The sequence below is a fragment of the Pseudomonas sp. KBW05 genome (assembly GCF_003852405.1).
Lineage (GTDB): Bacteria > Pseudomonadota > Gammaproteobacteria > Pseudomonadales > Pseudomonadaceae > Aquipseudomonas.
Genome location: NZ_QAJM01000027.1, coordinates 57672 through 114153, shown reverse-complemented (window position 1 = coordinate 114153; position 56482 = coordinate 57672). Strand labels below are relative to the sequence as shown.

At 54.6% G+C, this 56482-nt stretch carries 55 protein-coding genes and 2 pseudogenes (2 of these 57 only partly in view); 27 read left to right on the top strand and 30 right to left on the bottom strand.

Annotation, left to right across the window (positions count from 1 at the left end):
• Positions 1-107 carry the 5' end (the start) of a metallophosphoesterase gene (locus DBR46_RS24340; protein ID WP_124528264.1) on the bottom strand. 898 nt of this gene lie to the left of the window's left edge, so only the first 107 of its 1005 coding nucleotides appear in the window; its start codon is at positions 105-107; its stop codon lies beyond the left edge, outside the window.
• 275 nt (positions 108-382) lie between these two features.
• Between DBR46_RS24340 and DBR46_RS24335 the strand changes: the two are divergent.
• A pseudogene (locus DBR46_RS24335) lies at positions 383-991 on the top strand (histidine phosphatase family protein); the annotation flags it as partial.
• 530 nt (positions 992-1521) lie between these two features.
• On the opposite strand, the gene DBR46_RS24330 reads toward DBR46_RS24335, so the two are convergent.
• On the bottom strand, positions 1522-1986 hold the full coding sequence (locus DBR46_RS24330; RefSeq protein ID WP_124528262.1) for a DUF3429 domain-containing protein: 465 nt from the start codon (positions 1984-1986) through the stop codon (positions 1522-1524).
• 245 nt (positions 1987-2231) lie between these two features.
• Between DBR46_RS24330 and DBR46_RS24325 the strand changes: the two genes are divergently transcribed.
• From DBR46_RS24325 to DBR46_RS24310, 4 genes are read left to right on the top strand one after another with little or no spacing between them, the layout of a single operon-like run.
• On the top strand, positions 2232-3293 hold the full coding sequence (locus DBR46_RS24325; protein ID WP_124528261.1) for an SDR family oxidoreductase: 1062 nt from the start codon (positions 2232-2234) through the stop codon (positions 3291-3293).
• Between the two features lie 51 nt (positions 3294-3344).
• Positions 3345-3554 carry a hypothetical protein gene (locus DBR46_RS24320; RefSeq protein WP_124528260.1) on the top strand — a complete coding sequence of 70 codons (210 nt, stop codon included), beginning with the start codon at positions 3345-3347 and terminating at the stop codon, positions 3552-3554.
• Positions 3551-4027, top strand: coding sequence for a hypothetical protein (locus tag DBR46_RS24315; RefSeq protein ID WP_124528259.1), 477 nt, complete (start codon positions 3551-3553; stop codon positions 4025-4027). Before DBR46_RS24320 ends, DBR46_RS24315 begins: the two co-directional genes overlap by 4 nt.
• Positions 4028-4080: 53 nt before the next feature.
• Complete coding sequence (locus DBR46_RS24310) at positions 4081-4626, top strand: SH3 domain-containing protein (RefSeq protein ID WP_124528258.1); 546 nt, start codon at positions 4081-4083, stop codon at positions 4624-4626.
• A 173-nt stretch (positions 4627-4799) separates the two neighbouring features.
• Here DBR46_RS24310 and DBR46_RS24305 read toward each other — a convergent pair whose 3' ends face one another.
• Positions 4800-5048, bottom strand: a complete 249-nt coding sequence (locus tag DBR46_RS24305) for a hypothetical protein (RefSeq protein ID WP_177113956.1) — start codon at positions 5046-5048, stop codon at positions 4800-4802.
• Positions 5049-5698: 650 nt separating this feature from the next.
• Between DBR46_RS24305 and DBR46_RS24300 the strand changes: the two genes are divergently transcribed.
• On the top strand, positions 5699-6373 hold the full coding sequence (locus tag DBR46_RS24300; RefSeq protein WP_124528256.1) for an HAD family phosphatase: 675 nt from the start codon (positions 5699-5701) through the stop codon (positions 6371-6373).
• A gap of 677 nt (positions 6374-7050) precedes the next feature.
• Here DBR46_RS24300 and DBR46_RS24290 read toward each other — a convergent pair.
• A complete protein-coding gene (locus tag DBR46_RS24290; protein WP_124528254.1) occupies positions 7051-8190 on the bottom strand; it encodes a glutathione-independent formaldehyde dehydrogenase in 1140 nt (379 codons plus the stop codon).
• 194 nt (positions 8191-8384) lie between these two features.
• Here DBR46_RS24290 and DBR46_RS30620 point away from each other — a divergent pair, with 194 nt between their 5' ends.
• The gene (locus DBR46_RS30620) at positions 8385-8621 is read left to right on the top strand and encodes a hypothetical protein (RefSeq protein ID WP_034114356.1); all 237 of its coding nucleotides are present in this window, start codon (positions 8385-8387) and stop codon (positions 8619-8621) included.
• Between the two features lie 7 nt (positions 8622-8628).
• On the opposite strand, the gene DBR46_RS30615 is transcribed toward DBR46_RS30620, so the two are convergent.
• Entirely contained in the window at positions 8629-8877 is a 249-nt protein-coding gene (locus DBR46_RS30615) for a hypothetical protein (RefSeq protein WP_124528253.1), read from the bottom strand.
• 3 nt (positions 8878-8880) lie between these two features.
• Positions 8881-9591, bottom strand: coding sequence for a glycosyltransferase family 2 protein (locus DBR46_RS24275; protein WP_124528286.1), 711 nt, complete (start codon positions 9589-9591; stop codon positions 8881-8883).
• 204 nt (positions 9592-9795) lie between these two features.
• On the opposite strand from DBR46_RS24275, the gene DBR46_RS24270 reads away from it, so the two are divergent.
• Both DBR46_RS24270 and DBR46_RS24265 read left to right on the top strand, forming a co-directional pair.
• Positions 9796-10332, top strand: coding sequence for a cupin domain-containing protein (locus DBR46_RS24270; protein ID WP_124528252.1), 537 nt, complete (start codon positions 9796-9798; stop codon positions 10330-10332).
• A 156-nt stretch (positions 10333-10488) separates the two neighbouring features.
• Positions 10489-10899, top strand: a complete 411-nt coding sequence (locus tag DBR46_RS24265; protein WP_124528251.1) for a response regulator — start codon at positions 10489-10491, stop codon at positions 10897-10899.
• A gap of 123 nt (positions 10900-11022) precedes the next feature.
• Here the strand turns inward: DBR46_RS24265 and DBR46_RS24260 are convergent, their stop codons facing one another.
• The gene (locus DBR46_RS24260) at positions 11023-11307 is read right to left on the bottom strand and encodes a DUF1652 domain-containing protein (RefSeq protein ID WP_124528250.1); all 285 of its coding nucleotides are present in this window, start codon (positions 11305-11307) and stop codon (positions 11023-11025) included.
• 223 nt (positions 11308-11530) lie between these two features.
• Between DBR46_RS24260 and DBR46_RS24255 the strand changes: the two genes are divergently transcribed.
• The 3 genes from DBR46_RS24255 (at position 11531) to DBR46_RS24245 (ending at position 14010) form a co-directional block, all read left to right on the top strand.
• Positions 11531-11785 carry a DUF6555 family protein gene (locus DBR46_RS24255; RefSeq protein WP_070412064.1) on the top strand — a complete coding sequence of 85 codons (255 nt, stop codon included), beginning with the start codon at positions 11531-11533 and terminating at the stop codon, positions 11783-11785.
• 146 nt (positions 11786-11931) lie between these two features.
• Positions 11932-12705, top strand: a complete 774-nt coding sequence (locus DBR46_RS24250) for an OBAP family protein (RefSeq protein WP_124528249.1) — start codon at positions 11932-11934, stop codon at positions 12703-12705.
• A 198-nt stretch (positions 12706-12903) separates the two neighbouring features.
• On the top strand, positions 12904-14010 hold the full coding sequence (locus DBR46_RS24245; protein ID WP_124528248.1) for a Gfo/Idh/MocA family protein: 1107 nt from the start codon (positions 12904-12906) through the stop codon (positions 14008-14010).
• A gap of 82 nt (positions 14011-14092) precedes the next feature.
• Here DBR46_RS24245 and DBR46_RS24240 read toward each other — a convergent pair whose 3' ends face one another.
• The gene (locus tag DBR46_RS24240; RefSeq protein WP_124528247.1) at positions 14093-14725 is read right to left on the bottom strand and encodes a LysE family translocator; all 633 of its coding nucleotides are present in this window, start codon (positions 14723-14725) and stop codon (positions 14093-14095) included.
• Between the two features lie 237 nt (positions 14726-14962).
• On the opposite strand from DBR46_RS24240, the gene ligD reads away from it, so the two are divergent.
• Together ligD and DBR46_RS24230 are read left to right on the top strand one after the other, a co-directional pair.
• Positions 14963-18391 (top strand): DNA ligase D, encoded by a 3429-nt coding sequence (ligD, locus tag DBR46_RS24235; protein ID WP_124528246.1) that lies wholly within the window; start codon positions 14963-14965, stop codon positions 18389-18391.
• Positions 18392-18413: 22 nt separating this feature from the next.
• Entirely contained in the window at positions 18414-18638 is a 225-nt protein-coding gene (locus DBR46_RS24230; RefSeq protein WP_124528245.1) for a DUF2188 domain-containing protein, read from the top strand.
• 100 nt (positions 18639-18738) lie between these two features.
• On the opposite strand, the gene DBR46_RS24225 is transcribed toward DBR46_RS24230, so the two are convergent.
• On the bottom strand, positions 18739-19197 hold the full coding sequence (locus tag DBR46_RS24225; RefSeq protein WP_124528244.1) for an Hsp20 family protein: 459 nt from the start codon (positions 19195-19197) through the stop codon (positions 18739-18741).
• Between the two features lie 245 nt (positions 19198-19442).
• Entirely contained in the window at positions 19443-19853 is a 411-nt protein-coding gene (locus DBR46_RS24220; RefSeq protein WP_124528285.1) for a phosphate-starvation-inducible PsiE family protein, read from the bottom strand.
• Positions 19854-20092: 239 nt separating this feature from the next.
• Between DBR46_RS24220 and DBR46_RS24215 the strand changes: the two genes are divergently transcribed.
• Together DBR46_RS24215 and DBR46_RS24210 are read left to right on the top strand one after the other, a co-directional pair.
• A complete protein-coding gene (locus DBR46_RS24215) occupies positions 20093-20233 on the top strand; it encodes a DUF2256 domain-containing protein (RefSeq protein WP_124528243.1) in 141 nt (46 codons plus the stop codon).
• A 169-nt stretch (positions 20234-20402) separates the two neighbouring features.
• A complete protein-coding gene (locus DBR46_RS24210) occupies positions 20403-21095 on the top strand; it encodes a DUF421 domain-containing protein (protein WP_124528242.1) in 693 nt (230 codons plus the stop codon).
• Between the two features lie 115 nt (positions 21096-21210).
• Here DBR46_RS24210 and DBR46_RS24205 read toward each other — a convergent pair whose 3' ends face one another.
• From DBR46_RS24205 to DBR46_RS24190, 4 genes are all read right to left on the bottom strand, one after another.
• Positions 21211-22476, bottom strand: coding sequence for an APC family permease (locus DBR46_RS24205; protein WP_124528284.1), 1266 nt, complete (start codon positions 22474-22476; stop codon positions 21211-21213).
• 281 nt (positions 22477-22757) lie between these two features.
• Positions 22758-23123, bottom strand: a complete 366-nt coding sequence (locus DBR46_RS24200; RefSeq protein ID WP_124528241.1) for a histone-like nucleoid-structuring protein, MvaT/MvaU family — start codon at positions 23121-23123, stop codon at positions 22758-22760.
• 169 nt (positions 23124-23292) lie between these two features.
• Positions 23293-23592 (bottom strand): hypothetical protein, encoded by a 300-nt coding sequence (locus DBR46_RS24195; RefSeq protein ID WP_124528240.1) that lies wholly within the window; start codon positions 23590-23592, stop codon positions 23293-23295.
• Positions 23593-23880: 288 nt separating this feature from the next.
• A complete protein-coding gene (locus tag DBR46_RS24190) occupies positions 23881-24591 on the bottom strand; it encodes an SOS response-associated peptidase family protein (protein WP_124528239.1) in 711 nt (236 codons plus the stop codon).
• Positions 24592-24689: 98 nt separating this feature from the next.
• Here DBR46_RS24190 and DBR46_RS24185 point away from each other — a divergent pair, with 98 nt between their 5' ends.
• The 6 genes from DBR46_RS24185 to DBR46_RS24155 all read left to right on the top strand — a co-directional run bounded on the left by DBR46_RS24185 (position 24690) and on the right by DBR46_RS24155 (position 33656).
• Entirely contained in the window at positions 24690-25121 is a 432-nt protein-coding gene (locus tag DBR46_RS24185; RefSeq protein WP_124528238.1) for a LexA family transcriptional regulator, read from the top strand.
• Positions 25108-26388 (top strand): translesion error-prone DNA polymerase V subunit UmuC, encoded by a 1281-nt coding sequence (gene umuC / locus DBR46_RS24180; RefSeq protein ID WP_124528237.1) that lies wholly within the window; start codon positions 25108-25110, stop codon positions 26386-26388. The genes DBR46_RS24185 and umuC overlap by 14 nt, the downstream gene beginning before the upstream one ends.
• Before the next feature lie 441 nt (positions 26389-26829).
• Positions 26830-29268: a TerB N-terminal domain-containing protein gene (locus DBR46_RS24170; RefSeq protein WP_124528236.1), complete on the top strand. Its 2439-nt coding sequence runs from the start codon at positions 26830-26832 to the stop codon at positions 29266-29268.
• On the top strand, positions 29265-30560 hold the full coding sequence (locus DBR46_RS24165) for an ATP-binding protein (RefSeq protein ID WP_124528235.1): 1296 nt from the start codon (positions 29265-29267) through the stop codon (positions 30558-30560). The genes DBR46_RS24170 and DBR46_RS24165 overlap by 4 nt, the downstream gene beginning before the upstream one ends.
• Positions 30535-32826, top strand: a complete 2292-nt coding sequence (locus tag DBR46_RS24160; RefSeq protein WP_124528234.1) for a DEAD/DEAH box helicase — start codon at positions 30535-30537, stop codon at positions 32824-32826. Before DBR46_RS24165 ends, DBR46_RS24160 begins: the two co-directional genes overlap by 26 nt.
• A gap of 347 nt (positions 32827-33173) precedes the next feature.
• Entirely contained in the window at positions 33174-33656 is a 483-nt protein-coding gene (locus DBR46_RS24155) for a hypothetical protein (protein ID WP_124528233.1), read from the top strand.
• A gap of 773 nt (positions 33657-34429) precedes the next feature.
• Here DBR46_RS24155 and DBR46_RS24145 read toward each other — a convergent pair.
• Positions 34430-34810 carry a hypothetical protein gene (locus DBR46_RS24145; RefSeq protein ID WP_053479755.1) on the bottom strand — a complete coding sequence of 127 codons (381 nt, stop codon included), beginning with the start codon at positions 34808-34810 and terminating at the stop codon, positions 34430-34432.
• A gap of 89 nt (positions 34811-34899) precedes the next feature.
• Entirely contained in the window at positions 34900-35343 is a 444-nt protein-coding gene (locus tag DBR46_RS24140; RefSeq protein ID WP_124528232.1) for a hypothetical protein, read from the bottom strand.
• Positions 35344-35940: 597 nt separating this feature from the next.
• Here DBR46_RS24140 and DBR46_RS24130 point away from each other — a divergent pair.
• The 3 genes from DBR46_RS24130 to DBR46_RS30605 all read left to right on the top strand — a co-directional run bounded on the left by DBR46_RS24130 (position 35941) and on the right by DBR46_RS30605 (position 40321).
• Entirely contained in the window at positions 35941-36411 is a 471-nt protein-coding gene (locus DBR46_RS24130; RefSeq protein WP_124528230.1) for a helix-turn-helix domain-containing protein, read from the top strand.
• A 426-nt stretch (positions 36412-36837) separates the two neighbouring features.
• Complete coding sequence (locus tag DBR46_RS30610; protein WP_256659386.1) at positions 36838-37518, top strand: hypothetical protein; 681 nt, start codon at positions 36838-36840, stop codon at positions 37516-37518.
• Positions 37519-37903: 385 nt separating this feature from the next.
• The gene (locus DBR46_RS30605) at positions 37904-40321 is read left to right on the top strand and encodes a hypothetical protein (RefSeq protein ID WP_256659385.1); all 2418 of its coding nucleotides are present in this window, start codon (positions 37904-37906) and stop codon (positions 40319-40321) included.
• A gap of 622 nt (positions 40322-40943) precedes the next feature.
• Here DBR46_RS30605 and tmk read toward each other — a convergent pair.
• The 10 genes and pseudogenes from tmk to DBR46_RS24075 form a co-directional block, all read right to left on the bottom strand.
• Positions 40944-41240 (bottom strand): annotated as a pseudogene (tmk, locus tag DBR46_RS24120) (dTMP kinase); the annotation flags it as partial.
• A gap of 19 nt (positions 41241-41259) precedes the next feature.
• Positions 41260-42360, bottom strand: coding sequence for an endolytic transglycosylase MltG (gene mltG / locus DBR46_RS24115; RefSeq protein ID WP_124528228.1), 1101 nt, complete (start codon positions 42358-42360; stop codon positions 41260-41262).
• A 1-nt stretch (position 42361) separates the two neighbouring features.
• Positions 42362-43177 carry an aminodeoxychorismate lyase gene (pabC, locus tag DBR46_RS24110; protein ID WP_124528227.1) on the bottom strand — a complete coding sequence of 272 codons (816 nt, stop codon included), beginning with the start codon at positions 43175-43177 and terminating at the stop codon, positions 42362-42364.
• Complete coding sequence (gene fabF / locus DBR46_RS24105) at positions 43177-44421, bottom strand: beta-ketoacyl-ACP synthase II (RefSeq protein ID WP_026136914.1); 1245 nt, start codon at positions 44419-44421, stop codon at positions 43177-43179. The genes pabC and fabF overlap by 1 nt, the downstream gene beginning before the upstream one ends.
• Before the next feature lie 125 nt (positions 44422-44546).
• Complete coding sequence (acpP, locus tag DBR46_RS24100; RefSeq protein ID WP_003175607.1) at positions 44547-44783, bottom strand: acyl carrier protein; 237 nt, start codon at positions 44781-44783, stop codon at positions 44547-44549.
• Between the two features lie 191 nt (positions 44784-44974).
• Entirely contained in the window at positions 44975-45718 is a 744-nt protein-coding gene (gene fabG / locus DBR46_RS24095; RefSeq protein ID WP_124528226.1) for a 3-oxoacyl-ACP reductase FabG, read from the bottom strand.
• Between the two features lie 31 nt (positions 45719-45749).
• Positions 45750-46688, bottom strand: coding sequence for an ACP S-malonyltransferase (gene fabD / locus DBR46_RS24090; protein ID WP_122514644.1), 939 nt, complete (start codon positions 46686-46688; stop codon positions 45750-45752).
• A gap of 126 nt (positions 46689-46814) precedes the next feature.
• Positions 46815-47825 carry a phosphate acyltransferase PlsX gene (gene plsX, locus DBR46_RS24085; RefSeq protein WP_124528225.1) on the bottom strand — a complete coding sequence of 337 codons (1011 nt, stop codon included), beginning with the start codon at positions 47823-47825 and terminating at the stop codon, positions 46815-46817.
• Between the two features lie 4 nt (positions 47826-47829).
• A complete protein-coding gene (gene rpmF, locus DBR46_RS24080) occupies positions 47830-48012 on the bottom strand; it encodes a 50S ribosomal protein L32 (protein WP_008152339.1) in 183 nt (60 codons plus the stop codon).
• Positions 48013-48025: 13 nt separating this feature from the next.
• Positions 48026-48556: a YceD family protein gene (locus DBR46_RS24075; RefSeq protein ID WP_017737760.1), complete on the bottom strand. Its 531-nt coding sequence runs from the start codon at positions 48554-48556 to the stop codon at positions 48026-48028.
• A gap of 105 nt (positions 48557-48661) precedes the next feature.
• Between DBR46_RS24075 and DBR46_RS24070 the strand changes: the two genes are divergently transcribed.
• A complete protein-coding gene (locus tag DBR46_RS24070) occupies positions 48662-49240 on the top strand; it encodes a nucleoside triphosphate pyrophosphatase (protein WP_124528224.1) in 579 nt (192 codons plus the stop codon).
• Positions 49241-49373: 133 nt separating this feature from the next.
• Here the strand turns inward: DBR46_RS24070 and DBR46_RS24065 are convergent, their stop codons facing one another.
• The 3 genes from DBR46_RS24065 to rluC are packed head-to-tail and all read right to left on the bottom strand — an operon-like array spanning position 49374 to position 51987.
• Positions 49374-50357, bottom strand: coding sequence for a S49 family peptidase (locus DBR46_RS24065; protein WP_124528223.1), 984 nt, complete (start codon positions 50355-50357; stop codon positions 49374-49376).
• A 21-nt stretch (positions 50358-50378) separates the two neighbouring features.
• A complete protein-coding gene (locus DBR46_RS24060) occupies positions 50379-51041 on the bottom strand; it encodes an HAD-IA family hydrolase (RefSeq protein ID WP_124528222.1) in 663 nt (220 codons plus the stop codon).
• Positions 51028-51987, bottom strand: coding sequence for a 23S rRNA pseudouridine(955/2504/2580) synthase RluC (gene rluC, locus DBR46_RS24055; RefSeq protein ID WP_056861649.1), 960 nt, complete (start codon positions 51985-51987; stop codon positions 51028-51030). The genes DBR46_RS24060 and rluC overlap by 14 nt, the downstream gene beginning before the upstream one ends.
• 759 nt (positions 51988-52746) lie before the next feature.
• Here rluC and rne point away from each other — a divergent pair.
• Positions 52747-55875 (top strand): ribonuclease E, encoded by a 3129-nt coding sequence (rne, locus tag DBR46_RS24050; protein WP_218569336.1) that lies wholly within the window; start codon positions 52747-52749, stop codon positions 55873-55875.
• 126 nt (positions 55876-56001) lie between these two features.
• Here rne and DBR46_RS24045 read toward each other — a convergent pair whose 3' ends face one another.
• Positions 56002-56482, bottom strand: partial view of an NTP transferase domain-containing protein gene (locus DBR46_RS24045; RefSeq protein ID WP_124528220.1) — the 3' portion only. The gene runs 104 nt beyond the window's last position; the window shows 481 of its 585 coding nt (coding positions 105-585); its start codon lies off the right edge, out of view; it ends in the stop codon at positions 56002-56004.

The following is a 56482-nucleotide window of genomic DNA, read 5'->3' as shown; positions in this document are numbered from 1 at the left end:
AGCGCGCGAAGCCCCTTATGGAGTTCGATCGTTTTGAAGTGGATATCCCCGACTACGAAGTCACGGCCCACTTCATTCTTGGGGAGTCGTAAAACCGCCTGCGTCATTTGGAATCGTTACCCCGGAGCATTGGCCAATTGATAGTCTGATATGACTCTATTGTACTCACTCCTAGTGTAGGAAGGCGGTTGTACATGGCTGATCACCACAGGGCTGCTGCAGACAAGCGTTAAATTCCCCTGTTCACTTGCGAGCAGCACCGATGGTCATCGCGCTCTGATATCGTTGGAGCAGTTTTCCAACAGCTACAAGTCATGACCTCTCTTAGAAGCCCGCGAATGGATGCTCCACGACACACACTAGACTGTGAGTGCAAGCAGTTATGAAGCACACCAGACTCATCCGCCATGGAGAAAGTGCCGCGAACGCCGGCGAAGCCAGCTTGGATCACGCGACCATTCCTCTTACGACCAAGGGTGTGGAGCAAGCGAGCTTAGTGGCAGGGTCATTCACCCAGGCCCCAGATCTGATTGTCGCATCTCCGTTTTCCAGAGCTCAAGCAACTGCTATGCAGACAGTGACTGCTTTCCCTTCAGTGCCTTTCGAAATATGGCCAATCCACGAATTCACCTATCTTGAGCCCGCACGGTGTATCAACACGACCGTAGCCCAGAGACGAGATTGGGTGGAGGGATACTGGGCCAACTCAGACCCAGCGTTCACGGATGGTGAAGGCGCAGAGTCATTCCTAGACTTTATATCTCGAGCTCAGTCTTTCTTATATCGACTTGCACAGCATCCTGCTCATGACATCGCCGTGTTCTCACATGGGCAATTTATCAATGCCGTGGCTTGGCTGATCGAGCGCAACCCGAAGACAATCGATGGCCAGGCAATGGCCGAGTGGCGCGAGTATGAGATCACCAACCAAGTGCCTAACTGCTCTGGCTACAAGCTGACCAAGCACCCGGACGGCGCTGGCTGGAAAGTAAGTGCAGATAACTCTGAGCTCTCAGCAAGAGAGGTATGCCAAGTATTGCGAGAGGTTACCTTCGAGCGACGGACGATGACCAAGGTGAGTCAGGCGACTTGGGATGAGATTTATGCGGGCCATTTCGTGGTAAGAGTCGAGGGTTGGCGGATATCGATCTACAACGACTGTGGCACGCTCGACTACTGCGAAGAATGCGTGAGTCCGGAAGGACGGCGATGGTCGTTTGGCTCAGGGGATCGGTTTGGAACAGATCCCATTGCGTTGCTCAGTACATGGGAGCATCAGACGCTTGAGCGTCTCCTGAAGGCGCTCTAGGGAGCCAATGTCGAGCGGGCCTCTGCGAGGACGGCTGTCGTGAACCAAGCCTCGCCGTTGCCGAGTCTTGGCCCTGTGGGCTTCCATCCTCCCGCCTGCGCGCTCCGCTCGCTACTGACCCCATGTCACCTTTCCACGAGCCAAGAGGCCCAACAGCCTCGTCCTAATTCAGACGCGGTGCTTGGATGGAAGTGAGTCGGGCACACGAGACTTCACGAATGAAGCGCCTCAACGAGCGCGGCAAGCAGCAAGCAGACGCTCGCCACGAAGGTAAGCCGTAATCGCATCGGCAGGTACCAGGCGGGCAAGCTCATAACCCGCAACAGCTGCCTGTCCTGCCGGAGGTGGACAACAAAGCCGATGACCAACAGCAAGCAACCCAATGGCATTGGCAATAACGTGGCAATCCAAGCAATAAGCGCAGGAATGACACTCCAGATAAACCGGTCGGAGCGCTGCTCGGCGCTTATGTCTTGCACGCTCATGGCGAAGCCCCAGTGCAAGGCTCCGACGAAGCTCAGGATGACTGCGCCATAGTTAACAAGCGCAATTTCAAACAATGGCCGATAGTCGAGAGAGAACGGGATCAGCAGCGCCAGAAAAATAAACGGCAACAGACCGCCATAACCCAGCAGGCTGACGTGCTTTGGCATAGAGGTTAAAGGCAACGCGTTCATTTGTATTCCTTACGCAATGAGCGACACTCAAGACTGTAGGCCCAAAAGCCCTGCTTGGGCGAGATATTGATGGCAAGGTGGGCTACATGAGAGTCCGCTTAAAAACGGGAGACACCATCGCTCCCAATACTGGAGTTCGGGAGGTGTGTTCGACATCCTCTTACGACGGCCCCCCGTACGGATCCGGTTTAGGTTGAACCTCTGTTATTTAGGAGGACTCCCAAATCTAAATCCAGGAGAAACGTATGACCCAGACAGCTTTGGTTGTGGGCGCCAGTGGCATCGTCGGCAGCGCCATCACTCAGTTACTAATCGACAACAAGTGGCAGGTCGCCGCGCTATCGAGGCACCCGTCGCAATCGCAAGGCGTGATCCCCGTCGCGGCAGATCTCCAAGATCCAGCTTCGCTGGAAGATGCGCTTGCGGATCTGAAACCTACTCATGTGTTCATCACCACATGGTCACGGCAAGCCACGGAGGCCGAAAACATTCGCGTTAATGCCGCCATGGTTCGCAATGTGCTCACCGCCATTCGCCCAGCCAAGAGCGTCGAGCACGTAGCATTGGTCACTGGCCTGAAACACTACCTCGGCCCATTCGAAGCCTATGGAAAAGGCAGCCTCCCGCAAACGCCGTTCCGCGAAGAGCAGGGTCGTTTGGACGTTGAGAATTTCTACTACGCCCAAGAAGACGAACTCTTCGTTGCTGCTGAAAAGGACGGCTTCACATGGAGCGTTCATCGCCCGCATACCGTCACCGGGGTTGCTGTAGGTAATGCTATGAACATGGCAACTACCCTCGCCGTCTATGCCTCGATTTGCAAACAGACCAATCGCCCTTTTGTGTTTCCCGGATCAAGGGTGCAGTGGGACAGCCTCACCGATATGACGGACACCCGGCAGTTGGCGAAACAACAACTGTGGGCGGCCACCACACCGGCTGCGGCCAATCAAGCATTCAACGTCACTAACGGCGATGTATTTCGTTGGAAATGGATGTGGAGCCGAATTGCCGACTACTTCGACTTGCCTGCCGCCGATTATCCCGCTTCACTCTCCCCTCTTGAGAAGCAGATGGCTGACGATCAAGCCGTATGGACGCAAATAGTCGCGGAGAACGGCTTGAAAGAATCCGATATTGGTCGCCTGATATCCCCATGGCATACCGATGCAGACCTCGGTCGACCAATCGAAGTAGTGACGGATATGTCGAAAAGCCGTGCCATGGGCTTCACTGCCTACCAAGCGAGCGATCAAGCATTTTTCGATGTGTTCGACAAACTACGCGAGATGCGCTTGATACCCTAGGTCGTGCCACAACGGATATGCTCAGATGATTCCAAGGAGAGGAGAGGGAAAATGGCAAGCGAATATTCGTTATCAGACGTTCTGGAAAGAATGTACCAAAATCAGCTCGCTCTCGAAGCTGCACTCATGGAATTGACCCTCCATGTGGAGGCTCACGGACATTCGGATGTAGGAAACAACGTCCGTGGCGCCCTTGAGACCATTGGCGAAAACGCCGGACATATCAAGCAAGGTCTAGCCCGGCTCAAAAAACTCCCATGAGGCAGCCGCTTTTTGATTTTGATCTCAAACGTGTCTCACGCGAGCACTACGTTACAGGGAAAGCAGCCATCAACTTTCCGCATTCAGGAAGCACAACGGGTGGTTGGCATTACCTGTCCTACTTTGACCGAGTGTCCGGCGTAGCCAAGGTATCTCTCGCGGGTATTCACTATCCTGACACGACAGTTTTTTTCGGCGAGCAAGGCATCCTTAATGCCGCTGACCTTCTCGCTAATCGGGGCTGGATGACCGAGGGTCAAAGCCTCTTCATGGCCGATCACTACCGAGCTACAGCCGACATGGTCATGAAGTGGGCGCTGAGTGAGTCCAGGCACTGCAATATTGAATTGGCTGAGTGGTTTCCGTCAGCAGACGAAAAGCAACGACTGCTTGATCTCCTGGATACTGGGAAGTCAAAGCTTCAAGAAATAGGAAAACTAGAAAAGGTGGAGCTTTGGCTCAGCTCGCAGTAACGTCAATGGAGCAATAGGAATGCAGCCCGCACAGGGCGAGCACAACGAGGGCAATGGATATGCGCAAAAAATCTCAACCGTGGCTTGTCCCGCTTCTAATTCTTATCGCTGTCTTATGGGCAATGGGGAAGAAAGACACACCTCCAAGCCCAGCTAAACCAAACCCACCTCCTCCCGCAAATACCCTGGTGTCAGCTCCCCTTCCTGAGACCCTGCCTCTCCAAACCCAACTGATCAATCAATATGTGAACGCTGATAAGCTGAACATCCGGAGTCAGCCTGCTGGAAAGGTGATTGCTTCCATGAAAAGGGGTGACAAGGTGCAGGTGTTTGAAAGGAAGGATGATTGGGTGCGGATAAGCGCCGATGGGCAACCGGCTAAATGGCTGTCATCTAAAAGCCTCTGCAATGCGGTGAATTGCTATGGAATCTCCAGGCCGGAAACAACTCGCCCTGCACGCCTTTCACCTCAGCCGACACCTAGGCAAACCCCGAGCTACGGATCTTCCTGCCCTTGTTCATCTGGAACAGTCTGCATAGGGCCACGGGGCGGTAGGTACTGCATTACCTCAGGTGGGAACAAGCGCTACGGTGTCTAAGCGAAGGTCGCATCCTAAGCGATAATCCCTGCATCCAGTCGGTGTTCTAATGTCTCAGATAGATTTTACTTCCACATTCGACGCGTGGCCTTACTGCCATAAGCGCTATTGATTTAGCCTTGATCGAAGGCAGCACATCCTGAGGAAGCTAGGGCGTTAAGCCCTAGCAGATCTCACTTTTTCTTTTTTGCAGGTTTCTCTGCCTTGTCTGATTTCTTCGCCTTTTCTGGCTTGCTATCAGCTTTCTTTACAGATTTCTTCGGTTCGGAGTCTTTTTTCTTGTCTTTCTTTTCGGAAGACTTTGAAAGAGCCGATGCCGCTGCAGATTTTTTTGCTGGTGAGGACTTTTTGTCTTTCAAGTCCTTGCTGGCTTTCGAAGTTTCACCTTTGCTTTTCTTGTCGTCTTTAGCCACGTTGACCACCTCTCAGAGTATGCCGTTGTTGGCAAAATGCCTGTGCAATTCTTCACAAGCTAATCATTAGGTGAGCGCGTTCACGGGCGGTTCAAATTTTTATTGCGTTAAAATAGACAGGCCGATTTGGTCACGTCTTTCCTGATCAACGTTTTCAACAGCCCTATACTAGGATAGTACGACGCGACGGCGCGCAATCCCTCCTGGTTTGCAGTAGAAGTGGCAAGAACACCGCCCTCTCCCGCCAAGCATATGGCGTCCGGAATGGCAATTGCGGTCGTCAGTGGTCTACTAACCGTCAGATCGCCCAAGGCGAAGCTCACATCTATAGCTACTTGGCTGGACGCATGGGCTGAGGAAACGTCACACGGATTCAAAAAGCCATGTTGTCGGCCCCGACCACCATTCTCCTTAGAACACCCGAATCGTCCAGAAATAATGAACGCGTCGCTGCCTCAAGTCTCAGAACTGTATGCGGGCATGCGGGCCGTCATGACGATGAGAGAGCTATTCGAGAGGATGATGAGATTCCCGATGGGGATCGCGCCGCACCCGGCCCTGCGGATGTCGAGCGAATGCCAACTGCTAGGTAACAATTTACTCGCATGCTCCTAACAATATACCCACAGCGCCAACTCTAATGAATCTGGAGGATTCCCATGCGACCTCAAACATCTTTTATATTCGACCTTGATGGCACGCTGACCGACAGCGTGTACCAGAACGTAGCCGCATGGAAAGAGGCACTCGATTCCGAGAATATCCCGCTGGCCATGTGGCGTATTCATCGGAAGATTGGTATGAGCGGAGGGCTGATGTTAAAAACCTTGTCCCGTGAAACGGGTGTAGAAATTACTGATGAGCAAGGAAGAATCTTAAGCAAAAAGCATGCGGCTGCGTATGAGGCCCTCAAAAGCCAAATAACGGCACTCCCAGGTTCAGTCGAGCTACTAAAGACGCTCACCCACGAAAATGTACAGTGGTGCATCGCAACCAGTGGTGGCGTTTCTACAGCCAAGATCAATTTAAAGGCGCTGGGCTTAGACATTAACGACATTAATATAATCACCCGCAACGATGTCAAATATGGAAAGCCTGATCCAGATCTTTTCCTTGCCGCAGCGCAAAAGCTCAAGGTACCCATTGAGGACTGTTTAGTGGTTGGTGACGCCATATGGGACATGCTTGCAGCAAGGCGGTGCAAAGCGACAGGTGTGGGCTTGCTCTCAGGCGGCTACGATATTAGCGAGCTAGAAAGAGCGGGAGCCCTGAGGGTGTACGAGGATCCTCAAGACCTATTGCAACATTTAGAGGAAATAGCATCCCGACCTTGATTTCCGACAATCACCTTCAGGGCTTTTTATCAGCGGATTCATGCGTTTTCGCCGATAACGTTTCGATGCTCTGGGGGGGTTGCAGCCCCCATCCCCGTACTGGAATTCACTTCACTTGCGCAGGTGAAGTAGGCTCGACAACGGTAACCAGTAGCCCTTCAGGGCTTTGGATGCAGGGCAGGAAACCTTCAGTTCGCCGCGTATCTAGCCAGCGCCTGGTTTTAAGCACATCGAAAATCTGCCCCTGATCCATCAACACGAGAATCAGCTCGTCTGAGATTCGATACCGACCGCACTCCGGACAGTCACGCTCTTCCCACGGGCCTTCGCACATAACGCGTTCTGCAGCTCCCACGCAAATCAGGCAATTCATCTCGATCACCATTTTATTGTTGTAGCTATCTCTGGCCCAGGAGGTTCACTCCTACCTGGGCCGCCTAGCTGCCCTACTTATTCTCGTCAGACTTTCCTTCCTGCATTTGGACAGAAGACTTGGTGCCACTGGAATTGTCTTTCGTGGCGTTATCCGCGTTGTCAAAGCATCCATGAAGCATGAATACACTGCATAGACATAAGCACATAGATAGCTTTTTCATGATCATTCTCCTGCTAGCTGTTGAATCATTTCTACTGAAGAGGCCGGCCCAAAGGGAGCCGGCGAAGCCGGAGGTTGGCGTTTAAGCTGCTGGCTTGAGTACAACCTTCGTCCAGCCATCGTCACGTGCGTCGAAGTGCTTATAGGCATCTGGGCCCTCGGCAAGCTTGAGGCGGTGGGAGATGATCTGAGAAGGTTTTGCTCGGCCATGGTGGATTAGCTCAGCCAGGCGACGGTTGTAGACTTTGACGTTGGCTTGGCCCGTTCGAATCTGCTGCCCCTTGAACCAGAAAGCGCCGAAATCGAAAGCCATCTTGCCTTCCTTAGCCAGCTCATTTTTGGCTCCTGGGTCTTGGGGTACGAACACACCTACGACGCCGATGCCTCCGGTCGCTTTGGTCGAAGCGACAAGGTTGTTCATGGTCAGGTGATTAGCTTCATGACCATGGCGGTCGCAGCACTGATAACCCACGCACTCGCAACCGCGATCAGTGCCCTTGCCATGGGTCAAGTTCAAGATCTGATCCACCGCCTCTTTCTCAAGCGAGTTGATGGGCGTAGCGCCCATTTGAGCAGCAAGCTTCAAGCGGTCAGGATGATTATCGACTACGAACACCTGAGAGGCACCCTTGATCATGGCCGAGTGGGCAGCCATCAAACCAACTGGGCCGGCGCCGTAGATGGCAATACTTTCCCCGGGAAGGAGGCCTGCCAACTCGGTTGCATGCCAACCAGTCGGGAAGATGTCGGAGAGCATGACGTAATCTTCTTCACGTTCTTGCGCGTCCTCGGGCAACACCAGGCAGTTGAAGTCTGCATAAGGCACTCGAAGTAGTTCAGCCTGCCCCCCCTGATACGGGCCCATGTCAGCGAACCCATAGGCCGCACCCGCGCTGCCTGGGTTAGCGGTCAGGCAAAACCCCGTCAGGCCTTTTTCACAGTTTTCGCAAAAGCCGCAGCCGATGTTGAATGGCAGGCATACCAGATCTCCTACCTTGACCCGATCTACGCCGGAGCCTACTTCGATGACCTCGCCCAGATTCTCATGGCCAAACACTCTGCCCGTTTCAAAAGAAGTACGGCCTTCGTACATGTGCAGATCAGATCCGCAGATGTTTGTGGCAGTCACTCGCACCAGAGCGTCGGTAGGTTTTTCGATTTTGGCGTCCGGCACATTTTGCACACTGACGTCACGGGGGCCGTTGTAAACGATGGCTTTCATTACATTCTCCCAGAGGCAAGACGAAAGGGATTTTTCGTCAGCACATGTTTAGTTTGTCCGAGAGAGCAAATCGTATGTTCAAGAAATTCGAGGCATGTCTGACGAGCGGTACATTCTCAAAATCGCCCAAAAAATCTGAATTATTCGCCATTGAATCTCTCTCTTTTAAATCGATAAGAGATTGAGGGGTTGACTTGAGTTATCTGGATTGGGTGCAGTGGCCAGCTATGGCAGTGACGGTTATCGCCGCGTGGCTTATTGGCTCTCAACGTCCCGCGAGAAGAATGGCGGGGTTCTTCTGTTTCATTTTGAGTAATGTTCTGTGGGTCATTTGGGGTGCTTACGCTGGGGCCTATGCATTGATCGTACTGCAGATCTGCCTCTGTTCGATGAACTTGCGCGGTTGTAAAAAGAACTTTCAGAACCAGTAATGACGATTCAACCGGAGGCCTGCCTCCCGCGTTGATTTTTCCTGAACCCGCGTGCGTTCATACCCAGCAAAATGCACTCGAGCACGATTAGTCCGAAAGCATTTGTGTGCCATCCCCATACAACCCATAACGCATTGCTGAGGATGAACCCCCAAAAGGCAATCATGCGTCGGCGCGGTTGTTGAGATCCGCTAAACCAAGCCGAGATGACGGTCACGACCATAGCGGGCCATTGCACCCAATCGATCAAGTCCAAAGGTCACCCCGCTCCGAGGCTTGAATCAGGACTTATGGAAGGCTCGGCTCCAATGTGCGTATTGGGAGGCATAAGGGAAGCCAGATAGTCGCCAAATCCACCACTACACTTATAGTCCCGGCGCGCACTGGTGATCACAGGGTTGGTGGCTGTCCAGACGATATGCGCGCCAATCCTCTCGAGGTCTGCAATCAGCTGAACGTCTTCGTGCGCAATCAAATGCTGGAACCCGCCAGCATTCCGATAGGCCTCGGCACTCAGTCCAAGATTGGCCCCATGGATGTGGCGATGATTCTCGATGAACTGGTACAGCGCGAGGTACTTGGTACGAACAGCCTCTCCATATCCACTCCAGCTGTCCACCTCAACCGTTCCGCACACCGCGTCGGCTCCAAACTCAATCTGGCGCGCTAGCCAATCAGGCGGTACAACGGTATCGGCATCCGTGAATGCGAGCCACCGAGCACCTGCTTTAAGTAACTGCTCAGCCCCAACGGCTCTTGCCTTACCCACGTTTCGAAAGCAGACCTCTACCGACGTTATCCCCTTCGCTGTTACCACTGCTCCCGTGTTGTCGGAGCAATGATCCAATACGACGAGTATCTCAACCGGTTGCCCTTGAAGAGAAGGATGCTCAGCGGCAAGCACCATGGCGTCCAGGCAATCGCCTATAAGCCTTTCTTCGTTATGGGCAGGTATCACGATCCCTATCATTGACATTCCCTCAGCCTGGCACAGTGTCTCCAGCAATCGACACTGCGCTCATGCAGAAGGTTTAAAGTATCTGGATGTGCGACTTCGACCAATTCTACAGTGAGGCATGAAATCCAATTCGGCCCAATCGCAAGTAGGAACGAACATGCCGCCCTCCGTTCATATCTTTCAAGCAATGTATTTGTCCACCGGGGAGATGCCTCCATGAAAAATACTCGCCAAGTGGCAAGTACCTTGAAGACCCTTATGCTCAATCCAAATGACTGGGTACCCAATAACCGCCGCCTCCCGGTCATCATTTACGAAAGTGCGATCTCTGTGACTGGTAACGATCCGGCAGCACTTTTTGAAAAGATATTTTCAGCTCATGGCTGGCCTCCCCAATGGCGAGACGGTGTCTTCGGCTACCATCACTATCACACCGAAGGACATGAGGTATTAGGTGTCGTGAGTGGCCAAGCACGCTTAATGTTGGGCGGGCCCGATGGGCAAGTCGTAGAGGTGAAAAAAGGAGATGTACTGCTGCTTCCGGCTGGGACGGGTCATTGCAATCTCGGGTCTAGCGCAGACTTTCTCGTCGTGGGTGCTTACCCACCTGGCCAGCACGCAGATATTCGACGTGAAGCTCCTAGCGAAGCGCAGCTTGAGAATATCGCTACCCTGCCATTTCCCGAACATGACCCAGTTCTTGGTAAGGATGGTGGGTTGACCAAGCAATGGGCGATTGGACAGCCTAAATAGGCTACTAGGCGAAAAGCCCAAGCAAAGCCGGTCGCCTGTAGCACTGAGAAAAATTATTGTCTAAAATTTAATGATCCGGGGCAGAACTGGGGTTTGCGAATACACTCAGAATGACTTCGGAAACGCTGAATATAACTCGGCTAAGGGCATTTAAAAGTGAAAGTAAATTGGGAAGGGCTATTACCGATTCAAGGAGAAATAGTCGTCGTAGAAGACGATCCCACGCTAAGGCTGCTGATGGTAGACATTGTTTCTGAAATTGGAGCGACAGTAAGGCAGTTCGATTCAGCTGATGATGCCCTAACCTATCTACTTCAGGCTCACGAGAAATGTCGTATGGTGATTGCGGATCACGGCGTACCTGGGCAGATTCAGGGAACAGAATTTATTGAAATGGTTAGAGGCAAGTGGCCATCAATTGAAGCGATTCTTACTTCAGGATATGCACTTGATCTCACAACCATCCCACCCGCGACAATCTATCTGCACAAACCGTGGTCTTTGGACGAACTGGTTATCTCTGTAGCTGCCTTACTACAGCCTGGTCATCCACTCAGGAAGACTTGAGTATATCCTTCCTCAAAAACGCCAGGCTCACTGCTCCGGTTGGGAAACAGTAGCCCCGAAAGCCGATTTCCTGCCCAGAGCGCGCCCCTAGCAGCACCTTGGGCCTTGATTCGTCTGGGCTCTCTATTTTGAAACGAACTCTGGCTTCCTGCCCTCATCGATGGCTGTTTTAGAAAAATTTACTGAACGCTCTGTCATCTCACTGCGCAGCTCCCCGATCAAATTCGCGATTGCGCGACTTGAGTTCAGGCCGCTGGTTGTTACTGAGGTGACTAGAAGGTCAACACGACCAGAGGTCGGCTCGAATACTTTGATCATCAACGACCCGTCAGGGTTGACGGTGCAATGGCAAGACAGCGGCAGAAAACCGCATTCAATAATATGTCTAAGCTCAAGCGCGGAAATCATCAGAGGGGCTCCTTCAGCCAACGTTGAAAATCAGGGCTCAATTGAGAGTAGCCGCGTAGCGTAAAAGTGCTTACTCGCCCGGATTTTTTTCCAAGTGAACCGTTTAACCTTCGATTTGGGTGACGCACATTCATAAAACTCCATACGCGTTCGAAATAGCCAAAAGGGAGTGGAATTTTTCCTAATGCAACGAATCGATCCTTATGGACGTTACGGAGGCTTTATGAATACTGATCTCTACATCATCGAATACCAGCTCCACGGCGAGCGAAAGTCATTCATCATTCGATCCAAAATGATGCGCAATGCAGATGCCTGGCACTGGGCAAGCTGTGACGCCGGTATTTCTCCAATTCCCAAACCTGGTCGACCTCCTTTGAAGCTAGTGTCGAAACCGCAGGCTGAGCAGTATGGCCTTTCAGACGTGAGATGGAAGGAGTCTGCGGCACCTAACTGGACTGAAATCGCTACACCGTGAACTCAGGATGGGTGCAGCACAGCCAGTTGCTGTCATCAGCAAGAGACGGAGCGCGGGTATCTCACTCTCTCACTGCGGCCAGTTAAGAATTTCAAAACAGCTTCGAAACCGTCTCGTTTGGAATAATTGATAGAAAGGAATCGTCAATGAACAGCGTCATATATGGGGCTGCTATCAAAGCAGTCTTCCCAATCCTTCTCGCAGTCTTTATCGCTTTGCTTACTGCTTGCGCAGGCAACAACTCGGACTCCAATGTTGTTGCTCCTGGCGATATCAAATCGCCCGCCACGCAATCCCTTGATGCCGGCGCGGCCTTGCTTCAATCACGCCCTCCGATAGACGCATTGAATGCGTACCTGGACGGCTTCCATTTTTATAACGGCCACATGGATGCCCAGATGGAGGCCCACCATTACTGCGCTATCCTCAATGAGGAAGTTATCCAGTGCGTGATCTACGATGGCAATCGTAAGGACGCCAAGCTGATGGGGGTCGAGTACATCATCAGCGAACAATTGTTCGCAGGTCTTCCCAAAGCCGAACAAGCGCTTTGGCACAGTCATGTTCACGAAGTGAAATCAGGTCAGCTCGTAGCGCCTGGGATCCCTGAGGTAGCCGAGCATGCATTGATGGAAAAACTCGTCCATACCTACGGCAAGACGTGGCATACCTGGCATACCGACCTCAATAAAGACCTGCCCCTTGGCGTTCCTCTGCTCATGATGGGCTTTACAGCAGACGGGCAAGCGGATCCACAGATGGTTGCAGATCGGGATCGTCGATTCAGGTTGGATAGCGCGCAGAAGAAGAAAGCTCGAGCGGACATACCGACGCCCGTCGTTGCGCCAGGCGCGGATGCGTGGAGTCAGGGTGAGGTTTTTCAGATAGTGGATCCGACGAACACACCTCATCAACACTGATTTCATCACTGGTATTGGCGTAATGGCTCCAGCCATTGACGACGGCGCTCGCTCGTAGGCTCCCGAAAAACGTCGCCTGCAATGACAATTTTGAATCGGTACCTGGTTTCCATCTGCACGTAGATGGAACTCCAGGCTTCTACGATGGCCGACATTTAGCAGGCGACACGTTGATTGCCTAAACACAAGGAGGCTCACATGCCCGATTTGAACGGCAAAATTCGTTACGCAGTGGTCGGCGGCGGATCGATTTCCCAAGGTGCCTTTATGCCAGGGATCGGACAGACAGAAAATTCCGTCATGACTACCCTTGTAACGGGTGACCCAATTAAGGCAGACAAGCTCGCCAAACGCTACGACCTGAAAAGCTACAGCTATTCGCAATACCCCGAGTTGTTGGCATCCGGTGAGATTGATGCCGTCTACGTCGCTACGCCCAACTTCCTGCACCGTGAATTTGTAGTACCCGCCTTGGAAGCAGGCATACATGTGCTGTTGGAAAAGCCGATGGCCGCGAACGAGGATGATTGCGAAGCGATGCTCGCAGCGGCGCAACGCTCGAATGCAAAGTTTATGATTGCTTACCGCCTACACTCTGAGCCAGGCACTCTTGAAATGATCGAGCGCGTGCATGCCGGAGACTTCGGGCGACCTCGCCTGTTCACGTCGACATTCACGCAGACGGTGAAACCATCCAATCATCGGATGCAAAACGGCTTTGCAGCAGGCCCCGTGCTGGATATGGGGCCGTACCCGCTGAATATGGTGCGACAGCTATTTGGTGATGAGCCCATCGAGGTCAGCGCGGTGGGTACGACCGCACCCGGCAGTAAATTGGGAACCCCTGATACGGTGAGTGTGTGCCTTAGGTTTTCCGAAGAGCGCATGGCGCAATTCACCATCAGCTACACCCTTCCAAGCAGCGAGCGTTTCCAGCTCATTGGCACTGAGGGCGAAATCGAAGCATCTCCCTGTTTCGGTTATGGTGAGGGCGTAGGTATTACCTACCGCGCTACCGTCGGTGATCAAACCAATGAACACTCGCATGGCGTTGTCGACCAGTTTGCAGGCGAGACGGCGTACTTCTCCGATTGCATTCTTAATGGCTCAACACCAGAGCCCTGTGGCGAAGAAGGCTTCAGGGACGTTCGAGTGCTGCTCGCCGTAGAACGGGCATTGGCAACTGGTCAACCTCAAAAACTGGATGCGCTACCCGCAAAGACGGTGCCAGGCTCAGACCAGAAACGCCACTACGAGCTCGCCGAGGTTCCCGACTATATAGATACAGAATCGCCGACTGAATAAGGGCATGCCCTCTTTTGTCGTTAAGGCGAAAGAGGGAACCCAAACGAATAAGCCACTCCGGCCAGCTATTGGAAGACCAGCGCTAAGTACGTCTGGCGGTTGCTAACATAACTGCCGCTCCCAGCAGGGTGGCACCCGTTATGCGATTGAAGATCGCGAGTTGCCTGCTCGAGGAGTGAAGGGAGCGGATAATGCTGCCCGCAAGCGCCCAACCGGTGGCCGCCATGAGCTCAATGGATATGTAGATCGCACTGAGAAAAAGCAGTTGGTTGGTTATCGAGAAACTCGAATCGGCCACTACAAACTGTGGAACGAACGCCGTGAAGAGAAGTATCGCTTTCGGATTCATCATTGCCGTGACGAATTCACGGCGCACCAAGCTATAGGTATCGGCGTGGACGAATGCTCCTAAGCCCACACCTTCGGATTTTCCGCCACCCCTCATCATTTTCACACCGAGAAAGGCGAGATAGGCAACTCCTGCCCACTTGATGATCTGGAAAGCAATTTCGGATGCTTCAAGCACCGCACCTAACCCGCCAATTACTACTGCGACGAGGAACACGAACGCTACACACCGACCTGCCAAGGCGAGGATAGCGGGCCTCAACCCTTCCATGCTTCCATTGGCGAATGCTAGGAGATTGTTCGCCCCAGGCGACGAGGCGACGATCAAGGCAGAGGGAAGAAACAAAATGAGCTGGTTCAGGGTCATGGGTACGCCTCCGGCTAGTATTTTCGACACTTCCCATCAATTGTTTACGGCTAAATTTCTTGAACGTTCAATCACCCCGCTAGTTCCAAAAGAACGACATCAAGAATTTATACTGAGCTGCAGCGATACTTTTGTACAACCGCATCCTACTGCAGTGCTTTCAGAATGAATTTAGAACGCATCCCTCTCTCAATTGATCGGATGAGAAGGTTCCAGGCACATTGAAGGATCGAGGCAATGCAGAACCTCAAGATCGCCACATTCAACGTCAACGGCATAGGAGCGCGCTTGCCTAACCTTCTGCAATGGCTTGAGAAGGAGCGACCGGACATTGTATGTCTGCAGGAACTGAAGGCTCAGGACAAAGCTTTCCCGGCGGGAGATCTTGAGGCGGCTGGCTATGGTTCGCTCCACCATGGCCAAGCCGCATGGAACGGAGTGGCCATTCTTGCGCGCGATTCCGAACCCCTTCTGATTCACAAAGGCCTGCCCGGGGCTGAAGACGATACGCAGTCTCGATACCTAGAAGCTGCTGTCCATGGTGTTATCGTCGGGTGCCTGTATCTTCCAAATGGAAATCCGCAACCGGGGCCAAAATTTGATTACAAGCTCAGGTGGTTTGAGCATCTGATTGCGCATGCAGAAACACTACAAGCCAGCGAACATCCCGTTGTTCTCGCAGGTGACTACAATGTCGTGCCCACCGACTTTGATATCTACAACACCCGCTCATGGCTCAAAGACGCCCTCCTTCAGCCGGAAAGCCGTGAATGTTTCCAAAGGCTGTTGAGCCAAGGTTGGATCGACTCTGTGAGACACCTTTATCCGGAGGAGCGGGTTTACACGTTCTGGGATTATTTCCGCCAGCACTGGCAAAAAAATTCCGGTTTGCGCATCGATCACCTTCTGCTGAACCCCGTGCTTGTTCCCCACTTGAAGAACGCCGGCGTGGATGCATGGGTTCGGGGCGAAGAGCATGCCAGCGATCACGCCCCGACATGGATTGAGATCTCATCGCGAAAAACCAGGTCAAAAAGGAAGCCAAAGGAAAAAACAAGCGACGCGCAAGCAGCAACGCAAACCAGTAACACCCTTGATGAATACAATCGTAAGCGTGATTTCGATGCAACCTCAGAGCCATCGGGCGCCGCGACAAAGCGTAAACCAGCAAAGAACAAAACCGTTGAACCGGCTGCGCTGCAGTTTTGCATACAAAAACATGACGCGACTCGGCTGCATTACGATTTTCGCCTTGAGCTTGACGGCAACCTGAAAAGTTGGGCAGTGCCCAAGGGCCCTTCGCTCGATCCCAAATCCAAACGCCTGGCTGTACACGTCGAAGACCACCCTCTCGACTACGCAACGTTTGAAGGCACGATACCGCAAGGCCATTACGGCGCTGGCGACGTCATTGTATGGGATCGCGGTATCTGGAAACCCTTATTTGATCCAGCTCAGGCCTACGCTAAAGGTCGACTGAAATTTGAGTTGCAGGGCGAGAAGCTTGGCGGCATATGGAACCTGGTCAAGACGCATATCCCTGGCAAACAGGAGCAGTGGTTTCTGATCAAACATCAGGATGAATTCGCTCGACCAGAAAGCGATTACGATATCGTGAAAGCAGAATCACACAGCGTACTCAGCGAGCGCACTATCGTGCAGAAGAAGCGCTCCGGGAAATCGGCCCAACCAAAAACTGGCGAGAAGGCCCCTGCTCCGCCCGCTAAGCCGAGAACCACACAGCTAGACAATGCCCACCCATCAGACCTGCCCGATAGTCTGAAACCTGAACTGGCCACGCTTGTGGATTCCGCCCCGGATGGTGATTGGCGATATGAGATCAAGTTCGACGGCTACCGCATCATGGCTAGGGTGGATCAAGGTAAAGTGCAGTTGTTCACTCGCAATGGCCATGATTGGACTCATAAGCTCCCCCGCCAGGCGGAAGCGATTGCTGGTCTCGCATTGGAATCGGGCTGGCTGGATGGCGAGATGGTTGTTGCCAATGAGCAAGGCGTTCCTGATTTTCAGGCTCTCCAAAATGCCTTTGAGCTAGGCCGCAGCGGCAACATCATTTTCTACCTCTTCGACATGCCTTTTCTCAACGGCATGGATTTACGCGAGGTGCCGGTAGAGCAACGCCGCGAAGCCTTAACCAAGGTTCTGGAGCGCAGTGAGGATGAGGTACTTAGGTATTCGGAAGACTTCGCCGAAACGCCGGAGGCACTGTTGAACAGCGCCTGCCAAATGCAGATGGAAGGCCTCATCGGCAAACGCGTTGGCAGTCCCTACGTATCACGTCGCAGCGGCGACTGGATCAAGCTCAAATGTAAACGTCGACAGGAGTTTGTAGTCGTCGGCTATACCGAGCCAAAGGGTTCGCGCAGTAAGTTCGGGGCTCTGCTATTGGGTCTGCACGACGTAGACAGCGGCGAGCTCAAATACGCTGGCAAAGTCGGTACTGGATTCAACCAGGTGACACTGAATACGATCTACGAACAGTTAACCCCCCTTGAAGCCAAGAAGCCTGCTGTCGTAAACCCTCCCACCGGATTCGAAGCAAAAGACGTGCATTGGCTGAAGCCGTCGCTTCTGGCAGAGGTCGCCTTTGCAGAAATCACAAAGGATGGCTCCGTAAGACACGCAGTATTCCAGGGCCTGCGCAATGATAAACCTGCAAAGTCGATCATCGAAGAGCGCCCGGCCCCTGCCCCAGAAGTCGAGAGAAAGTCAGAAGAAAACCAATCGACTGAAGTGAAAGCCAAACGTAAAGCCGGCGACGATGGGTCAACAAAGATCCGACTCACGCATCCCCAGCGCGTGATTGACCCGAGTAGCGGCTCGACCAAACGTGACTTAGCGGATTACTACATTGGCATCTCTGACTGGCTTCTGCCGCAGTTACTAAATCGCCCTGTCGCGCTGGTGCGCGCTCCAGACGGAATCGGCGGAGAGCTATTCTTTCAGAAAAATGCAGAGCGTCTGGCAATCCCTGGGATCGAAATCATCGGCAAAGAAGAGACGGGTCACCCTGTGATGTTGATCAACAACATTGAGGCACTGATAGGCGCGGTTCAGATGAGCACGATTGAGCTGCATACCTGGAACGCCGTATCCAAGGATCTACATCGCCCTGATCGATTTATCCTAGACCTTGACCCCGATCCTGCACTGCCATGGAAAAGCATGGTGGAGGCGACCCAGCTGACATTGACGGTACTGGATGAACTAGGCCTTAAATCTTTCCTGAAAACAAGCGGTGGTAAGGGCATCCACATTGTCGTCCCTTTGACGCCGAAAGCAGACTGGGACACGGTGAAAAGCTTTAGCCACTCGATTGTTAAACATATCGCCAATCTGCTTCCAGATCGGTTCTCTGCAGTTTCTGGCCCCAAAAATCGCGTGGGACGGATCTTCATCGACTATCTGCGCAACGGCTTGGGCGCGACCACGATCTGCGCCTATTCGGCACGTACTCGTGATGGACTGCCAGTGTCAGTGCCGATCTTCCGAGATGAGCTAAAAGAGATCAAAGGCGCTAACGTCTGGAACATACAAAACCTCCATCAACGTCTAGGCGAGCTGGACGTCGATCCATGGGCTGATATGCCTAAAACAAAGCAAACCATCACAGCCCAAATGCGCAAACGCATCGGGCTTAAGTAGCACCAACTGCAGGAGAAATGAGATGGATAACTACCACATCACGCCCACTGAAAATGGTTGGGCATTAAAGAAGCAAGGCGCAGAACGAGCGTCGAAAACGGCCACTACAAAGGTCGAGATCATAAAGCTTGCTACTGAGTTTCTTGATGGAAAAACAGCATCGCTGAAGATCCATAAGGAAGACGGTACGATCCAGGAAGAGCGCACGTATCCTCGGAGCGCCGACCCGAAGAAAACCAAAGGCTAGCGCTCGAATTACTTGGGGTGCTGAACCCCAACACTTGCTCGCCTCTGAGGTTGATTAAAGTAGATGAAAAAAGGCGCTCCGGAGAGCGCCTTGAACAAAATTATTGCAGGCTTACCTGACGCTGGTTTGGCTTGCTGGCCGTACCGATCTGGATACGTTTTGGCTTGGCTTCTTCGGGAATCACTCGAAGCAGCTCGATTGCCAATAGACCATGAGTGAGCGATGCACCTTGCACTTCGATATGGTCAGCCAGCCGGAAGGACAAGCGGAAGGCCCGTTGCGCGATGCCTTGGTGAAGGTAAGTCACCTTCTCGTCGCTTTCACGTTTTCCACCAGAAACGTTCAGTACGCCATTTTCAACCTGAATGTCTATGTCCTCCTCAGTAAGACCCGCCACTGCAATCACGATGCGGTATTGATCATCACCGTGTTTCTCGACGTTATGAGGTGGATAGGTATTACCAGCCTCGCTACGAAGCGCCGATTCAAACAGGTCGTTGAAGCGATCAAAACCCACAGACTGACGAAACAGAGGGGCCAAAGAAAGAGTAGTAGCCATAGTAAAATCTCCTGAGTTTTCTCCAAGTGATTTAAGACGCGACCCGTTTGCGGCATCGCGTAAAACCGAAAATAGGTACGCCCAAAATATTTTCAAGGGCATTCCGAAAAAATTTTTCCAACACCTATTCTCGGGTTAAGCCTTGCGCACACCGCTTCAGGCAGGCACAGGTCTGAACCGATTTTCTAACGGCAGAACGCGCCTGCAGCGAGCGAATTCGTCAGCGGCTCAGGTACAGTAAATTGCTACTCAGACAGGTCGCGGTGCCGCAAAAGCCAGCAAAGCAGGCCCAGCACCAATGTCGCGAAACCTAGCGCCGCGATGGTTGAAGCCGGAGTAACGGCTGAATCCAGGATGACAAATTTTCGGCTTAGAGCCAGCAATGCAATCATCAATACCGTTCTCACCTGCACGACGCTGTTTCGCCTGAGGGCGGGCCGCACTATCGAATGCTTGAATTCCAAGGCAATCAATACTGTGAAAATGGAGCCGAATAGCGCTTGGAATGCGTTATGATCCAGCGGATCAATAGCTCCTCCTATCAGGAGGGGCACTACATTCCTGCAGAGTTGCAACACAGCGATAACGATCACCAGCGCTATGATCAGGCTCAGCGTCAGCACCACCAGTTGCTCGAAGCGTTCATAGGCGCTCATCAAAGCCCATTGGATTTTAAAATTTTTGAATGTCGAGTTATTCTCACGATTTTCTGGATGAAGCTTAGACACGACCTCTCTCCTCTTGTCTTGGAGGACTTATGTAAGACGCTCAAATTAAGTTTATGGAAAGACAGCTATTGTCTCGAGTTTCAGGACTGTTGATCTGCGCTTAAGCTGCGCACCGTTTTACGGTTCGACCAGGTATGGGCATACGAACTTAATATCAAGGACGCCTATTGAAAAAGTCAGAGCTTCCAGTCAAAACGTGTGCTACCTGTGGGCTTCCTTTCACATGGCGAAAGAAATGGGCTCGTTGCTGGGACGACGTGCGCTACTGCTCAGAGCGCTGCAGACGCAGCAAGTCACCAACAACCTGAACGAAAAAGGGGGAATTCGTAAACCCTTTTGTGTTCAAACCAGGATTAGTTGGTTAGCCTGATTTTAGACCAGAAAAGATTTGTAAGGGTGCCAGTTAAATTTAACAAGCATTTAATTTCTGCAGGATCACTCACCCCTAGGCATTACAAAAATAACACAGAGGTAATCATGACACCTTTTGATATACAGCGGATGTTGATAGATGAATTCCCCCTCTCATTTTTGTTAGAGGTAGGCTTTCGGGCTACATTTGCTTTTTTAGCGGTCTTTCTTTTTTTAAAATCAAGTGGCCGGCGAGGGATACGACAACTCTCGCTATTTGAGCTCGTTGTAATTCTAACGCTGGGTTCAGCTGCGGGAGACGTATCGTTCTATCATGATGTGCCACTACTGCCGGTCGTAGTAGTCTTCCTGACTCTTTTGCTACTTTACCGCATGATTGTTCTGGCTATGACAAAGAGCAAGAAATTTGAAGCTTGGATCGATGGGTTGCCGGTTACCGTGATAAGCAACGGAATGTTCGAGATGAAAGCATTTGAAACGCTCAACATGTCAAATAGCGAATTATTGATGGAGCTAAGGCAGCAAGGCGTTGAGCATCTAGGACAAGTGAGATTAGGGTTAGTAGAAACTGATGGAGACCTCAGTCTTTATTTTCATGACGAGAAAGATCTCTGCCCTGGGCTATCAGTCCTTCCTGAAGAGCATCGACCTGAATTTCAGCAAGCTCCCGCTTCAGCACTCTACTGCTGCGTGAAGTGCGGTTTCGCGCAATCTATCGATAAGGAGCAGGAAGCGCGCTGCTTACGATGTGATCATAATATCTGGTCAACGCCATTGAGCACTCGTCGCTCCAGGTAAGCTTTCACATGAGAAGCGCGAGTTGCCTAACGCACTCGCCCCCTCAGTAGTTTTAGCCAATAATTTGATGACAATCGCCGGCGCTTTTTCAATTGGCTCGAATGCACTTAATGGGTTAGCTGGGCTCCGCTGGTGCGGGTAGCGCGCCCCTTGAACACGCGAACAGCAGACTGCCTATCAAGATCATGGCCCCTCCCCGCATCCATGTCTCCAGACTTTGCTGACTAAGCAGTACCAGGCACGAGACGATAGCAAAAACGGGTACCCACGTCGGCACCCGAAAATGATTTTCCGCAACCTCGTCACGGCGCAGGATTAACACCGACAAATTAGTGCTGAGAAATACAAACAGCAGGAGCAAGACGACGGTTTCGGCCAATGTAGCTAGCGTTCCCGTAAGCGTGAGTGCGATTGCTACGAGAGTGGTTGCAATGACCGCGATCCAAGGGGTGCGTCGCCGAGGCAGCACCTTGCTCAAAGTGGTCGGCAAAAGTCCTAGACAGGCCATGCCATAAGTAAGACGACTCGCCATTATCATGGTTAACAGCGCACCGTTGGCTACCGCGATCAGTGCAATGAAGGCGAAGACGCGAGGCGGAATGTTTAAACCTGACGCCCGAACCACCTCAAGAAGAGGAGCCGAGGTTGCCACGAGTTTTTCCATGGGCAGTACGGAAGATGCCGCGACGCCTACAGCCATGTAGACGACCCCGGCGGTTAGCAATGCGGCAAATAATGCGCGCGGATAAACTTTTCGGACGTCTCGAATTTCTTCCGCGAGATTGGCGGATGTTTCAAATCCTACAAAAGAATAGAAGGCGATCAATGCTGCGCCCAAAACGGCTAACACCGGGCTGATCCCCGGCTTGAACTCCAGGCTGCGACCCAAATCCGCTTCGCCAGTACGGAAATACCAAGCAGCAGCAACAACGACCAAAAGAAGACCTGTCAGCTCAATCACTGTCATCACCAGGTTGGCTCCCAATGACTCTTTAATTCCCCTCGCGTTTAGTAGCGCGATAACCAGAAGGAAAAGTAAGGCTGCGATGTGAGGCGGTACATGGATGAACGCCGTTAGGTAGTCACCCGCGAACGCTAGCGATAACCCCGCCGCGCTCGTGACAGCTGCCGATAGCATGCAAAAGCCAACGAGAAAAGAAATGAGCGGAGATCGGAACGCCTTCTCTGCGAAAACCGATGCGGCGCCCGCGTGGGGATATTTTGTCACCAACTCTGCGTAGGAACCTGCAGTAAGCATCGCGAAAAACAGAGCGATGAGCAGAGGCACCCATATTGCGCCACCTACCTCACCTGCAATTGTCCCGGCGAGCGCATAAACGCCCGCCCCGAGAACATCGCCGAGAATGAATAGAAAAAGCATCGGGCCGGTAACGGCGCGGCGCAGCGAATTCTTCGGCGGCGAGGTCTTCACGTTTAAACTTCCTGGCTTGAGGATTCAACAGCGCATTCCCAGCTAGTAGCTGGGTGGCTGTACTTTCAAGCAATTGAAATTTGCGGGTGTCTAAAGTTCACATATCTTGGCAAAGAGTCGGGAAGGAGGCACCGCTCCTATAACCTGAACAGAGCTATGGAGTCACCCTCAAGTTGACTAAAAAGCAATAAAAAAGGGCCCTAATAGGCCCTTTTGTACTCAAACCGAAATTATTTTGTCAGCCAGGACTCGACAGTCGACGAGCCGTGTTCTGCTTTCCAATCTTTCAACGTCTTGTGATTCCCACCCTTGGTTTCTACGACTTCGCCGGTGTGAGGATTTTTATAGACCTTCAACTGGCGAGGCTTGCGGGTCACCGATTGCGGCTGGGCAGCTGGCGCACGACGAGCTGCCTGTGGATCAAGCAGATTTATGATGTCTTTCAAGCTGTAGCCGTACTTGGCAAGCAAGGCGCGAAGCTTGGTTTCAAATTCGATTTCCTGCTTCAGGCCAGCATCACCTTTGAGGGCTTCGAGCGCTTGGAGCTGCTCTGCGAGGTGTTTTTCGAGCTGGCGGAATTCAGCGAGTTTAGACATAAGAAATTCTCGATGTGAGTAATACAAGAAGGTTACACGATAAATCACGGCCCGCACTTACAAGTAGCTGCTCGTGAGGTCTTTCACCCGGCCAGCCGATATTAAAAGCTGTTCCCAAGCGACAGTAGGTCTTGGATTGATTCCGTGTGAATGGCCGATGCGCCTTTTCTTATAGATGAGTATTGGTCTCCTCAGCCGGATAAAACTCCCCCTCCTTCCCCATTCTTTTTAGCTGTTCGCGCACGATCAACTCAATGCTGACAATAGCGGCTTGATCGTCAGGATCGACCAACTGCAAGCACAGGCGTCGGACATTCTGATCGTGAGTGCCCTCACTCATCATCTCGTGGGTGAAGACCTGCTCTCCACGCCATAGGCACAGCTGGGTATGAGTCTCGCCGAGCCATATCTCGTTGATTGACCTTAGGTCGGTGGTAGCCAGTTGATCGACGGTGATTGTCTTATCCATTGCTCTGTACCTTACCTATAAACAGTTACAGGTAGACTTCCGGCCACAGGGGGTCGTTCCAACTCCAGCCAGTTCTCCAAACCCGATGGTGGTGAAATACTTCCCGAATTGAGGTCGGACAATCAACGATTGAAGCCGGCAAGTACGGATAAACGTTGGGAATTCCATGACTAATCCGGCTGCTTTTACATTCAGATGGCCGCGCATGGAAAAACCTTATTCCCCTCCTCATGCCAATACTTCAATTCGCAGGCGTGCAGTTGCCGATACGCTGGACTGCGACTGAAATCAGTCATCGACGTCTTCGGCCAGTGAGAGGGGCTGAATCAGATGCGGGCCTTGATTACGCACGTTACCCACATCTTTGCGAACCTTGTACCAATGAAAATCGGTAACCGGTCGGCAATGGTCTATCGCGATTTCCTTCGCTCGTTCAACTGAAATCTCAGGATCAATCCATTCGCGAGCGTGCTCAGGTGCCAGAACAAGCGGTTTGCGGTCATGGATATCGACCATGCCCTGATCACTCGCAGCGGTGATGATGACGAAACCGTCGCGATTATCCGGTTCCAGGCCTTGGTGTACTTCAGCCAGGCCGGCGAAGAACATCGGAATCTGCTCTTTCAGCGTGATGAAGTAGGGCTGCTTTTTCTTAGCATCATCGGGGTCTTTAACCCATTCAAACCAACCGTTCGCCGGCGCGAGTACGCGACCATTTGGCCAGAGCTCATTGAAAAACTTCCCGGTCATGACGGTCTCGACCCTCGCGTTTATTGGGTCAGGACGCTTTCCCTTCGCCCAGAACGGCGCCCATCCCCATTTGACCTTATCGACACTCAAGCCGTCCGCCGCTGGCGGGATGATTTCCACCCGCGTAGAGGGCGCGACGTTGTACCGCTCGACGGGCCACAGGTCATAGCCATTGATCACCAGCTGCTTCGGCGCAAGCTCCTTGAGATAGTGATCCATCGATTCGTAGACCGAGTAGCGTCCGCACATGCTGTCACCCGTCTAATTGTTGTCTTATGAGATTGACCGCAAGCGTAGCAAATCGTTAACTGTATGTATGTACAGTTAATCTCCAAAAGGCTTGCATCATGAGCATCACCATCCTCGGCCCACTCGCACTTGGCGGTAAGAAACTACCTCTCTATTCCTCCAAGGTGCCTGCGGGGTTCCCTTCGCCAGCTGCTGACCACATTGAGAAACACATTTCCCTCGATGAGTTGTTCGATATACGTGCACCGCACGTGTACCTGGTAAGGATCGATGGAGACAGTATGCAGGGCGCCGGGATCTATTCAGGGGATCTGGTGGTGGTTGATCGGAGCATTGATGCGGTCAGTGGCGATATCGTCATCGCAGCGTTGAATTCGGAACCGTTCTGCAAGCGCCTGCTTCTGCGCGAGAACGCCGTGATGCTTTTGTCGGAGAATCCAAAATATCCGGCGAGACATGTCATGGAAGGTGATGAGCTTGTGATCTGGGGTGTCGTGAAGTACAGCGTCCGCGATCATGACAATACGTGAACCTGTCTTCGCCCTGATCGACTGCAACAGCTTCTATGCGAGCTGCGAGCGCGTCTTCAGACCTGACCTCGCCAAGACGCCTATTGTGGTGCTGTCCAACAACGACGGCTGTGTGATTGCGCGCAGCTACGACGCGAAGCCTTTCGTGAAAATGGGCCAGCCGTACTTCCAGATCAAAGACCATCTACGCCGGCATGGAATCGTGGCTTTTAGCAGTAATTACGGTCTGTACGGCGACATGAGCGAACGCGTCATGACGATTATCGAATCGATGGTGCCAGCGCTCGAGGTATATAGCATCGATGAAGCGTTTGCCGACCTCACTGGCGTCCCAGGTGATCTATCTGCTTTTGGGCGACGTATGCGTTCCACTCTTTTCAAGTGCACGGGGATTCCAGTCGGGGTGGGTATTGCTCACACCAAGACGCTGGCGAAGCTCGCAAACCATACCGCCAAGCGACTGTTAGATATCACCGGCGGCGTGGTCGATCTTTGCGACCCGTTCAAACGGGACTGGACGTTGCGCAACACCGATGTCGGCGAGGTCTGGGGCATCGGCAGGCGCATGAAGGCGCACCTGGAAACGCTGGGCATCAAGACCGCGATGGACTTGGCAAAAGCCAACCCGTGGATGCTTCGCCAAAAATTCAGCGTGGTGGTCGAGAAAACCGCTCGCGAACTCGCCGGCACCCCATGTCTGGAGTTGGGTCAGGCTGATCCTCCCAAGCAGGAGATTTGCTGTAGCAGGATGTTCGGTACGCGGCTCACCGAAATTGAGCCGATTAGGGAAGCGGTCGCTACCTATACACAACGCGCGGCGGAAAAGCTCCGAGCACAAACCTCGCTATGCAAGAAGATCCGTGTGAGCATTAGAACCGGCATGTTCAATCCCCAGGAAGCGAAATATGCAAATGGAGCTCTGGTGGAATTGCCGTACCCGACCAACGACGTGCGACTCATGACGAAGGCCGCAACCGATGCGGTCAATCGCCTCTTCCGACCGGGCTACAAATACAGTAAGGCGGAGGTTCTGCTGATGGATCTACGGCAGCCTGGCGAGTTCACTGATGACCTGTTCGCTCATTCGCAACCTGTAATGGCAGACAAGGTCATGAGCGTTCTGGATGAGATCAATGGCCGCTGGGGAAAGGGAATCCTTCGGGTAGCGAGTGTGCCAGCAGCGCCTGGTTGGGCGATGCGTCGGGAGCTGATGAGTCAGAGCTACACGACCAAAATGGATCAGTTGTGGACGGTCAAGGCTAGGTAGCGCTCCGGCCTAAGCGGACGCTACTTTACAAAGTCAGATTATCGCGACGGAGTGATAGCGGCCAAAGCGCTCATCCGCGATTCATCGAAGTGCGCATTAAGCCGAACGTTTCGAAGTAGAAAGATACCCCGTCTTTAAGATCCGGCCCGATGTGATAATGAAGTACGACGTTTGCCGAATTGGCATAGTACGAGGGCCATCTCTGCGCCTGGCTTAGCAGCGGCCAAACCTCTGCTGCACGCAAACCCGCGACGATGACTTCGTTAGAGACAAAGTTACGCGATTCCAGAAATAAGGACGATGCTCTCCACCTAGCTCAATCTATGGAGAATTTTGTTGCGGTACATCGGCGAGATAAACCTACATCAACTGCCATGCTTGGCGCCAATCGAAAAAATGCAGATACTGCCAATAAGCCAGCCGAACTTCATGGAGCGCCTGATGGCACGGAAGCAAAAAAGCAGCCTAGGCATGTCGAGCGCGGTGATCTTGATACTGATACTGGTCGTGGCCATCGCCGCTGCACCATCAAAGCTGCGGCTCACAGTCGCAGTTTTGGCAGGAATCGTTGCCGTCATCTGGCTAATAATGAAGTACTCCGCAGCGCCACCGAAGCGCCCTCCTCGCCTTAAAACGAATATCCTAGCCGACTCATTAGGTCAGACCGCCTCCTTGTCAAATCACGAGCAAAAATCTGAAATCAGCGTTGATGTGAACAGCGGAGACCGCGCTGGCTCAGATTTCCATACGATCAGGGTGAGCTCGCCTGAGCAGCAATTCACGATTCCCAAGCCTAAAAACCTAACCCCGAAAGCGCGATGGATTGGAAAAGATGAAACCATCACCGTCGGCGGACAGGCCCTTAAGGTTGCCTTGGTGTATTTCACTGAGAGAGCAGATCGGGCGTTTGACCAAGAGCCCTCGTTGATTGACGGCCAGTTGACTGTGCACGCTGCGCATGTGGATCTCACTGAGAAGCTAACCGGGTATTGGCCGAGTTACAGCGGCATTTCTCCTGCAGCACGACGTGGGTACCTGCAATGGCTGTCCGAGGGCCGCTGTGCACCCAGTGTGGATATAGGATATGTCTTCATCTTTTTTTACGGTCTCGAGCGTCGGGCCATCATTGATTCAATTACAGATGAGGCCGCGCGCTCGGAACTCCCCACCATCGCAGCGGAGATTGAGCGTCTTAAAACCCTCTACGGGGACAATTCATCGTTTCGAAACTACGCGTCGAATCTGCTCAACCACATACAACTCATGGATGTGGAACCGCAGATGTACTTGAATGCACCGCCTCGATTTGAGTCGAATGGCTTTGAATTGCCGATTGCGCTACGACTGGCATTAGGCCAAATGGCTTTGGATAAACATCCCCTGAACGCGGCGTGGGCAATGGCATGGGTACAGTCAGACCCTAACATCAGCCGCCGCACTGCTGTGAGCAGATGCGCGGATCAGTTTGCGCAGCTGTTCGTGGCCCGGTATTCAGCCCTTTATCCGAAGGGCCTTGTGCTTACCCAAAATAAGACTCTGCTCAAAATCGCCTATCGCTCCGCCTCTTCGCGCTTGAGCGCTCCCGAAATTGCGTTGGGTGATATACCGGATGTTTCCGCTACTTCGGCAACGCGTAACAAGCTGCAGGCTATGGTGGATGAATGCACTATAGCCCTCGACCCATACAGCAGATACCTAGGTCGTAACCCAGAAGGAGCCTCAAATCTGGAGGGTATTCTGCAACTGCCGGTGGCCCTATGGCCGGCAGCGGCGAAGGATGCAATCGCTGAACTGCAACTCCAAGCCGGGGATGAGCAGTTGGTGATGAGTTTTGGGGATCTGGCAGGTCGCTTTGGATCTTCAGGAGCTCTGCCTCGTGGAACAATTGTAGCCTTGGCAAGAGCCCTCGAGTCTTTGAATATCGGCTTTGAGCCAGATGTACTATCGGGTAGCCGTACTCCCAAAAATTCCGACACGATCGTATTGTTCGCGACGAGTGACGATGATGGAAGCCTAAGGACATCTTCGGACTATCACGCTGCAGCGGTAACACTGGATTTGGCAAGCGCGGTTGCGGCCGTAGATGGTGAAAGCTCAGGCGATGAGATGACCCAGCTAGGGCGGCATATCGATTCCTGGAGTCATCTTCGCGTATCTCATCAGAAACGGCTCAAAGCCCACCTGCAAATCCAAATTCTTCAGCCGCCTACACTGGCGAGCCTAAAGAAAAAGTTAAGCCCTCTGAGTGCCGACGCCAAACGCACCATAGCTGGGTTCCTAGCTCATCTCGCTCAAGCTGACGGAAACGTTTCGCCTCAGGAAGTCCGGCTGCTGGAGCGCGTTTATAAAACACTTGAGCTGGATACGCAGCTGCTTTACGGGGACTTACACGGCGCGGCCATCACCCCTTCTAGGAATTCTTCCGCTGCGTCCGCACTTGGTGCCGAGCCTAGTGCCAAACAGGCCGGTGGTACGTCAAGCATTACTGACGCCTCCCAAGGCTTCAATTTGGACATGGACAAAATTGCGCAGCTCCAACGCGAGACGGCAGCGGTTTCAGCATTGTTGGCGGAGGTATTCAATGATGAATCTCCGGAACCGCCTATCGTGAAGGTCAGTATCAGGGATCAGCCAACTGATCATACGGCGACTGTGCATGGGCTCGACACAGAACACTCAGCGTTTCTACGAATGATCGTGTCACGCCGAGAATGGAGCCGCCAAGAGCTGGAAGATGTTGCCACTGATATGGAACTCATGCTGGACGGTGCTCTCGAGCACATCAACGACATGGCGTTTGAACGGTTCGACATGCCAGTCTCCGAGGGGGATGACCCCATCGAGATCAACCCAGATATCCTGGAAGAATTAGCCTTATGAGCACGATACGCCCCAAAGATCGCGATGCGGTCATCCAGTCATTGCGAGCCGGTGTAGTTCCTCGTGCGGGCCAACATCTTATTCAGGTGGGTCGAGCGAAAGAGCTAGACGCTCTTCTGAAAGACATAGATCGACTAGCTGACGGCGGCTCCGCTTTTAGGGTCGTTGTAGGCGAATATGGTGCGGGGAAAACCTTTTTTCTCAACCTTGTCAGAGGCATTGCGATGGAGCGAAAGCTGGTCACAATGCACGCCGATTTGAATCCCGACCGTAGGCTTCATGCATCCGGAGGACAAGCACGCTCCCTGTATGCCGAGCTCGCTAAAAACATGTCCACCCGGACGAAACCGGACGGTGGCGCGCTGCAGGGTATTGTTGAGAAATTCATTTCCCAAGCCAAATCTGAAGCCAAAACGCGAGGTGTCGAGAGCGAAATCGTCATTCGCGAATTTCTGGCCGAACTCACTGAGATGGTAAACGGCTACGATTTCGCCGACGTAATTGCCAAATACTGCCAAGGGTTTGAACAAGGCGACGAGCAGCTGAAGGCAGATGCCATTCGATGGCTGCGAGGAGAATTCACTACTAGAACAGATGCTCGTGCGGCGCTTGGTGTCCGAACAATCATTGATGACGCATCGGTCTACGATCAGTTGAAGTTACTGTCGCGGTTCGTCCGGCTTGCAGGGTTTGGCGGCCTCATGATTTGTCTGGACGAGCTTGTCAACCTGTACAAGCTAGCGAACACCCAGGCACGCAACGCCAACTACGAGCAGATCTTGCGGATTTTAAATGATTCCTTACAAGGCACCACTGAGGGTCTAGGCTTCGTCCTCGGCGGTACGCCAGAGTTTTTGATGGACACGCGTCGCGGGCTTTACAGCTACCCCGCCTTGCAGTCACGGCTTGCTGAAAACACGTTTGCCAAATCTGGATTGATCGACCTGTCCGGGCCCGTAATCCGCCTGAGCAGCCTGACTCCGGAAGACTTCTACGTACTGCTTCAAAAGCTGCGTAACGTTTATGCCTACGGCGACCCGGACAAGTATTTGATGCCAGATGAGGCAATTCCTGCATTCATGTCGCACTGCAATCAACGATTGGGGGAAGCCTACTTCCGGACGCCTCGTACGACTATTACGGCGTTCATCAACTTGCTCGCCGTACTGGAGCAGAACCCCGGCGCGGACTGGCGTGCATTGGTAGGCGCTGTTCAGATTGCTCAAGACGATGGCGCCATGCAGGATTTAAGCATCGAGGCAGACGATGAGCTCACCAGTTTCAAACTCTGAATCCTCGTCTTTCGAGCGCCTGCATCCAGCCGTCCAACAATGGGTTTGGGCCCAAGGATGGACAGCATTGCGGGACGCCCAGGAATGGGCGATTTCAGCGCTAGTCGAAGCTGACCGGGACGTGATCATCGCCGCCTCAACTGCTGCGGGTAAAACTGAGGCCGCGTTCTTGCCCATCCTCACAAACCTGATGAATCACCCCGACCCTGCAGGTGCTGTCCTCTATATCAGCCCACTGAAGGCACTCATCAACGATCAGTGGGACAGACTGAGTCGACTGTGTGAGCAACTGGATCTCCCTGTTGTGGCATGGCACGGTGATGTGTCAGCAAGCAAAAAACACAAGTTCCTCAAGTCTCCCAAAGGCGTTCTGCTGATCACACCTGAGTCTCTGGAAGCATTATTCGTAAACAGGGGCTCTAGTTTGGCCGGGCTGTTCCAGAACCTGCGTTACATCGTGGTCGACGAGCTACATGCTTTCATTGGTAGCGAGCGTGGTAAGCAGCTCCAGTCATTGATGCAGCGTGTAGAGCTTGTCGCCGGAAAGGCTCTACCGAGAGTCGGGTTGTCCGCCACGCTGGGAGATATGTCGCTAGCAAGTGAGTTTCTTCGGCCCGGGCATCCTCAGCGGGTACAGGTAATTGAATCAAAATCATCCGGCCAGAATCTTCAAGTGCAAGTGCGCGGCTACGTGATGCCGCCAATGCAAAAGCTGCTCCTCGTTGAAGCACCGAAAGCTGAGCCTGATCAGAATCAAGATGAAGAGGAGGAGGAGGAAGACGAATCGGGCTCCAGACATGCCATCGCCGCCCATATGTACAAGGTGCTGCGTGGCAGTAACAATTTGGTCTTCCCGAACAGCCGGCAGGAGGTGGAGTGGTACGCAGACCGCCTACGTCGCCTGTGTGAAATCAGCGGTATGCCGAACGAATTCCTGCCTCATCACGGTAGTCTTTCGAAAGATCTTCGCGAAGACACGGAGCGCGCGCTCAAAGCAGGCACATCGCCAGCAACCGCCGTGTGCACCACCACTCTGGAGCTTGGGATAGACATCGGCAACATCAAGACGGTCGTCCAGATAGGCTCTCCGCCATCAGTCGCAAGCCTGCGCCAACGTCTAGGTCGGTCAGGTCGCCGGAACGATGAACCCGCTACGCTACGGGCGTACTGTCAGGAACGTGAGCTTACAGATCAATCGTTGCTATCAGATCTACTTCGCCAGAACCTCGTCCAAACCATCGCGATGATCAGGCTGCTGATTGGCAACTGGTTTGAGCCGCCTAGGGCAGAGGGATTGCATGCCTCGACATTGGTACAACAAATTCTGTCAGTAATCGCACAGCAAGGAGGAGCCAGCGCGGCGCAGCTATGGGGTAGTCTGGTTGAAAGCGGGACATTTAAAAGCATTTCCAAGCCTGACTTCTTTGCTCTACTGAAGGGACTCGGCGAGAAGAAACTGATCGTGCAGGACAGCTCAGGTTACCTACTACCAGGAGAAGTCGGCGAACGACTGATCAACCATTACGAGTTCTATAGCGCCTTCACCAGCGATGAAGAATTCAGGCTTATCCGCGAGGGCAAGCCGCTTGGGTCAATCCCTGTCAGTCGGCCTCTAATGAAGGGGCAGCGGATTATCTTTGGTGGCCGGCGTTGGCGCGTACTGGATGTAGATATCGAAAAAAAGGTGATCGTCGTAACCGCCGCTCGAGGCGGTCAGCCACCCCAATTCGACGGGCTTGGTGCGACGGTACATGACCATGTAAGAGAGGAGATGAGGGCCGTACTGACTGAAATAACGCCCTGCCCCTTCATCGATAGCAAAGCGCAGGAGCTGTTGAGCGAAGCCCGTAAATCCTTCAGATCTCTCGGGCTAGCACATGAATTCACCTACGGCTCTGACTCGAAAACTCATTTGTTGACTTGGCGTGGCGACCAAACCAACGACGCTCTAGTGCTCATGTTCAACTATGTAGGACTGTCTTGCGAGAGTTCGGGCCTTGCATTGTCGCTCGGCGACTCACAAAAAAGTGTCGCTGACGCCCTCGCAAGAGTTGCGGAACTGGATCCCGACGATATTGAGGCGTTACTGGATGGAGTCGAGAATCTAATCAAGGAGAAGTGGGACTGGGCACTGCCCCGCTCCCTGCTCATGAAATCCTATGCGTCATCTCAGTTGAATTTCAAAGGTGCGGTAGAGTTTGCAAGGTTGTTTACTACTCGATGGCTGCACGGAGGAAACGCTTTCGAAAGCACTACCGTCCATTAACGCTGAATTTACGTAGCCGAGGTCGTGTCCGCGCGTCAATCCATATTCCTGGCGTGAAGGGAGCCGTGACTTTAGGGCCAGAGTGTTGAGGCTGGAGAAGAATGGCTACGGTAGAAATTTCGTCGTTGGAGATATAGGCCTCGTGAGCGCATCCGTAGGCAACGAGCAGTAGCACCGACTCCCTTATTGACCCACTGGCGAGCCATCAGTAGCATGCTGACCAAGCGAGTACCTGAATCGCGCGGTCGGCACGCAAAGACTTTGTCACAGGTGATGCACCCTCCATACCACGCATTCGACAGTCGTCATTCGCGGGCAGCCGACACCGCTAACGACCGGAGTTTGCGATGATCCTTCCCGTTTTCCCTGTTGATCTTGAACGTCACGCAGGCCTGAAGAAAGCCGCTCGCGTTCTCTTCAAAACCTGGCCCGGCTTGAAGCCCATCAGTCACTCTCAAGCACTAACTGTTATCGCCAAAGGTCTTGGCTATAAAAGCTTCCATCACGCCAAAGAATTATCCTCGTCTTGGCCCGACGCCCGGCCAGGCATGGAGATCACCGAAGTCGAGTGGAACATCTCGGAGGCAATAACTGCTGAACTCCAAGCGCCAGGAAACCCTAAAGTGGCTATCAACCTAGGCAATCTTCTGGCGTACATTCAGACGCTCCCTTTGCACCATCTGAGGATCTTCAAGATCTACCCAGAGTTATTGGATGGCCGGAATTCATTCCCGCTCCTTCCACATGATGCACGGTCACCATTTGGAAAATTTCAACACAGCCCGATTTTCCCCCTCGAGGACGGATGGCAGATCTTCGACAACGATTAGAGTGATCAGCCGGCGACCCTGAGGGCATGACATTCTCAGTGTCTGAGGAATGCTCAGCCCTTTTAGAGAGGCGGCTCATAAACGCAGCGCACTTGAAAGCTAGGTAGAAGCCAAGCTCCAAACCGGCCAAGTAGACGTCACAGCATCATACGTTTCCCGCCTATGCGTTTTCAGAGCAGTAGCATTTACGGCGATGGTGTCCACGTATTTTTCTGGTGGAAAACAGCGTCCGTATTGCTGGGATCGCCTAGCTGCTTTTTTGGCAAGCGGAGCGCGCAGGCCTAAGGCCGGAGGCGTGAGGATGGACGCCCGAAGGGTCGAGACTCGGCACGAGGCTCGGTTCACGACAGCCATCCCGCAGGGCACGCCACTAAATGCTGGTATTAGACGACAGAGACACCCTGATTCCCGGGCGAAGGGGCCTACAAAACGTGCCCTTATGGTCACACTTTTCGGCTTTGATATCGATCTCACCCATCGCTCCGAGATAGATCCTACGACATGGCAACTCTGCAATGAGCCCTCGCTCAATGAGCATTGCGGGAATGTCCTCAAGTAGGTCATCCACTTCTAACCTCGTCATGCCCGCACGAGCCCTCTCCGAAACAAACGCATCAATATCGAAACCATGGACGGCAATAAATGGCCCCTCACGGTTGTACGACTCAAAGATCCCTGAGGCCAAAGTAATAACGTCGCCCTTCTTGACGATCATGACCTGCCCTCAGGATCAGGTTGGACAGGGAAATGTATCGTCGATAGCCCGACGAAAATCACTGCAGAAGCCGAGGTGTTGGGTGGAGCGTTCGGGAGAGGCGTAAGAACTCACGTAAGCTTGAACGACCATTGCCCCGCTGAAACGTGGCCAGCACATAGCGCGAATTCTCGGTCGTCATCACCCAGAAGCGCCCTTCGCGCTCGACTTTCAACACATCAGAAGTCCTGATCAGATGACCATCACCAAACCGACCATATTGGTCTTTACGCTTGTGGCCGAAGACCACACCGATGCCTGCACGAGCCTTAATTGAAACTCCACACAGATAGGCCGTTACCGGTAAATCGAAGCCCTGCGCCTCAGCCTTGATAATTCGTGTGAGATCGAAATCAGTATGGCGTTTCCCATGAAAATTGACGTCTAACGTGTCGAGCATGATTGCGCTCCAGTTGCAGTTCGTAGGGCGTTATCAAGAATTGCGCACGCAACCAGACGCGCTGGTATCGTGCGCAAATCTTGGTAATTTCAGACTGATCGAATCATGTTCGAGAGGAAGATCGGGCGAAGGTCTGTCAGCGAATCGATTTGAAAGCCTGGACGATGCGAGTTGTGGTAGACAGCCCCTCCCTCAACCTCTATCAGGCAAACCTCAAAATCACTGTCGTAGCCGAGAGTTACTTTTGTTACGCGCTCCATATCCCATCCAACCCTTCTGTTCATCCAAGCCGGAGTCATAACCTGGACGTCGACTAGCTCTTGTTCATCGCTCTGGGTCACGAGCATGTTCTGCAACCTGTGCTCACCCTCAATCATGTGAGTAAGTTCAGTGCTTCGCCCCTGTTCGCTCACACGGACGGTGAGGTGGTACCAGTGAGTTCTGAGAATCCGTGACACGCTATGCCAATGCGCAAGGCCTTCACCAAAGATCCCCGGGACGCCGATAAGATCTGAGTCTTGTGTTCTGAACATGGGATGTCCTTTGCTTTGCAGAGCTCATATAAAACGGAAATTAGAAGAAGGAAAAAATGGACTTGAGACTCGCAGTTTGCTCATGCCCCGACCCCATCAAAACGTAAATCGTATTCTTGGTCTCGAACATGACGCCGTCATCGAAAGCAGTACACATGCTAGAACGCACCCAATCGCCAGGTTGAAAGCGAGCTCGCGAGTCCACTACCACCTTGTGGGCAAACATTATGAGCGGTAGGTGATCAGCGGCATGAACACGCATGAGCTCTGCAGGCGTGAGATCGGCTCGAAAGATTGTCCACTCCTCCACCAGGCAATAAGCCTTGGGTGGCACACGCAGAGCTAGCGTTGCAACGATCTCTTCCACTGAAGCTGAAGAGCCCTGTCGGAGATCACTGTCTTCCAGAAGAAGGTCACTATGGACTGGGCCGGTCAAGCTAACGCTCCATCATGGTTATGCATCAATTGACAGTGACGAGGTCGGCATCGCGGTGCGGCAAGCCGGAAAATCAGCAAAATCAACACACGAATCACTATATATATTTGTATGTTGATTGGCAAACGCGGCATACCGTCTCTTTTTGAAGAGTCGCCAAGATGTCACTGCGCCGCCCTTACGCAGCCGTACTCCAATTACTACGCACATCCAAAGGGTTGCACCAGTACGCGATCGCCAGCGAGGTTGCCCAGTCGTTTGTCAGCAACCTTGAGGCTTCGAAAACCACAGCCACCGTGGACTCCACGAAAGCCCTAGCTGACGCCCTACAGGTGAATGCTGCAACTTTCTTCGGATTAGTCATCGCAGCCAGTCAACACCAGACTCCTCGCGAGGTGATGCTTTCAGCCATCGCTGAAATGGAAGCACTAGGATTGGCGGATACCGTTCTTCCTGCAGAACCTCAGAAGCTCGAAGCGCCAGTTGTGGCAGAAGCTCGGGAGAGGAAGGATCAGGTTCAGCGATTGAAAGCTCAGGGCTACAGTCGTGCCCAGACAGCGCGGGAGCTTGGCTGTTCTTGGACGACCGTTGACCGGCTGTGGGTGGCCAATGATCCTGCTAACGACACTTGAGCTTACAAGCACCTATTCGGACATAGCGACATTCGACAGCCGGAAAAACCGAAATCATGGCCTGAGTTGTCAAAACGAAATCCAGTGCGACGGTATAAGCTCCATCAGTAAGCTCGGCGCGGGCGCCGGTGACGTGACGAAAACAATGGAGTGTGGAAGTAGATGAGTGCGTACGAGCTAATCAAAGACTTGGAAAAAAAGCTTACACTTTATAAGGATCACCATGCAGTAACGTCGCAAGTGCGGCCAAACCGAATACATGAATTGTTAGCGGACTTAATCTGCAGAGCGACTATCTACCCTCGGCTGTTAACACGAAAGGTAGTCAAAGGGTTGATCGAGGACAGGCAACCTTGGCCAGCCGTTGATAGTGGCAATTACTGCCTAGCTTATCCCGTCAGCATCAAAGATCTAGAGGAGGTTAGGATGATCAGTTTCCCACATAACAATCTGTGTGTTCAGCGTACCGTCACAACGTCACCGGAAATGCCCGCAAAACTGCGCAACCAACTACACGCTCACGACCTTCTTTACGATGTGTCTTATCGCGGCGGAGAACTGGAAGCTCCTCATTTAAGGATTTCTAAAAGCAAAATAACCCGCGACCAGCTTGTACTGCTGCAGCCACACCTAACCTTGACGGAAGATCACGTAACGCTTTCAATCAGCGATGATGATATCTTCGGCGTTGGCACCTTCGTATGGAAGAGGCTACGTACCGAAATTACGGAGATTAAAGAAGCCTTTGAAGAGTACACGACTAGGATGCGCATGGCGGCTGACCGGCCGTACGTCTTCGAAATTGACTTCGACCATCACGTAGATTTAGACGAATTTCTTGAGTGCGCGCTCAACTACATAATTACCGATGAAAGCCTGCGTGCAGATTGGGAAGGCTGCGCTGCCGAAATTGCGATCGACTACAACCGCGTTGAATCGTTGACACAGATACAAACAGCCAGTGCCACCACTGAAATCGTGTATAACGACTCACTAAACTTAAGTCCGCTAGCTGACGTGATAAATAACTTGGTGCGCAAGCCAAAGAATACTTTACTCGAAAAAATCACGTGGTTCGAGGAAGGCCATCGAGGATGGCTTTCATGATCGGGATCGCGTATCCGACAGTCTAGTTTGGCTGATTATAAAGCACGAGAGAAACATCTACTCGCGCCATTCTAGTTTTCCTCTCACCAAAAAATTGATTGATATTTCCTCTACTTCCCCAAAACTAATAAATCTTTTGTTCACCCATGTACATGACGCTGCGTACCTGTGCTTCCTACTTTCTCATAGGCCAACAAATCATATAGGGTTAATTGGCCTGTACAAAAATATTTCCAGAGTCGGGCGTCCTATCTCCGATAAAGTTGCATACGAACGCATATGGCAAGATTTAGTGTGGAGTCAAGGACTTGAAATCTATTGCCTGGCTTACGAGGATCATTTCGAGTACACAGACATACATTCTGCGATTGATTCGATCTGCGAAATGGTCGCATGGTTCGCCGATCACGAGATCACCCGAAGTTCTCGCACACAAGTAATCGCAGACACCCGCCTGTCAAGTCTACGAAACGCTATCACCTCGATAAGCTACCTAGCACCGCATGGCGATAAGCATAATTTAATTGAAAACCATCTCCCGCTTCTAGCGGTTATTATCGAGCAACGCGCCACATTGAACCGAAAGGCGTTTGAGCCTATTCCTCTAGGAGAGTGGATCATAGCATTCTGGGCAATTGAACTAACCCAGACCAATCCAAACTTAGAAAGCAATGAGGCTTTGAAAAAACTCTGCGAGGTACTCATTTCAAGCTATTTGAATACCCTAAAAGAGAGACTTGATGGTCGATGGTATGGTGGAGATGACCCATTAGCGGTTGACGAACTACCTTGGGGCCAACTCCATGAATGCTTGACAAAAGGGCAACGAGCCAAGTGGATATTCGCCCTAGAAACTTGCGATGATCGAGAAAAAAACCTATCGGCGGAAAGATCGAGCAACCTGAACTCAGCAGTGAGACTACATCTGCGGGTTCTACTTCAGCTCTTCACCGTAGCCCGAGACAGTCAAACAAGAAATGACATTAGCTCAGAACTCATCTCTCTCACAAGACGGTTTGGTTTCGCACATGACCATTATTCTGGCGCTTTAAACTACTCCAATGACAACTCTGATTACAGCCCCATTCGTCTTTGGCCGACATTTTGCGAAGCCGTAAACGAGTTTAACGATGATCAATTTTATGATCTTCTTACCGTACTTGCCCCTGCAATTACTCCTTTGAGCGCACTATTCACGCTTTTGGAGAAAACAATCCCAGAGCAGCGAAAGGAGCAGATTGAATCCATCATCAAGGGTCGGGATATAGAGCAAGATTCACCGAACTGGATTCCAGAAATCTTTGAGATTGTTCTCAAGGCTGCCAACAACGGTCATATTGACATTGCCAAACACTTCCTAAATTCCATTAGAAACTCCGCACATAAAACACATAAAAACAAGATTGAAGAATTAACCGACAAAGTAGAACTGAAAAGTATATTTGACAACGCAGAGCCCGACATCAAGGAAAAGCGCGAACTAATCCGTAACTTCAAGACAGCAAACGACTCCAAGGAGGTCGTAAGATCAGTCAATGAATTTAAAAACTATCTCATTGCAAGTCTCAACATAACGATCGATAGCGATACATCTATTAGACAGTTTGCTCAGCTGGTCAAAGCCGCACCAACCCTACAACATGCCACAGGCCTTATCAAGAGCGCCTTATCTGCCCCAGCCTCCCCTGAGTCTTCCAAACAGCTTAGAGGGCATTTCAAGACATGGGCGTCTATTTTCAAGACGTCTGGCCCTGATTTAAAAAAGTCCGAACTTCCAGATGAAGAATTACGCAGCATACTTCAGCTTTGCTTGAAAACCAGGCACCTCAATGAATTCGGCGAGTTCTGGGGCATGGCTACAACCCGACAGCGAAATAGCTATCAGTTCGCTGCCGAACGCGCCGAGTATTTATCGAGATCGGGTCGCCGGCATGAGGCACTCAGTTACATTCAAACTCTTCGTTCAGATGAGACCGTGCTCCCACCTTTTGCGATAGACGAATTATCGATCATCGAATCGAGCCTCCTGTCTCAACAGACTAATTACTTGCCTCAGCTCACTTCTTCCCAAGGCCCTACGATCAATTCAGTACAAACTGACCTTAGAACTAGCTGGCTGAGAATTCGCGCCCTGAACGCTAACGACCAAAGCCAGATATTGATGGAGCCTAATAATTCGATTGACACCTATCTCCTTCAGATAATAGAGCAGGTAGGAAATGAGCTCTTGCTACGAAATGGAAATCTACTTCGGAAGAAAGCTGATGCCGGATCTTCCGTAATACCGCTGGATGATGAAGACATGATCAATGACTGGCTAGTATCGTTGATTAAGCAACGTATGAACTTTGTTGGATGGACAGTTCATGATCAATCACGGATGGGCTGGTCAGCTTCAGGCCAGCAAGTTGGTGAAACTGACGGATGGATTCAGGACGGCAATGGAAATCTTGTGTCCGTGATTGAGGCTTTTCGATTAGGCGATAAGATTGATCGAACCGTAATCAAGAAGCACCTAGATAAGGTATGCGGATATAACTCTACGGGTACTAGCCCCATATTTATCGTGATTTATACAGCTTCTGACGACTTCCCTAAACTTTGTTCCGAATATGAAAAGTACGTTAGAAATCTGGAGTACAAAGGTTTTGAAATAGGCCGACCTCGAAACCTCCGTCGTAAAATTATGCATATGCCAAAGGCAACAGCTTGGTATTACGAGGAAATACGCTACGTCAATGACACCGCTATAAATGTGTACCACCAATTACTTAACTTGAAGCCGCCATCACAAGCGATATGATTTGCCGAGAGCAGATTTGGCAGGACGCTGCATCTGCTATAGAGATCCGCCAAGCTAAAGCGTAATCAGTTAAGTTCTATTTCCCTTCTCGTAGATCGCCCGCCTTATGCAGGCGCCAGGGGCACTGTGAAGCGCTGTGACAGTGAAAAGCTGTGTATAGCTAGTCTGCCTATGCGCCAGCGATCACGTGGATCAGAGCGCGCCTAGCAACGTTACTGGTGGTTTTACATCCGGCGATCTCCTTCTCATCTCTAAGAACACACTGCGTCACCCGTTCCTGACGAGCGCGGGATGCCAGGACGTATCTCCCTAGATCTGGAGTTCTAAAGCTAATGTAAACAACGAAAAGCCCGGTTCTGCTGGCTTTCAGGCCACCGTCGCCCCTTCAAAGGAGCGACGGAATACTTAAAAGCGGTCGAAGGCCGCTTCTCTGTTTACATTTGGACGGAAAATGCGTCAAATTGACGTTGGTTTACAATCTGACAACGCGTAGGCTATAAAGAGTCTGCGGGTGAGAGTATTTTCAGCGAGAGCCCATTGAAAACGGGCCTGACGTGATCTAAGCCGACAATATGATGGTTCAGCCCACCTGTTTACATCGGCAGGCCTTAAAAAACAAGTTGTTGGTGAAACGGTCGCAAATCACCACTGCACCGCGTGCCAGCGCCGGGCGGATCACTTCGGCCAGGTGCTGGGCGCGGGCGGCGAACACCAACAGCAGCTCGGTGTCCGGGTTCATCGGCTCGTCACCCGGGGCCAGCAACACGTCGCGGATGCGCTCGGCCAGCGGCGTGCCGCCGGGCTCACGGGTCAACACCACTTCGATGCCATCGGCGCGCAAACGCTCGGCCAGGTAATCGCGGTTGGTGCTTTTGCCGGCGCCTTCGGGGCCTTCCAGGGTAATAAACAAGCCAGTCACAGGCAGTCCTTAGTCAGAGTCATTGCGGGCTTTGCGGCTCGGCGGGCGTGTCGGCCGCAGGCGCCGCCTCTTCCGCCGGTTTTACCACGGGCGCCGGGCTGGAGCGGTAATCGGCGCGGCGCTTGAGTTGGAACTCACGCACGGCGGCATTGTGGGCATCCAGGTCATCGGAGAAAATATGGCTGCCATCGCCACGGGCGACAAAATACAGGCTGCTGCCTGGCACCGGGTTCAGCGCGGCATGGATCGCTTCGCGGCCGACCATGGCGATCGGCGTCGGCGGCAGGCCGGCAATCATGTAGGTGTTGTAAGGGTTGGCTTCCTTGAGGTGGGCGCGGGTCAACTTGCCGTTGTAGCGCTCGCCGAGGCCGTAGATCACTGTCGGGTCGGTCTGCAGCAGCATGCCGATCTTCAGGCGGCGCACAAACACGCCGGCGATCTGGCCACGCTCTTCCGGTACGCCGGTCTCTTTCTCGACCAGCGACGCCATGATCAGCGCTTGATAGGGCTCGGTGTAGGGCGCATCTGGGGCGCGCTTGCTCCACTCCTGGGCGAGCACATCGTCCAGGCGGTTGTAGGCTTTTTTCAGGAACTCGGCGTCGGTCATCCCGCGCACGAAGCGGTAGGTGTCGGGGAAGAACCGCCCTTCAGGGAACACGCCGGGGTGGCCGAGTTTCTCCATGACTTCGCTGTCAGTCAGGCCCGACAGGGTTTGTACGATTTTTTCATGCTTTGCCAGCGCTGAGCGTACTTGGCGGAAATTCCAGCCTTCCACCAGGGTAAGGCTGTATTGCACGACTTCGCCGCGCTGCCACAGGCCGATCAAGCCCTGGGCCGTCATGCCGGGGGTCATGCGGTATTCACCGCTGTGCAGAGGCTGGCCATCTAGGTTGAAGCGCCAGTACAGGCGCAGCCAGAACGCGCCGTCGAGCACACCGTCGGCTTCCAGGCGATTGAAGGTACCGGTGGGGGTCGCCCCGGCCGGTACGTCGAGCAATTGCTCCTGGGTCAGGTTCAGGGGCTGCTTGAGGGCAGCGTCGTATTTCCAGGCGCCATAGCCCAACAGCAAGGCCGCCGAGAACACACCGACCAGCAGCAGTACAACCAGTTTTCGTATCAACTCAAATATCCAATAGCGCGCGAACAATGCCCTGCAGTTTACGGGTGAGCGGCCCAACCGGCCAGCTCATCGCAGCGCAGCCGCGCACCGGCCAAATGCCATAAACGCTGTTGCAGACAAAGACTTCGTCAGCCTGTCGCAACTGCTCAAGGCTGATGTCGGCCACGGCCACCGGGACGCCCAGGGTTTGCGCCTGGGCCAGGATCTCGGCACGCATGACGCCGGCAACCCCGCAACGCGTCAGATCAGCGGTTAGTAACAAGCCGTTGCGCACCAAGAACAGGTTGCTGAACACACCTTCGATGACACGACCAGACACATCCAGCATCAAGCCTTCGGCGTGCTCGGCATCCTGCCATTCGGTGCGGGCAATCACTTGCTCCAGGCGATTGAGATGCTTGAGGCCAGCCAACAAGGGTTGCTCGGCCAAACGGGTGGCACACGGAAACAGGCGGATGCCGTCGGTTCCATGGGCGGGGGGATAGGTTGCGGGCGGACTGCCCTGCAAGATACGGCGCACCGAGGCGCCGGGGTTGATGCCATAACCGCGCAGGCTGTCGCCGCGGGTGAGGATCAACTTGAGCACACCACCACCAAGGGCGGCGGCATAGGCCAGCACTTCGTTGCGGATCACCCCGTGATCCGCAACTAAAGCGAGGCGCCTGCAGCCGTCGTCGAGACGTTGCAGGTGACGGTCGAGCAGCACAGGCTGCCCGGCCTTGACGGCGATGGTCTCGAACAGCCCATCGCCATAGGCCAGGCCGCGATCTTTCAGGGGCACGCTGTCCGCTGGCTGACCGTCGACCCAGCTTTCCATCACTCGGCGAACCGGCGGAACACCAGGGAGCCGTTGGTGCCACCAAAGCCGAACGAGTTGGAAATCGTCACGTCGATCGGCATCGGCTGCGCTTCGTGCGGTACGAAGTTCAGGTCGCAACCTTCGTCCGGCTCATCCAGGTTGATGGTCGGCGGAGCGACCTGGTCCTTGATGGCCATGACGCTGAAGATCGCTTCGACCGCGCCCGCCGCGCCCAACAGGTGGCCCGTCATGGACTTGGTGGAGCTGACCGCCAGCTTGTAGGCATGCTCGCCGAACACCGATTTGATGGCCTCGGCTTCCGCCAGGTCGCCAGTCGGCGTCGAGGTGCCGTGGGCGTTGATGTACTGCACCTGGTCGGCATTGATCTTCGCATCGCGCAGAGCATTGGTGATGCAACGCGCAGCACCGGCACCGTCGGACGGTGGCGAAGTCATGTGATAGGCGTCACCGCTCATGCCAAAACCGATCAGCTCGGCGTAGATGGTGGCACCACGCGCCTTGGCGTGCTCCAACTCTTCCAGCACCAGGGCACCGGCACCGTCGGACAGGACGAAACCGTCACGGCCCTTGTCCCACGGACGGCTGGCACGGGTCGGCTCATCGTTGCGGGTGGACAGCGCACGAGACGCGCCGAAGCCGCCCATGCCGAGGCCGCAGGCGGCCATTTCGGCGCCACCGGCAATCATCACGTCGGCTTCGTCGTAGGCGATGTTGCGCGCCGCCATGCCGATGCAATGCGTACCCGTGGTGCACGCCGTGGCAATGGCGTAGTTAGGCCCCTGTGCACCCAGGTGGATGGACAGGAAACCGGAAATCATATTGATGATCGAGCCCGGCACGAAGAACGGTGAAATTCGACGGGGGCCAGTATCGTGCAAGATGCGGCTGGTTTCTTCGATATTGGTCAGACCACCAATACCCGAGCCCATGGCCACGCCAATGCGGTCACGGTTGGCGTCGGTGACTTCCAGGCCGGCGTTACGCACTGCCTGAAAACCGGCTGCCAGGCCGTACTGAATGAACAGGTCGAGCTTGCGGGACTCTTTGACCGAGAGATATTCCTCGACATTGAAACCCTTTACCGAGCCGCCAAAACGGGTGGAATAGGCAGAAAGGTCCGTGTGTTCAATCAGACCAATACCACTGCGGCCAGCCAGAATGCCCTGCCAACTGCTCGGCACATCCGTACCCAGTGGCGACAACATACCCATACCGGTGACTACGACGCGTCTACGCGACACAGCACTCTCCTTTTTCTAATGACGACACTTCGCTTCAAAACCACTTTTCGTCAGAGCTAAAGAAAAAACCGCACGCTGTAACAGCAGTGCGGTTTTTCCCAACAGCAAGCGACGACTAAAAACTATTACGCCTGATGGCTGGTAACGTAGTCGATAGCAGCTTGAACAGTAGTGATTTTTTCAGCTTCTTCGTCCGGGATTTCGGTCTCGAATTCCTCTTCCAGAGCCATCACCAGCTCAACGGTGTCAAGGGAATCGGCACCCAGGTCTTCTACGAAGGAAGCAGTGTTGACCACTTCTTCTTCTTTAACGCCCAGTTGCTCGGCAACGATTTTCTTGACGCGCTCTTCGATGGTGCTCATACCTTGTTTAACTCCTAATGGACAAATTCAGGCAGCTGGCCAGTGGGTAAGTGTATAGAAAGCCTTTTCAGCTTTTCAACTGAAAGCTTCACCACCTACCCGTTCGGCCACCCGCCTCTAAATTAAGTTGCAGCTTTATAACGGATTTTAGACAGCTCGTATGACATTTTTTTGAAGCGATCCGTCACAATTTAACTCATGTACATCCCGCCGTTAACCGGGATTGTAGCCCCAGTCACGTATGCCGCACCGTCGGATGCCAGGAAAGACACCACATTCGCGATCTCTTGAGCCTGGCCCAGACGGCCCAGCGGAATCTGCGTCAGCAAGGCTTCACGCTGTGCTTCCGGCAGTTCGCGGGTCATATCGGTGTCGATGAACCCAGGGGCCACCGAGTTGACCGTAATCGACCGCGAACCGACTTCACGTGCCAATGCCCGGCTGAAACCTTCCAGACCGGCCTTGGCGGACGCGTAGTTTACTTGGCCTGCGTTGCCCATGGCACCCACTACGGAGCCAATATTGATAATTCGGCCCCAACGCGCCTTGGTCATGCCGCGCAGAACGCCCTTGGACAGGCGAAACAGACTGTTCAAGTTGGTATCGACCACGTCGTACCACTCGTCGTCTTTCATGCGCATCATCAGGTTGTCGCGGGTGATACCGGCGTTGTTTACCAGAATAGCCGGCGCGCCGAACTCTGCGGTGATCTGGGCCAATACAGCGGCCACGGACTCATCGCTGGTCACGTTCAGCTCCAGGCCGGTGCCTTGCACGCCGTTTTCCTTCAGGGTCGCGGCGATACGCTCGGCGCCCGAAGCGGAAGTGGCGGTGCCGATCACAACGGCGCCCTGACGGCCCAGTTCCAGGGCGATCGCCTGGCCAATGCCACGGCTGGCGCCGGTAACCAGTGCAACTTTACCTTGCAGACTCATGCAGGCTTCTCCCAAGTTCGTAAATAAAGGCTCAGGCCAGTGCTGCACGAGCGGCAGCGAAGGCATCCGGGGTATTGAGGTTGGCAGTCGACACGCCGTCGGCGCAGCGCTTGTTCAGGCCGGCCAGGACTTTGCCCGGACCGCACTCGACCAGCTCGGTGGCGCCATTGGCAGCCAGGGTCTGCACCGATTCAACCCAGCGCACTGGCTTGTAGAGTTGCTCCAGCAGGTCGCGCTTGAGGGTGTCGAGATCAGCGGCAACGGCCGCGCTGACGTTCTGCACCAGCGGGATCTGCGGCGCCTGCCAGTTGATGGCGGCGATGGACTCGGCAAAGCGCTCGGCTGCCGGGCGCATCAGCTCGCAGTGCGACGGCACGCTTACCGGCAACGGCAAAGCACGCTTGGCGCCACGGGCCTTGCAGCCTTCGATGGCGCGTTCAACGGCAGCCTTGGCACCAGCGATCACAACCTGGCCAGGTGAGTTGAAGTTCACCGCGCTGACCACTTCGCCCTGGGCCGCTTCGGCACAGGCTTCGATCACCACGGCGTCGTCCAGCCCCAGGATAGCGGCCATGCCGCCCTGCCCGGCCGGAACTGCTTCTTGCATCAATTGGCCACGGCGCTCGACCAGCTTGACCGCTTCCGCGAGCGTCAGGCTGCCCGCCGCCACCAGGGCGCTGTATTCGCCCAGGCTATGACCGGCAACGAATGCCGGACGCGCGCCGCCTTCTGCCAGCCACAAGCGCCACAGGGCGATCGAAGCGGTCAGGATGGCCGGCTGGGTTTTATCGGTTTGATTGAGTTGCTCTTCCGGCCCTTGCTGGGTCAGTGCCCACAGGTCGTAACCCAGGGCGTCGGAAGCTTCCTTGAAGGTATCCAGGATCAGCGGGTATTGCGCGCCCAGCTCGGCCAACATGCCGAGGGACTGCGAACCCTGCCCTGGAAAGACGAATGCGAGGGATGTAGACATGTAACAAGCCCCTAATGATCTGGTCGTCAAAAATGAACGCGCCTACGGTGGGAGCGCACGAAACTGACAAATTGGATGGTCAATTGAACTGGCCGGTCACATTTAAGCATTTTCGGGCCGATTCGCCTAAGGCAACAGGTCCCCGAGACGGCCGTGCAAGCGTTGCGGCAGGTTTTCCTGGATCTCGATCACAGCCCGCGCAATCGCACTTTGAAAGCCTTCCACACCGGCCGAGCCATGGCTTTTCACCACAATGCCCTGCAAGCCGAGAAAGCTCGCACCGTTATGCCGCGCCGGCGCCAGGTCAGCCTGCAAGCGGCGCATCAATGGCAGCGCCAAAGCACCCACCAGGCGTGAAGCGACGCTCTGCTTGAACAGCGCTTCAATGCGCGTGGCGATCATCGTCGCCAGGCCTTCACTGGATTTAAGCAGGATATTGCCGACAAATCCGTCGCACACCACCACATCCGCTTCGCCCCGGTACAAACCGTCCCCCTCGACAAAACCGATGTAGTTCAAGCCGCGCGCGCCCTGTAACAACGTGGCCGCGAGCTTGACCTGCTGGTTGCCCTTGATGTCTTCGGTGCCGATATTCAGCAGGGCCACCCGCGGCCGCGCCACGCCCAGTGCTTCGGCGGCCACAGAGCCCATCACCGCAAACTGGAACAGATGCTCGGCACTGCAATCGACGTTTGCGCCCAGGTCCAGCAGCTGGCAATAGCCTTTCTGCGTCGGAATCGCCGCGACCATCGCCGGGCGATCAATGCCCGGCAACGTCTTGAGCACATAGCGCGACAACGCCATCAGCGCGCCGGTGTTGCCGGCACTGACACAGGCTTGCACCTTGCCATCGCGCAACAGCTCCAAGGCCACGCGCATTGAAGAGTCAGGCTTGCCACGCAGGGCAGCCGCCGGCTTTTCATCCATGGTGATGGTTTCGCTGGCTGGCGTAATTGTCAGGCGCGCGCGATCCACCGCCGGATGGCTGGCAATCAAGTCTTCAAGTAAGGAGGGTTGACCGACGAGGGTCAGGTGCAGCGAGGGCGTTGCAGACAGGCTGGCAATGCAGGCCTGAACAATGCTGCGGGGACCGAAGTCCCCGCCCATTGCGTCTATCGCGATGACTAGAGCAGACAAGTGATTACTCGTCAGCGCCCTTGTCGATCACTTTACGGCCACGGTATACGCCTTCTGGCGATACGTGGTGACGCAGGTGAATTTCACCGGTGGTTTTTTCTACAGACAGAGTGCTCGCCGTCAGGGCGTCGTGCGAACGACGCATGTCACGGGCAGAGCGGGATTTTTTGTTCTGCTGAACAGCCATAATTGATTAACTCCTAAACGTTTGGGTCACGCTTTAACTGCGCCAATACACTGAACGGGTTGGACCGCGTTACCTCGTCCTCGCTCGGTTCGGGCTCGTCATCGAGCCCCTCCGGCTGCTGGCATTCTTCCGGATGATGAGCAGGCACAATGGGCAAGGCGAGCAAGAGCTCCTCCTCGATCAGTGCATGCAGATCCAATGGATCTTCGCCCAGTTCCAGCACGTCATAACCTTTCGGTAACGACTGGGTATTCGCACCCTCCTTCACCACAGCGTAACTGCATTCGCTGTGAATCGGCAGGGTGACCAGCTCAAGACAACGCTGGCAAACCATTTTGACCTCGGTGTCGATAAAGCTGTGAATTACCACAGATTTACGTTCATCTCGTTCAAAAACGAATTTCGCCTGCACCGTACCGACAGTGTCGGAAAGCGGGTCGCAGAGTCTCTCCAAATCGGCCAGCAGCAATTCACCTTGAAGGGAAGTGCCACGATCTGCCAATTTGCGCGGGTCAACGTGAGGTGGAATCGGGTCATTCAACATAGGCGCAGCATTATAGGGATGCACCCAGCCATGTCAAAGGAAATTCAGCCCTGTCCGTCACCTGGACTCCTCGCTAGAATCCGCGACTGCCTTGAGGAGACGCCCATGCTGCCTTTATTACTCGCTTCCAGCTCGGTTTATCGCCGGGAATTGCTCGGCCGCCTGCACTTGCCGTTCATCTGCAGCTCGCCGGATATTGACGAAAGCCATCGCGCCAATGAGTCCGCCGTCGAACTGGTCAAACGCCTCGCCGAAGAAAAGGCCCGCGCCCTTGCCGCCGCTCATCCGGGGCATTTGATCATTGGCTCCGACCAGGTGGCCGCGCTCGACGGACGGATCATCGGCAAGCCGCACACCTTCGAGAACGCCCGCGAACAGCTGCTGGCCGCCAGCGGCAAGCGCGTGAGCTTCCTGACCGGCCTGGCACTGCTCAACAGCGAGACGGGGCACTGCCAGGTGGACTGCGTGCCGTTTACGGTGCAGATGCGCGCGCTGGACGCCGAGCGAATCGAGCGTTACCTGCGGATCGAGCAGCCGTATGACTGCGCAGGCAGCTTCAAGGCTGAAGGGCTAGGGGTGAGCCTGTTCCAGAGTACCGAAGGGCCGGATGCGACCAGCTTGATCGGGCTGCCACTGATTCGACTGGTGGATATGCTGCTGGCCGAGGGTGTGCAAATCCCTTAAACACATCGCAAAGCAAATGTGGGAGCGGGCTTGCTCGCGAATGCAGTGGGTCAGCCAATACATCAGGTGACTGAAACACCGCATTCGCGAGCAAGCCCGCTCCCACATTTAGATCTACAACAGGTTCAGAATCTCAGCGCAGGGTCGGCCCCTGGAAGCCCATATACAGCGCGAGCTTCTCTGCCACACTGGCCCCCAGCTTCTTGGAGAACCGGTCAAACGGCGATTCCTGCACAGTGAAGTCCACCAGCTCTTTCTCGCCGATGACATCGCGCGCTACCGAGCTGGCACTGCCCAAGCCATCGATCAAGCCCAGCGGCAACGCTTGCTCGCCCGACCAGACCAACCCGGAAAACAGCTCTGGGTGATCCTTATCCTTCAGACGATCGCCACGCCCTTGCTTCACACTGGCAATGAACTGGCGATGGGTAGTGTCGAGCACGCCCTGCCAGAACTGGGTTTCATCCGCCTTTTGCGGCTGGAAAGGGTCAAGGAACGATTTGTGCTCGCCTGAATTGTAGGTGCGACGTTCCACCCCCAGCTTCTCCATGGTGCCGACAAAGCCGTAACCGGCCGCCGTCACACCAATGGACCCCACCAGGCTGGCCTTGTCGGCATAGATCTGGTCGGCGGCACTGGCGATGTAATAGGCGCCGGAGGCACCCAGGTCGGAAATCACCGCGTACAGCTTGGTATCCGGGTGCAGGGCACGCAGACGGCGAATCTCGTCATACACATAACCCGACTGCACCGGGCTGCCGCCAGGGCTGTTGATGCGCAGGATCACGCCCTTGACCTTGGGGTCTTCAAACGCGGTGCGCAGGCTGCCGACAATATTGTCGGCACTGGCGGACTCCTTGTCGGCAATCACCCCACACACTTCGATCAAGGCGGTGTAATGACTGCCACGGGTGGCGCTTTTCTCCATGTCCACCAGCGGGCTGAACAACACCAGCATGCCGAACAGGTAGGTGAAGGTCAGCAGCTTGAAGAAAATCCCCCAACGCCGCGAACGACGCTGCTCCTGGACGCTGGCCAGGAGGGTCTTCTCCAGCAGCTTCCAGCTCTTGTCGTCACCACTCTGGGCCTTTTCGGGCGCTTTCCACTCATCACTCATGCCATTAACCCCAGCAAAGACTTATTGGGCCCGGCCGAGCCAGGCCTGCAATTCGGAAAAATGATCGATCGTCAGCCGCGGCTCGTATTGCTGCAAGGCCTCGGCGGCCTGGGCACCATAGCTGACCGCGACACTGTCCATGCCAGCATTGCGAGCCATCATCAGGTCGAAGGAAGCATCACCCACCATCAACGCCTGGCGCGGCGATACGCCGCAATGGGCCAGGATCTGCTCCAGCATCAACGGGTGCGGCTTGCTGGCGGTTTCATCGGCAGCACGGGTGATGTCGAAATAATCTTCCCAACCGTGGGCCTTGAGCACCCGATCCAGGCCGCGACGGGCCTTGCCGGTGGCGACGGCCAACTGGTAGCCCTCGGCACGGAACGCGGCCAGGGACTGCACCACGCCCTCAAACAGCGGCGAAGGCTCGGCCTCCAGCGCAATGTAGTGATCGGCGTAGTGCTCGCGAAAGGCGATCAGCTCAGCGTCGCTGATGTCGGGGTACAAGGTGCGGATCGCCTCAGGCAAACCCAGGCCGATGATGCCCTTGACCGCGTGATCCGTGCACAACGCATAACCCGAGCGGGTCGACGCGGCATGCATCGACTCGACGATCCGGCCAATGGAATTGGCCAGGGTGCCGTCCCAATCAAAAATCAGCAGCTTGTAATCAAGGTGCGACACTCAAACGCTCCACGGTCTTGGCCCACATCTCATCGACCGGGGCCTGCAACTTCAATTCACCGCCATCGGGCAGCGGCACAGTGAGCATGTAGGCGTGCAGGAACAGGCGCTTGCCGCCCAGGTCGCGGATCTCCCTGGAGAAATCCTCGTCGCCATACTTGGTGTCGCCCGCGATGCAATGCCCGGCGTGCAGCGTGTGCACACGGATCTGGTGGGTACGCCCGGTCACCGGCTTGGCCTCGACCATCGTGGCGAAGTCACCGAAACGGCGCAGCACCTTGAACAGGGTCAGGGCTTCTTTGCCCTCCTCGTCCACTTCGACCATGCGTTCGCCGGAGCGCAGGTTGCTCTTCTGCAACGGTGCACGCACGCTCTTGATCGAGCTGGCCCAGTTGCCACGCACCAGCGCCATGTAGCGCTTGTCCACGCCATCGCCACGCAGGGCGGTGTGCAGGTGACGCAACATGCTGCGCTTCTTGGCGATCATCAGCAGACCGGAGGTGTCACGGTCCAGGCGGTGGACCAGTTCCAGCTCCTTGGCATCCGGGCGCAACTGACGGAAGGCTTCAATCACGCCGAACGTCAGGCCGCTGCCACCGTGCACGGCAATGCCGCAGGGCTTGTTGATTACGATCAGCTTGTTGTCTTCGAAGACAATCGAGGCTTCCAGGCGCTGCAACAAGCCCTGAGCCAATGGCACAGGCTCGTCACGCTCAGGCACGCGCACCGGCGGCACGCGGACGATATCGCCCGCCTGCAGCTTGTACTCGGGCTTGATCCGGCCCTTGTTCACCCGCACTTCACCTTTACGCAAGATGCGGTAAATCAAGGTCTTGGGCACGCCTTTGAGCCTGGCCAGGAGAAAATTGTCGATGCGTTGGCCGGCATATTCCGGCGAGACCTCAAGCAGCTGGACGCTGGGGGTCTGGGGGGCGGTAGTCGTCATGCCGGCGATGATAACAATTTTTTATGGAATTGAAGCACTTAATCATTGCTGCTATAGTCGCGAACGCCGCCAAAAGCGGCCTGGCCAGAGGACATGCGGCACACAGCCGGCCCTGACCATCGCAATTCATCAGGACGCGAGGCCGTCCTACGGGGCTTTCGCCACCTTGGAAAGCTCAGGATTGTAACGAGCGCAGGTGACATGAGGCCTGAAGCGAGTGCAGAAAGCAGAGTGAATACTCGCGTTTTGCGCCGATATTTACGGCCAGTTCACAAAGTGCAGTCAGTCTTGAGCCAGACCATGGCGAATGCTTCGGAAACAACGCCTGTTAAGAGCTGAGTGAGAGCGCAGTCGCCCTCACCCAGTCTTGTTTAGCCATGAGCGTGTTCTCCCCATTGGAAAACACGGTAAATGCCAACCCGCTGCGGATTCTGCGCGCGGCAGCACCCGAATTATCAGGGATACGTGTAGGGTGGAGATGCACAACCGTCGGACCGTGTAGCACTAGGCTTATATTTAGACGCTTCATCTCGTCCACAGTCGCCGGTTGATTCCTCCTCCTGACCTTAGCTTTTGTTGAAGTGGTGCCTTTGTCACCACCGCTAACAAGCAGGACGCGTCCGTCGCGATACCGGCCCAATTGGCCTGTATTTGCTGGACACTGGAGTGGCCAACCACTCTTGACGCACCTGACACCGACCGTGAGAAGTCGTGTGTGCCGAACGCCGTTTCCGGCAGCCCGGAAACCGACGGTACAACATGAAAAGAATGCTGATTAACGCAACTCAACCCGAAGAGTTGCGTGTTGCACTGGTAGATGGCCAACGCCTCTACGACCTGGACATCGAATCCGGTGCACGCGAGCAAAAGAAGGCCAACATCTATAAAGGCCGTATTACTCGCATCGAACCAAGCCTTGAGGCTGCCTTTGTCGATTTCGGCTCCGAGCGCCACGGCTTCCTGCCCCTTAAAGAAATCTCCCGCGAATACTTCAAGAAAGCCCCCGAAGGCCGCGTGAACATCAAGGACGTCCTGAGCGAAGGCCAGGAAGTCATCGTCCAGGTCGAAAAAGAAGAACGTGGCAACAAGGGCGCCGCCCTGACCACCTTCATCAGCCTGGCTGGCCGTTACCTGGTCCTGATGCCGAACAACCCACGTGCCGGCGGTATTTCCCGTCGCATCGAAGGCGAAGAGCGCAACGAACTGCGTGAAGCGCTGAACGGCCTGATCGCACCGGCCGACATGGGCCTGATCGTTCGTACTGCCGGCCTTGGCCGCAGCAGCGAAGAGATGCAGTGGGACCTCGACTACCTGCTGCAACTGTGGACCGCCATCAAAGAAGCGTCCCTGGATCGTTCCGCGCCGTTCCTGATCTACCAGGAAAGCAACGTGATCATCCGCGCCATCCGCGACTACCTGCGCCAGGACATCGGCGAAGTGCTGATCGACAGCGTTGAAGCCCAGGACGAAGCCCTGACCTTCATCCGCCAGGTGATGCCGCAGTACGCCAGCAAGATCAAGCTGTACGAAGACAGCGTGCCGCTGTTCAACCGTTTCCAGATCGAAAGCCAGATCGAGACCGCCTTCCAGCGCGTCGTCGAACTGCCTTCCGGCGGCTCCATCGTGATCGACCCGACCGAAGCCCTGGTGTCCATCGACATCAACTCGGCGCGCGCCACGAAGGGTAGCGACATCGAAGAAACCGCCCTGCAGACCAACCTGGAAGCGGCTGAAGAAATCGCCCGCCAGCTGCGCCTGCGTGATATCGGCGGCCTGATCGTGATCGACTTCATCGACATGACCCCGGCCAAGAACCAGCGCGCCGTGGAAGAGAAAGTCCGCGAATGCCTGGAAGCTGACCGCGCCCGTGTGCAAGTCGGCCGTATCTCGCGCTTCGGCCTGCTGGAAATGTCCCGTCAGCGCCTGCGTCCGTCCCTGGGCGAAAGCAGCGGCATCGTCTGCCCGCGTTGCAACGGCACCGGCATCATCCGTGACGTTGAATCGCTGTCCCTGGCGATCCTGCGCCTGATCGAAGAAGAAGCCCTGAAAGACCGCACCGCCGAAGTCCGCGCGCAAGTGCCGATCCCGGTTGCAGCCTTCCTGCTCAACGAAAAACGCAACTCGATCACCAAGATTGAACTGCGCACCCGTGCCCGTATCGTGATCCTGCCGAACGATCACCTCGAGACGCCGCACTTCGAAGTCCAGCGCCTGCGCGATGACAGCCCGGAAGCCCACAGCGGCCAGTCCAGCTACGAAATCGCCGCTGCCGCTGCCGAAGTGGAAGAAGTCCAGCCAGCCGCTGCGACCCGCACTCTGGTTCGCCAGGAAGCGGCCGTGAAGACCGCGCCGGCCCGTGCCAACGCACCGGTTCCGGCTGAAGCAGCCGCCCCGGTTGCCGCACCGGCCGTCCTGCCTGAGCCAAGCCTGTTCAAAGGCCTGGTGAAGTCGCTGGTCAGCCTGTTCGCTACCAAAGAAGAGCCTGCTGCACCGGTGGTGGTTGAGAAACCAGCCGCCGAGCGTCCAGCACGCAACGAAGAGCGTCGCAACGGCCGTCAACAGAGCCGTAACCGCAACGGTCGTCGTGACGAAGAACGCAAGCCGCGCGAAGAGCGTGCGCCACGTGAAGAACGCGCACCGCGTGAAGAACGTGCCCCGCGCGAAGCCCGTGAAGAAACCCCAACCGTAGCCCGCGAAGAACGTGCACCGCGTGAAGAACGCGCACCACGTACGCCACGTGCCCCGCGTGAAGATCGCAAGCCACGGGGCGAGCGTGAAGAACGTGTACGTGAACTGCGCGAGCCACTGGATGCAGCACCTGCTGTTGCCGCTGCAGGCGCCGCCGTTGTTGCTGAAGAGCGCCCGGCTCGCCAACCACGCGAAGAACGCGCGCCACGTGAAGAACGTGCTCCACGCCCACCGCGTGAAGAGCGTCAGCCACGTGCCGAGCAAGCCGCTGCCAGCGAAGACGAAGAAGTGCTGACCGCTGAAGAGCAGTCGCAGGAAGAAGGTCAGGACGGCGCCGAAGGCGATCGCCCACGCCGCCGCTCCCGTGGCCAGCGTCGTCGCAGCAACCGTCGTGAGCGTCAGCGTGATGCCAACGGCAACGTGATCGAAGGCTCGGAAGAAGCCGGCGAGAACGCCGAAGCCGCTACCGGCGAAGCCACTGGCAGCGAACTGGCTGCCGGCCTGGCCGTTACCGCTGCTGTTGCCAGCTCGGTCATCAGCGCTCCTGCTGAAGCCCAGGCTCACGAGCAGGCCGAGCGTGCTACCGCTGCTGTCGAAGAAGCCGCCGTCGTTGAAGCGCCAGTCGCCGAAACCCCAGCGGTAGAAGCGCCGGTGGTTGAAGCGCCAGTCGTGGAAGCCATCACCCCGATCGAAGCTCCGGTTGTTGCCGAAGTGGAAGTTGCACCGGTTCAGGAAACCCTGCCAGCAGTTGAAGTGGTTGCGGTTGAGCCAACCCCAGTAGTTGAGCCTGAGCCAGTGGCTGAAGCACCGGCTGTCGAAGCCGCCCCAGAAGTGCGCGAAGTTCGTGAAGAACAGACCGCCTTCCAGTGGACCGCCGAACCCGCCGCTCCGGTTGAAGCACCAGCGCCTGCCCCAGTGGTAGAAGAAGCGCCGGCTCCGGTTACCGAAGAAGTCGTGGCTGCAGAGCCTGCACCCGTGGCTGAACCTGCACCGGTAGTCGAGCCTGCGCCAGTGGTTGAAGTGGCAGTTGTTGCCGAGGTCGCCGCCGTGGTGGTCGAAGCCGCTCCGGCCAGCGCCCTGACCGAAAACGGCCGTGCGCCGAACGACCCACGTGAAGTGCGCCGTCGTCGCAAGGAAGCTGAGGCAGCGGCAGCCGCCGCTGCACAGGAAGCAGAACACGAGACCAAACCTCTCGTCTGATTCCATCAGCAACTAAAAAGCCCCGCCTGAGCAATCAGGCGGGGCTTTTTTATGCATTCTGAAAGACACCAGAGCTCCAATGTGGGAGCTGGCTTGCCTGCTCCCACATAAGCCGTGTTCCCACATTCAGATTGGTTTGAAGCTCAAGGACTGCGGCACGTCCACATCCCACAGCACGCCAGGATCATCCACCACAACCTCATGCACCGCCGCCCGCGCAAACAGTGACTTGGCCCCACGATCACCGCTCAGCGCCTTCAACCCCGACGCAAGCGCCCGGCCAAACGCCACGGGATGCCCATACTGCCCCGCCTGCACCGGCACGCTGATGCCATCGGCCTTCACGCCATCACTCACCCGCTCAATACTCGACGACCGAATGAACGGCATATCCCCAAGCACCACCAGCCAACCATCAGCCGAGCCACTGGCCGCAACCGCCGCCGCCAGGCTGTCACCCATGCCTGCCGATTCCAGCAGTAGCACCTCGCAACCATAGGCCCTGGCCAGCCGAATGACTTCATGCCGCTCCGGCAAGGTCACCACCCAGCGCTGCACAATACGCTCCGGCAGGCTCAACAACACCTGCTCGATCACCGGCCGCGTC

What these genes read in the sequence shown, in the direction of transcription:
- DBR46_RS24330 (WP_124528262.1), bottom strand. Translation starts at nt 1,986, where the DNA reads ATGAACGCGTTGCCTTTAACCTCTATGCCAAAGCACGTCAGCCTGCTG.
- DBR46_RS24325 (WP_124528261.1), top strand. Translation starts at nt 2,232, where the DNA reads ATGACCCAGACAGCTTTGGTTGTGGGCGCCAGTGGCATCGTCGGCAGC.
- DBR46_RS24320 (WP_124528260.1), top strand. Translation starts at nt 3,345, where the DNA reads ATGGCAAGCGAATATTCGTTATCAGACGTTCTGGAAAGAATGTACCAA.
- DBR46_RS24315 (WP_124528259.1), top strand. Translation starts at nt 3,551, where the DNA reads ATGAGGCAGCCGCTTTTTGATTTTGATCTCAAACGTGTCTCACGCGAG.
- DBR46_RS24310 (WP_124528258.1), top strand. Translation starts at nt 4,081, where the DNA reads ATGGATATGCGCAAAAAATCTCAACCGTGGCTTGTCCCGCTTCTAATT.
- DBR46_RS24300 (WP_124528256.1), top strand. Translation starts at nt 5,699, where the DNA reads ATGCGACCTCAAACATCTTTTATATTCGACCTTGATGGCACGCTGACC.
- DBR46_RS24290 (WP_124528254.1), bottom strand. Translation starts at nt 8,190, where the DNA reads ATGAAAGCCATCGTTTACAACGGCCCCCGTGACGTCAGTGTGCAAAAT.
- DBR46_RS24275 (WP_124528286.1), bottom strand. Translation starts at nt 9,591, where the DNA reads ATGATAGGGATCGTGATACCTGCCCATAACGAAGAAAGGCTTATAGGC.
- DBR46_RS24270 (WP_124528252.1), top strand. Translation starts at nt 9,796, where the DNA reads ATGAAAAATACTCGCCAAGTGGCAAGTACCTTGAAGACCCTTATGCTC.
- DBR46_RS24260 (WP_124528250.1), bottom strand. Translation starts at nt 11,307, where the DNA reads ATGATTTCCGCGCTTGAGCTTAGACATATTATTGAATGCGGTTTTCTG.
- DBR46_RS24255 (WP_070412064.1), top strand. Translation starts at nt 11,531, where the DNA reads ATGAATACTGATCTCTACATCATCGAATACCAGCTCCACGGCGAGCGA.
- DBR46_RS24250 (WP_124528249.1), top strand. Translation starts at nt 11,932, where the DNA reads ATGAACAGCGTCATATATGGGGCTGCTATCAAAGCAGTCTTCCCAATC.
- DBR46_RS24245 (WP_124528248.1), top strand. Translation starts at nt 12,904, where the DNA reads ATGCCCGATTTGAACGGCAAAATTCGTTACGCAGTGGTCGGCGGCGGA.
- DBR46_RS24240 (WP_124528247.1), bottom strand. Translation starts at nt 14,725, where the DNA reads ATGACCCTGAACCAGCTCATTTTGTTTCTTCCCTCTGCCTTGATCGTC.
- ligD (WP_124528246.1), top strand. Translation starts at nt 14,963, where the DNA reads ATGCAGAACCTCAAGATCGCCACATTCAACGTCAACGGCATAGGAGCG.
- DBR46_RS24230 (WP_124528245.1), top strand. Translation starts at nt 18,414, where the DNA reads ATGGATAACTACCACATCACGCCCACTGAAAATGGTTGGGCATTAAAG.
- DBR46_RS24225 (WP_124528244.1), bottom strand. Translation starts at nt 19,197, where the DNA reads ATGGCTACTACTCTTTCTTTGGCCCCTCTGTTTCGTCAGTCTGTGGGT.
- DBR46_RS24220 (WP_124528285.1), bottom strand. Translation starts at nt 19,853, where the DNA reads ATGAGCGCCTATGAACGCTTCGAGCAACTGGTGGTGCTGACGCTGAGC.
- DBR46_RS24210 (WP_124528242.1), top strand. Translation starts at nt 20,403, where the DNA reads ATGACACCTTTTGATATACAGCGGATGTTGATAGATGAATTCCCCCTC.
- DBR46_RS24205 (WP_124528284.1), bottom strand. Translation starts at nt 22,476, where the DNA reads ATGCTTTTTCTATTCATTCTCGGCGATGTTCTCGGGGCGGGCGTTTAT.
- DBR46_RS24200 (WP_124528241.1), bottom strand. Translation starts at nt 23,123, where the DNA reads ATGTCTAAACTCGCTGAATTCCGCCAGCTCGAAAAACACCTCGCAGAG.
- DBR46_RS24195 (WP_124528240.1), bottom strand. Translation starts at nt 23,592, where the DNA reads ATGGATAAGACAATCACCGTCGATCAACTGGCTACCACCGACCTAAGG.
- DBR46_RS24190 (WP_124528239.1), bottom strand. Translation starts at nt 24,591, where the DNA reads ATGTGCGGACGCTACTCGGTCTACGAATCGATGGATCACTATCTCAAG.
- DBR46_RS24185 (WP_124528238.1), top strand. Translation starts at nt 24,690, where the DNA reads ATGAGCATCACCATCCTCGGCCCACTCGCACTTGGCGGTAAGAAACTA.
- umuC (WP_124528237.1), top strand. Translation starts at nt 25,108, where the DNA reads ATGACAATACGTGAACCTGTCTTCGCCCTGATCGACTGCAACAGCTTC.
- DBR46_RS24170 (WP_124528236.1), top strand. Translation starts at nt 26,830, where the DNA reads ATGGCACGGAAGCAAAAAAGCAGCCTAGGCATGTCGAGCGCGGTGATC.
- DBR46_RS24165 (WP_124528235.1), top strand. Translation starts at nt 29,265, where the DNA reads ATGAGCACGATACGCCCCAAAGATCGCGATGCGGTCATCCAGTCATTG.
- DBR46_RS24160 (WP_124528234.1), top strand. Translation starts at nt 30,535, where the DNA reads ATGAGCTCACCAGTTTCAAACTCTGAATCCTCGTCTTTCGAGCGCCTG.
- DBR46_RS24155 (WP_124528233.1), top strand. Translation starts at nt 33,174, where the DNA reads ATGATCCTTCCCGTTTTCCCTGTTGATCTTGAACGTCACGCAGGCCTG.
- DBR46_RS24145 (WP_053479755.1), bottom strand. Translation starts at nt 34,810, where the DNA reads ATGCTCGACACGTTAGACGTCAATTTTCATGGGAAACGCCATACTGAT.
- DBR46_RS24140 (WP_124528232.1), bottom strand. Translation starts at nt 35,343, where the DNA reads ATGTTCAGAACACAAGACTCAGATCTTATCGGCGTCCCGGGGATCTTT.
- DBR46_RS24130 (WP_124528230.1), top strand. Translation starts at nt 35,941, where the DNA reads ATGTCACTGCGCCGCCCTTACGCAGCCGTACTCCAATTACTACGCACA.
- DBR46_RS30610 (WP_256659386.1), top strand. Translation starts at nt 36,838, where the DNA reads ATGATCAGTTTCCCACATAACAATCTGTGTGTTCAGCGTACCGTCACA.
- DBR46_RS30605 (WP_256659385.1), top strand. Translation starts at nt 37,904, where the DNA reads ATGGTCGCATGGTTCGCCGATCACGAGATCACCCGAAGTTCTCGCACA.
- pabC (WP_124528227.1), bottom strand. Translation starts at nt 43,177, where the DNA reads ATGGAAAGCTGGGTCGACGGTCAGCCAGCGGACAGCGTGCCCCTGAAA.
- acpP (WP_003175607.1), bottom strand. Translation starts at nt 44,783, where the DNA reads ATGAGCACCATCGAAGAGCGCGTCAAGAAAATCGTTGCCGAGCAACTG.
- fabG (WP_124528226.1), bottom strand. Translation starts at nt 45,718, where the DNA reads ATGAGTCTGCAAGGTAAAGTTGCACTGGTTACCGGCGCCAGCCGTGGC.
- fabD (WP_122514644.1), bottom strand. Translation starts at nt 46,688, where the DNA reads ATGTCTACATCCCTCGCATTCGTCTTTCCAGGGCAGGGTTCGCAGTCC.
- rpmF (WP_008152339.1), bottom strand. Translation starts at nt 48,012, where the DNA reads ATGGCTGTTCAGCAGAACAAAAAATCCCGCTCTGCCCGTGACATGCGT.
- DBR46_RS24075 (WP_017737760.1), bottom strand. Translation starts at nt 48,556, where the DNA reads ATGTTGAATGACCCGATTCCACCTCACGTTGACCCGCGCAAATTGGCA.
- DBR46_RS24070 (WP_124528224.1), top strand. Translation starts at nt 48,662, where the DNA reads ATGCTGCCTTTATTACTCGCTTCCAGCTCGGTTTATCGCCGGGAATTG.
- DBR46_RS24065 (WP_124528223.1), bottom strand. Translation starts at nt 50,357, where the DNA reads ATGAGTGATGAGTGGAAAGCGCCCGAAAAGGCCCAGAGTGGTGACGAC.
- rluC (WP_056861649.1), bottom strand. Translation starts at nt 51,987, where the DNA reads ATGACGACTACCGCCCCCCAGACCCCCAGCGTCCAGCTGCTTGAGGTC.
- rne (WP_218569336.1), top strand. Translation starts at nt 52,747, where the DNA reads ATGAAAAGAATGCTGATTAACGCAACTCAACCCGAAGAGTTGCGTGTT.